Source organism: Sessilibacter sp. MAH1 (assembly GCF_054658315.1).
Map to the genome: position 1 here is coordinate 1 of NZ_BAAGIC010000006.1, position 57671 is coordinate 57671.

Annotated in this window: 45 protein-coding genes, 3 tRNA genes and 1 pseudogene (1 of these 49 running past the window's edge); 36 read left to right on the forward strand and 13 right to left on the reverse strand. The window is 42.0% G+C overall.

Going from position 1 to position 57671, the window contains the following annotated elements:
• Positions 1–133 precede the first annotated feature (133 nt).
• Complete coding sequence (locus ACYQ28_RS07710) at positions 134–694, forward strand: HD domain-containing protein (protein ID WP_460049477.1); 561 nt, start codon at positions 134–136, stop codon at positions 692–694.
• A 60-nt stretch (positions 695–754) separates the two neighbouring features.
• Here the strand turns inward: ACYQ28_RS07710 and ACYQ28_RS07715 are convergent, their stop codons facing one another.
• Both ACYQ28_RS07715 and ACYQ28_RS07720 read right to left on the reverse strand, forming a co-directional pair.
• Positions 755–1126 (reverse strand): hypothetical protein, encoded by a 372-nt coding sequence (locus tag ACYQ28_RS07715; protein ID WP_460049476.1) that lies wholly within the window; start codon positions 1124–1126, stop codon positions 755–757.
• Between the two features lie 2 nt (positions 1127–1128).
• Positions 1129–1371 carry a UPF0175 family protein gene (locus tag ACYQ28_RS07720; protein ID WP_460049475.1) on the reverse strand — a complete coding sequence of 81 codons (243 nt, stop codon included), beginning with the start codon at positions 1369–1371 and terminating at the stop codon, positions 1129–1131.
• 248 nt (positions 1372–1619) lie between these two features.
• Between ACYQ28_RS07720 and ACYQ28_RS07725 the strand changes: the two genes are divergently transcribed.
• The 7 genes from ACYQ28_RS07725 to ACYQ28_RS07755 all read left to right on the forward strand — a co-directional run bounded on the left by ACYQ28_RS07725 (position 1620) and on the right by ACYQ28_RS07755 (position 8899).
• Complete coding sequence (locus ACYQ28_RS07725) at positions 1620–4979, forward strand: WD40/YVTN/BNR-like repeat-containing protein (RefSeq protein ID WP_460049474.1); 3360 nt, start codon at positions 1620–1622, stop codon at positions 4977–4979.
• Between the two features lie 335 nt (positions 4980–5314).
• Positions 5315–5830, forward strand: a complete 516-nt coding sequence (locus ACYQ28_RS07730) for a hypothetical protein (protein WP_460049473.1) — start codon at positions 5315–5317, stop codon at positions 5828–5830.
• A gap of 11 nt (positions 5831–5841) precedes the next feature.
• Complete coding sequence (locus ACYQ28_RS07735; RefSeq protein WP_460049472.1) at positions 5842–6180, forward strand: hypothetical protein; 339 nt, start codon at positions 5842–5844, stop codon at positions 6178–6180.
• Between the two features lie 55 nt (positions 6181–6235).
• Positions 6236–7669, forward strand: coding sequence for a hypothetical protein (locus ACYQ28_RS07740; RefSeq protein WP_460049471.1), 1434 nt, complete (start codon positions 6236–6238; stop codon positions 7667–7669).
• 177 nt (positions 7670–7846) lie between these two features.
• Positions 7847–8194 carry a hypothetical protein gene (locus ACYQ28_RS07745; RefSeq protein WP_460049470.1) on the forward strand — a complete coding sequence of 116 codons (348 nt, stop codon included), beginning with the start codon at positions 7847–7849 and terminating at the stop codon, positions 8192–8194.
• A 5-nt stretch (positions 8195–8199) separates the two neighbouring features.
• Positions 8200–8367 (forward strand): hypothetical protein, encoded by a 168-nt coding sequence (locus tag ACYQ28_RS07750; RefSeq protein ID WP_460049469.1) that lies wholly within the window; start codon positions 8200–8202, stop codon positions 8365–8367.
• A 229-nt stretch (positions 8368–8596) separates the two neighbouring features.
• A complete protein-coding gene (locus tag ACYQ28_RS07755) occupies positions 8597–8899 on the forward strand; it encodes a type II toxin-antitoxin system YafO family toxin (RefSeq protein WP_460049484.1) in 303 nt (100 codons plus the stop codon).
• Between the two features lie 31 nt (positions 8900–8930).
• Here ACYQ28_RS07755 and ACYQ28_RS07760 read toward each other — a convergent pair whose 3' ends face one another.
• Together ACYQ28_RS07760 and ACYQ28_RS07765 are read right to left on the reverse strand one after the other, a co-directional pair.
• A complete protein-coding gene (locus tag ACYQ28_RS07760) occupies positions 8931–9464 on the reverse strand; it encodes a response regulator transcription factor (RefSeq protein WP_460049468.1) in 534 nt (177 codons plus the stop codon).
• 2 nt (positions 9465–9466) lie between these two features.
• Positions 9467–10672, reverse strand: coding sequence for an ActS/PrrB/RegB family redox-sensitive histidine kinase (locus ACYQ28_RS07765; protein ID WP_460049467.1), 1206 nt, complete (start codon positions 10670–10672; stop codon positions 9467–9469).
• A 312-nt stretch (positions 10673–10984) separates the two neighbouring features.
• Between ACYQ28_RS07765 and ACYQ28_RS07770 the strand changes: the two genes are divergently transcribed.
• The 6 genes from ACYQ28_RS07770 to ACYQ28_RS07795 all read left to right on the forward strand — a co-directional run bounded on the left by ACYQ28_RS07770 (position 10985) and on the right by ACYQ28_RS07795 (position 20008).
• A complete protein-coding gene (locus tag ACYQ28_RS07770) occupies positions 10985–12268 on the forward strand; it encodes a PepSY-associated TM helix domain-containing protein (protein WP_460049466.1) in 1284 nt (427 codons plus the stop codon).
• Between the two features lie 123 nt (positions 12269–12391).
• Entirely contained in the window at positions 12392–12844 is a 453-nt protein-coding gene (locus ACYQ28_RS07775; protein WP_460049465.1) for a hypothetical protein, read from the forward strand.
• Between the two features lie 142 nt (positions 12845–12986).
• Positions 12987–14345 (forward strand): TolC family protein, encoded by a 1359-nt coding sequence (locus tag ACYQ28_RS07780; RefSeq protein WP_460049464.1) that lies wholly within the window; start codon positions 12987–12989, stop codon positions 14343–14345.
• Positions 14346–14379: 34 nt separating this feature from the next.
• Complete coding sequence (locus tag ACYQ28_RS07785) at positions 14380–16071, forward strand: efflux RND transporter periplasmic adaptor subunit (RefSeq protein ID WP_460049463.1); 1692 nt, start codon at positions 14380–14382, stop codon at positions 16069–16071.
• Complete coding sequence (locus ACYQ28_RS07790; protein WP_460049462.1) at positions 16068–19268, forward strand: efflux RND transporter permease subunit; 3201 nt, start codon at positions 16068–16070, stop codon at positions 19266–19268. Before ACYQ28_RS07785 ends, ACYQ28_RS07790 begins: the two co-directional genes overlap by 4 nt.
• A 281-nt stretch (positions 19269–19549) precedes the next feature.
• Positions 19550–20008 carry a GNAT family N-acetyltransferase gene (locus ACYQ28_RS07795; RefSeq protein WP_460049483.1) on the forward strand — a complete coding sequence of 153 codons (459 nt, stop codon included), beginning with the start codon at positions 19550–19552 and terminating at the stop codon, positions 20006–20008.
• A 647-nt stretch (positions 20009–20655) separates the two neighbouring features.
• Here ACYQ28_RS07795 and ACYQ28_RS07800 read toward each other — a convergent pair.
• Together ACYQ28_RS07800 and ACYQ28_RS07805 are read right to left on the reverse strand one after the other, a co-directional pair.
• Positions 20656–20732 (reverse strand) — tRNA-Asp (locus tag ACYQ28_RS07800).
• Between the two features lie 38 nt (positions 20733–20770).
• Positions 20771–20846: transfer RNA gene (locus ACYQ28_RS07805), tRNA-Val, on the reverse strand.
• 518 nt (positions 20847–21364) lie between these two features.
• Here ACYQ28_RS07805 and ACYQ28_RS07810 point away from each other — a divergent pair.
• The 9 genes from ACYQ28_RS07810 (at position 21365) to ACYQ28_RS07850 (ending at position 35280) form a co-directional block, all read left to right on the forward strand.
• Positions 21365–21913 (forward strand): cytochrome c-type biogenesis protein, encoded by a 549-nt coding sequence (locus ACYQ28_RS07810; protein ID WP_460049461.1) that lies wholly within the window; start codon positions 21365–21367, stop codon positions 21911–21913.
• Positions 21913–23193: a c-type cytochrome biogenesis protein CcmI gene (ccmI, locus tag ACYQ28_RS07815; protein ID WP_460049460.1), complete on the forward strand. Its 1281-nt coding sequence runs from the start codon at positions 21913–21915 to the stop codon at positions 23191–23193. The genes ACYQ28_RS07810 and ccmI overlap by 1 nt, the downstream gene beginning before the upstream one ends.
• A 463-nt stretch (positions 23194–23656) precedes the next feature.
• Positions 23657–27163, forward strand: a complete 3507-nt coding sequence (smc, locus tag ACYQ28_RS07820; RefSeq protein WP_460049459.1) for a chromosome segregation protein SMC — start codon at positions 23657–23659, stop codon at positions 27161–27163.
• Between the two features lie 79 nt (positions 27164–27242).
• On the forward strand, positions 27243–28256 hold the full coding sequence (gene zipA, locus ACYQ28_RS07825; RefSeq protein ID WP_460049458.1) for a cell division protein ZipA: 1014 nt from the start codon (positions 27243–27245) through the stop codon (positions 28254–28256).
• A gap of 105 nt (positions 28257–28361) precedes the next feature.
• A complete protein-coding gene (gene ligA, locus ACYQ28_RS07830; protein WP_460049457.1) occupies positions 28362–30398 on the forward strand; it encodes an NAD-dependent DNA ligase LigA in 2037 nt (678 codons plus the stop codon).
• A 98-nt stretch (positions 30399–30496) separates the two neighbouring features.
• Positions 30497–31129: a transglycosylase SLT domain-containing protein gene (locus ACYQ28_RS07835; RefSeq protein WP_460049456.1), complete on the forward strand. Its 633-nt coding sequence runs from the start codon at positions 30497–30499 to the stop codon at positions 31127–31129.
• Positions 31130–31207: 78 nt separating this feature from the next.
• Positions 31208–31621, forward strand: coding sequence for a hypothetical protein (locus ACYQ28_RS07840; protein ID WP_460049455.1), 414 nt, complete (start codon positions 31208–31210; stop codon positions 31619–31621).
• Positions 31622–32066: 445 nt separating this feature from the next.
• Positions 32067–33200, forward strand: coding sequence for a patatin-like phospholipase family protein (locus tag ACYQ28_RS07845; protein WP_460049454.1), 1134 nt, complete (start codon positions 32067–32069; stop codon positions 33198–33200).
• A gap of 169 nt (positions 33201–33369) precedes the next feature.
• Complete coding sequence (locus ACYQ28_RS07850; RefSeq protein ID WP_460049453.1) at positions 33370–35280, forward strand: beta-ketoacyl synthase; 1911 nt, start codon at positions 33370–33372, stop codon at positions 35278–35280.
• Between the two features lie 278 nt (positions 35281–35558).
• Here the strand turns inward: ACYQ28_RS07850 and ACYQ28_RS07855 are convergent.
• The 3 genes and pseudogenes from ACYQ28_RS07855 to ACYQ28_RS07865 form a co-directional block, all read right to left on the reverse strand.
• Positions 35559–35948 (reverse strand): annotated as a pseudogene (locus ACYQ28_RS07855) (sirohydrochlorin chelatase); the annotation flags it as partial.
• A gap of 21 nt (positions 35949–35969) precedes the next feature.
• Positions 35970–37040, reverse strand: coding sequence for a ferrochelatase (gene hemH, locus ACYQ28_RS07860; protein WP_460049452.1), 1071 nt, complete (start codon positions 37038–37040; stop codon positions 35970–35972).
• Positions 37041–37245: 205 nt separating this feature from the next.
• Positions 37246–38121, reverse strand: a complete 876-nt coding sequence (locus tag ACYQ28_RS07865; RefSeq protein WP_460049451.1) for a tetratricopeptide repeat protein — start codon at positions 38119–38121, stop codon at positions 37246–37248.
• Positions 38122–38575: 454 nt separating this feature from the next.
• On the opposite strand from ACYQ28_RS07865, the gene ACYQ28_RS07870 reads away from it, so the two are divergent.
• Positions 38576–39094 carry a class I SAM-dependent methyltransferase gene (locus tag ACYQ28_RS07870; protein WP_460049450.1) on the forward strand — a complete coding sequence of 173 codons (519 nt, stop codon included), beginning with the start codon at positions 38576–38578 and terminating at the stop codon, positions 39092–39094.
• An 8-nt stretch (positions 39095–39102) separates the two neighbouring features.
• On the opposite strand, the gene ACYQ28_RS07875 is transcribed toward ACYQ28_RS07870, so the two are convergent.
• Positions 39103–40098 (reverse strand): GlxA family transcriptional regulator, encoded by a 996-nt coding sequence (locus ACYQ28_RS07875; protein WP_460049482.1) that lies wholly within the window; start codon positions 40096–40098, stop codon positions 39103–39105.
• A 432-nt stretch (positions 40099–40530) separates the two neighbouring features.
• On the opposite strand from ACYQ28_RS07875, the gene ACYQ28_RS07880 reads away from it, so the two are divergent.
• The 8 genes from ACYQ28_RS07880 (at position 40531) to ACYQ28_RS07915 (ending at position 51261) form a co-directional block, all read left to right on the forward strand.
• On the forward strand, positions 40531–41064 hold the full coding sequence (locus ACYQ28_RS07880) for a helix-turn-helix domain-containing protein (RefSeq protein WP_460049449.1): 534 nt from the start codon (positions 40531–40533) through the stop codon (positions 41062–41064).
• Between the two features lie 237 nt (positions 41065–41301).
• Positions 41302–41386: transfer RNA gene (locus tag ACYQ28_RS07885), tRNA-Leu, on the forward strand.
• 145 nt (positions 41387–41531) lie between these two features.
• Positions 41532–42842 (forward strand): trigger factor, encoded by a 1311-nt coding sequence (gene tig / locus ACYQ28_RS07890; protein ID WP_460049448.1) that lies wholly within the window; start codon positions 41532–41534, stop codon positions 42840–42842.
• Between the two features lie 246 nt (positions 42843–43088).
• Positions 43089–43718 carry an ATP-dependent Clp endopeptidase proteolytic subunit ClpP gene (gene clpP, locus ACYQ28_RS07895; RefSeq protein WP_460049447.1) on the forward strand — a complete coding sequence of 210 codons (630 nt, stop codon included), beginning with the start codon at positions 43089–43091 and terminating at the stop codon, positions 43716–43718.
• 288 nt (positions 43719–44006) lie between these two features.
• Positions 44007–45308, forward strand: a complete 1302-nt coding sequence (clpX, locus tag ACYQ28_RS07900; RefSeq protein WP_460049446.1) for an ATP-dependent Clp protease ATP-binding subunit ClpX — start codon at positions 44007–44009, stop codon at positions 45306–45308.
• Between the two features lie 286 nt (positions 45309–45594).
• The gene (gene lon, locus ACYQ28_RS07905) at positions 45595–48015 is read left to right on the forward strand and encodes an endopeptidase La (RefSeq protein ID WP_460049445.1); all 2421 of its coding nucleotides are present in this window, start codon (positions 45595–45597) and stop codon (positions 48013–48015) included.
• 533 nt (positions 48016–48548) lie between these two features.
• Positions 48549–48824, forward strand: a complete 276-nt coding sequence (locus ACYQ28_RS07910; protein ID WP_460049444.1) for an HU family DNA-binding protein — start codon at positions 48549–48551, stop codon at positions 48822–48824.
• Between the two features lie 544 nt (positions 48825–49368).
• Complete coding sequence (locus tag ACYQ28_RS07915) at positions 49369–51261, forward strand: SurA N-terminal domain-containing protein (protein ID WP_460049443.1); 1893 nt, start codon at positions 49369–49371, stop codon at positions 51259–51261.
• Positions 51262–51429: 168 nt separating this feature from the next.
• On the opposite strand, the gene ACYQ28_RS07920 is transcribed toward ACYQ28_RS07915, so the two are convergent.
• Positions 51430–53085, reverse strand: a complete 1656-nt coding sequence (locus ACYQ28_RS07920; protein ID WP_460049442.1) for a lytic transglycosylase — start codon at positions 53083–53085, stop codon at positions 51430–51432.
• A gap of 268 nt (positions 53086–53353) precedes the next feature.
• Positions 53354–54193, reverse strand: coding sequence for a hydroxyacylglutathione hydrolase (gene gloB / locus ACYQ28_RS07925; protein ID WP_460049441.1), 840 nt, complete (start codon positions 54191–54193; stop codon positions 53354–53356).
• A 223-nt stretch (positions 54194–54416) separates the two neighbouring features.
• Between gloB and ACYQ28_RS07930 the strand changes: the two genes are divergently transcribed.
• The 3 genes from ACYQ28_RS07930 to dnaQ all read left to right on the forward strand — a co-directional run bounded on the left by ACYQ28_RS07930 (position 54417) and on the right by dnaQ (position 56649).
• The gene (locus tag ACYQ28_RS07930) at positions 54417–55337 is read left to right on the forward strand and encodes a class I SAM-dependent methyltransferase (RefSeq protein ID WP_460049440.1); all 921 of its coding nucleotides are present in this window, start codon (positions 54417–54419) and stop codon (positions 55335–55337) included.
• A gap of 79 nt (positions 55338–55416) precedes the next feature.
• Positions 55417–55863, forward strand: coding sequence for a ribonuclease HI (gene rnhA / locus ACYQ28_RS07935; RefSeq protein ID WP_460049439.1), 447 nt, complete (start codon positions 55417–55419; stop codon positions 55861–55863).
• Positions 55864–55917: 54 nt separating this feature from the next.
• A complete protein-coding gene (gene dnaQ / locus ACYQ28_RS07940) occupies positions 55918–56649 on the forward strand; it encodes a DNA polymerase III subunit epsilon (protein WP_460049438.1) in 732 nt (243 codons plus the stop codon).
• 162 nt (positions 56650–56811) lie between these two features.
• Here the strand turns inward: dnaQ and ACYQ28_RS07945 are convergent, their stop codons facing one another.
• Entirely contained in the window at positions 56812–57147 is a 336-nt protein-coding gene (locus tag ACYQ28_RS07945; RefSeq protein WP_460049437.1) for a hypothetical protein, read from the reverse strand.
• Positions 57148–57591: 444 nt separating this feature from the next.
• Between ACYQ28_RS07945 and ACYQ28_RS07950 the strand changes: the two genes are divergently transcribed.
• A protein-coding gene (locus tag ACYQ28_RS07950) for a lipoprotein-releasing ABC transporter permease subunit (RefSeq protein ID WP_460049436.1) crosses the window boundary here: on the forward strand, positions 57592–57671 show its 5' end (the start). Its footprint extends 1189 nt past the window's final position; 80 of the gene's 1269 nt are visible here — the first part of the coding sequence; its start codon is at positions 57592–57594; its stop codon lies beyond the right edge, outside the window.

Here is a 57671-nt window from a genome sequence, read left to right on the forward strand (position 1 = left end):
CGTTCGTAATCGGTCAGCTGGGTATAGCTCATTGTGCATTTTCCTTTGGCGAGAAAAATGGCCGACTATACCAGCTGACCTCTTTTCAAGAAAATTGCACTTATTATCCGAAACCAAGGAGTTTTTATTGTGTATGGATAAGAAAATTGATTTTTTAGTAGAAATAGACAAGCTAAAAAACGTTATTAGAAGTTCGCCTTTAGTTGATTCTTCACGGAGGGAAAACTCGGCGGAGCATTCTTGGCATTTGGCGATGTACGCATTGATTTTGGCGGATGAGGCGCCAGAAGGTGTTGATATTAATCGTGTGATTCGTATGTTGTTAATTCACGATATTGTTGAGATTGATGCGGGTGATCATCCCATTTACGGTTCTACCGAACCTAAAGACCAACAAGAAAAAGAGCTTAAAGCCGCAGATCGTTTATTTGGATTGTTGCCTGAAGAGCTCAATCAACAATTAAAAACATTGTGGCTTGAGTTTGAAGCGGGCGAAACTCCGGATGCCGCTTTCGCAAAATCCTTAGATCGCTTTCAGCCGTTAATTCACAACGTAAAAGCCGGTGGTGGAACATGGGCGGAGTTTGGCGTTAGCAAAGAACAAGCAACCGCTCGTTACGAAAAAACTATTCCTAAAGGTTCGCCAACATTGTGGAAAAAGGCCAAGGAGTTGATGGCGTCTTATTTTGGCTAAAGAAAATTATGATGAAATTTCGTAAAAATTGATCAGTATTTATAGCATTCGTTTTCATTTTTACTCGATTAGTAGATGTCCGGTTTTCTTTAAATCTCTGAGATACCCATTGTGCGCTGGCCACGAAACTATGTTTATGGGTTCTAGCGATTCCGGTTTATAAATTAAAGTGCTTAGTCCATCAATTACGGGATTACAACTTTCTGAACCCGAATACTCGGTGGTTACAAGGCAATAACCCGGTAAAACTGGTGTGCAATAAGGATCATTAATAATTATGGTGTTGCAAATATCGCCTTCGGGCTCGTTCAATAAAATCTGAGTTTTTGTTTGTAGTGTTTTTAACTCGTCATCTGTTAATTTACAGAGAGTTTTTGTGGTAGAGCAGCCACAGATAAGAACTAAAGCACTCAAAACAATAATTAATTTCATATCTAGTTTTTAAAGTTTTTTATGGTTTTAATGTCATCTAATAAGTCGTTCTCATCATAAGAAAATAGCTGGCCCCATTTTCCGACAATTTCATGGAATTCGATTTCTGATACACCAGTAATTCTTCCGCCTTGAACACCATTAATTTTTTTCATTTGATATAAAGAAACCGCCAATATCTCTTGGTATTCCTTTTCGGTAAATAAAAGCTTTTCAACTATTTCGTCGGGAATTTGTATGTTCATCTTTGCTACACTGCTTAATCAGCTTAAGGTTACTAACGGTTGATATTGTTTGAATATGGTAAAAATAATAATTTAATCGAAAATATTACTTTTGGCATTATTTTCATTCTTACTCTGTTAATAGTTAACACTTAAGTCAATTCTTTTGAATTACTCTTCTCGCTATTCGTTTCTTCTACAAGGCTTTTAACGCCTTTTAACAGGCTCTATAAATGTACTTATAAAAAGAAATATTAAGGAGATCAACGGTGGCTTCACGTTTAGCTATGGCGATTAGATCGGCTGTGACTGGGGTTTTGGTGACAGGCGGTTTGTGTTTGTCGGTAAATACTGCGGTTTTGGCTCAAGAGAAAGATAAAGACGACGCTTCGCTGTTGTCGTCTAAAACCTTTGGTGGATTAGAATTCAGAAATATCGGCCCCGGTTTTATGTCGGGCCGTATTGCCGATGTGGCGATTGATCCCACCGATACCAGCGTTTGGTACGTGGGCGTGGGTTCTGGTGGTGTTTGGAAAACCGTCAACTCGGGCACGACTTGGTCGCCCATTTTTGATGGTCAAGAGGTGTATTCAATTGGCGCGGTCGCGCTTGACCCAAGTAACCCCAACACCGTTTGGGTGGGCACCGGTGAAAACGTCGGTGGTCGCCACGTGAGTTTTGGTGATGGTATTTATGTGAGTCATGATGCCGGCGCAAACTGGAAAAATCTTGGCCTTAAAGATTCCGGGCATATCTCTGAAATTATTGTGCATCCCACTAATTCCGATGTTGTTTGGGTAGCTGCGCAGGGGCCTTTGTGGTCGAAGGGTGGTGAGCGCGGTTTATACAAAACCACCGATGGTGGTGAAACTTGGAAACAAGTTTTAGGCGATAAAGAGTGGGTGGGCGTTACCGATGTTGTGGTTGATCCGCGTAATCCCGATGTTTTATACGCGGCGACTTGGCAACGTCACCGTACCGTCGCGGCCTATTACGGCGGCGGCCCGGGTTCTGGTTTGCACAAGTCGGTAGACGGTGGAGAAACCTGGCAGAAGTTAACCCAAGGTTTGCCCGAAGGGGAAATGGGTAAAATTGGTTTAGCGATTTCGCCCATTGACCCGGATATTGTTTATGCGGCCATCGAGTTAGATCGCCGCACCGGTGCCGTGTATCGCTCCAGTAATCGCGGTGCGTCTTGGGTGAAAGGCGCCGATGCGGTTTCTGGCGGTACCGGCCCGCATTATTATCAAGAGCTTTACGCCAGCCCGCACAAGCTTGATCACATCTTTTTAGCCAACGTGCGCATGCTGGAATCTACCGATGGCGGTAAAACATTCAACGCCATGAAGGAAGAACACAAGCATTCCGATAACCATTCCATGGAATTTATCGCCGGTGATAAAGATTACATGATGGTGGGCACCGACGGCGGTTTGTACGAAAGCTTTGATAACGGCGCGAATTGGCGTTTTATTTCTAATTTACCGGTAACGCAGTACTACAAGCTTGCCGTTGATGATGACCTACCTTTTTACAATATTTACGCCGGTACCCAAGATAACAATACCCAAGGCGGGCCTTCGCGCACCGACAGCGGCCACGGTATTTTAAATTCCGATTGGTCGGTGATTTTATTTGGTGACGGCCATCAACCGGCAACAGAACCGGGTAATCCCGATATTGTTTACGCCGAATGGCAGCAGGGCAATTTAACCCGTTACGATCGCACCAATGGCGAAGTGGTTTATATTCAGCCGCAACCGGGCAAAGGTGAGCCTCCCGAGCGCTTTAACTGGGACGCGCCTATTTTGGTGAGCCCGCACAAACCTTCGCGCTTGTATTTTGCGTCGCATCGCGTGTGGCAATCGGAAGATCGTGGCGATACTTGGACGGCGATCTCTGGTGATTTAACCAAAAACCTAGAGCGCATTCGTCAACCCATTATGGGTGGCAGCCAAGGTTGGGATGGCGCGTGGGACATTTACGCCATGTCGCAATTTAGCACCATTACCTCACTGGCAGAATCACCCGTAAAAGCCGGAGTTATTTATGCGGGCACCGATGACGGTCATATTCAGGTAACACAAGACGGCGGTAAAAATTGGCAAAAAATAGACGTTAATAAATTGCCGGGTGTGCCTAAAACCGCTTTTATTAACGATATTAAAGCCGATTTATTCGATGCCAATACCGTTTATGTGGCCCTAGATAATCACAAGCACGGTGACTTTACGCCGTATCTTTATAAAAGTACTAACCTCGGAAAATCCTGGACAAAAATCTCTGGCGATTTACCCGAGAAACACTTGGTTTGGCGTTTAGTGCAAGATCACGTTGATCCTAATCTGTTGTTTGTGGGTACGGAATTTGGCGTATTTTTCTCAGTCGACTCGGGTAAAAAATGGATCGAATTAACCGGTGGCGTGCCGACCATATCTTTCCGTGATTTAGCCATTCAACGCCGTGAAAACGATTTAATTGGTGCATCGTTTGGCCGTGGATTTTTTGTGTTAGACGACTACAGTGCGCTGCGCGAATTAACCGAGAAAAAGCTCGAACAAGAAGCCTTGTTATTTCCAACCCGTAAAGCGCTTTGGTACATAGAGCGTCAACCGCTCGGTTTAAGTGCGTTAGGTTCACAAGGTGCGAGTACCTTTTCCGCGCCTAATCCAGAGTTTGGTGCGACTTTTACCTATTATTTAAAAGACGACATTAAAACTCTAAAAGGTGAACGCAAAGCCGCAGAGAAAAAACTGAAAGACGATAAAAAATCGTTAACCTTGCCAAGTTGGGATGCATTGCAAGCAGAAGAATTGCAACCAGCTCCAGCACTGTGGTTTACCATTCGTGATGTTGACGGCAATGTTATTCGTAAAATTAATGCCATTAATTGTGACGATGCCGCATTAAAGTCGGGTAGTTGTTCTGCGAAAAAAGGCATTCATCGCATCAGTTGGGACTTGCGATTGCCAGCGCACGAAGCTGTGGGTAGCGAAGGTGGCTTTTTATCCGACGAACCTCAAGGCATGTTAATTGCGCCCGGTGTTTACAGCGTTAGCATCAGCAAAGAAATTAATGGCACGGTAACCGAATTGGTTGCGCCGCAAAACTTTGATGTTGTACCAATGCACACCAAAGGAGCTTTAAAAGAAATTGATGCCGAAGCCGTTGCCGCATTCTGGAAAGAAATTGCTGATGTACAACGCGTTGCCAGTGCTGCAAGCGCCGCATTAAGTTCAGCGGTTGCACATTTAGATGACCTAAATACCGCGCTATCTAGAACTCAATCTGCACCGGGAACACTAGATGCAAAATACTCAGCATTACGCACCAAGCTGCTCGGTATGAGCGTGCAAGTCGATGGCAACCCAGCCAAGAACCAAGTCGGCGCCGTAAACGACACCACAGGAATTGGTGATCGCTTATCACACGTCCTAATTGGCACCTTCCGCTCAACCTACGGCCCAACACCCGCCATGCGAACCAGTCTAGACATCGCCCGTGAAGAACTCACCGACCTTGTCAACCAACTGGATTTAATACTAACCAAAGACATTCCAGCCTTTGAAGCCGAACTTCAAAAAGCAGGAGCACCATGGGTACAAGGGCAAAAATTACCTAAGCTGTAAAAAGATATTTTTAGTGAAATAAAAAAGAGATCGACGACACAGGGAAGTGTTGTTCGTTATTTTTCTTCATTAGAAACCATTCAAATTAAAAATCATGTCCTTTGGTTATTTTTACCAAAAGGTTTCAATGCATTATAAAAAATGAAGTTTATAGAACTTTAATTCTATCAAAGACAGAGAGTATGAACGTTGAAAATCCCCTTTAATCACAGTTTATGATAATTTGAATGTAAGTTAAATGGAATGATTGACGTAGTTCTAAATTAAAGATAGTTTATTCAAAATTATTAGGCACGCAAAATATGTGTGGCAGGTTTGATAATAAAGAGGATCTTATGGAGAATAAGTTGTTATCTATTTTTGATGACGGGTTAAATTTTGAAGATTCGGATCGTATTGTCATTAATCGTGGTTGTTTGAAGTTTGGTAAGTACGTCTACCAATTTTCGAATGTGACGGGATTTTCTGTTGGTGAATACGAAAAACAAAAGTTTCCAAAAAAAGAAATATTTTTTCTGGTATTTTTTGGGATTTTGTTGTTGACGATATTTGTTGGAGTCATTTTTTTAATAATCGCTTACATGGTATATAGGAAGCATAAAAATATCAAACAGGTTCACTATCTTTGTGTTCTTTTGAATTCTGGAGGGCGACATTATTTTAGAAGTACGGATAAGGATGGTTTATTAAATATAATAAATTCGATGTACAAAATAATGACATCTTCTTCCAATAGAGAATTTGTTATCGACATGAGTACTAATGTGGTTGATATGAGTGATCGAAAAATAGAAATTAACGGTGATGTTTCAGGTAATTTAATTTCTGGTGATAGTAATAATATATATTGAAGAGCTGACGTATGAGCAATCGATCTATAAGTGTTACCGGGCATGTCGCGGGGATATTGAATTCTGGTGACAATAACAATATCAATTCTAATCATGAGAATAGTAGTGCTATTCGCATATACCTGAGTACAATGTTTGAAGATCTTAATGTTCAATTTCCAGATGCAGATGACAACTTCAAAATTGAATGCGTGAAACAAAAAATCACCTCTGATATAAAAAATAAAAAACCTATTTCGTTGGCCCTCAAGGACGCGCTTTTAAATGGTGCACAAGAATTAACTGGAATACTTTCTGATAATCCATTTGTAAGGTTGTCAATGGCTCTGTTGAGAGGATGGATACAGTGATAGATTGTCATAGATTTAATTGTTAGGAAGTTTAGAAATCTAAATGGATGTAGGGATGCGACCACATAAACATATTCGAGCAATATGGGATAGGTATAATAATTCGTCCCAAATTTCGGATGTGACTATTGATGAGGTAAAAACATTTGCTGAAGCTCGTGGGTTGGTTGTTAAAAATATTGCAGAGATTAAATTTGGATGGAATTCCGAAATCGAAGCCATTTTAATAAAAACAAATGAAGGTTCTGCTCTTTATCCCCGTCAGAAACTCAATGAAAATAATTTATATAAGCAAAATATAATTCAGATTCAAAATTATGAAAAATTTTGGCAGTCGGTTGATTGGTTTATGCCTCTTTTTATAGCTAGAGGCAAAATCGACGATGCTATTCATGCAATGGGCATAGATTTAAATGAATATAGGAATTGGAATAAAAGGCTATTACAAGAGCGTTTTGAACATTGCCTTACATCAATTTACACGCTTGATAACATTATTCCTGTAACTGTTCAAACTCTTTCTGGCTCAAGAGCCATTTCCAAACATTTGCCTATTATCAAAGAGTCAATATTGGCTTTTTATAGTGGTATGAAAGTGGTTGCAATAGCAGCCTTAATTCCAATAATAGAAGATATTCTCAATTCGATTATTAATGTTAGTAGTACGGATTTAGATTTAATTAATAAGGTTAACAAATGCATAGATTTGGCTCAAAAGAAAGTTATTAAAATTCATATTGAAAATGTTGACTGGATACCACCAGAGTACATAAAGTTAGAAGTTTTAAAAGTAATGAATGAACGCGTTTTTGTTTTAGAGTCGATCAGATATTGGTTGATCAATAGTTTTTATTCTAAGACAGATAACTACGATAATCATTCGGGATTTAACCGCCATTTTTTTGCTCATGCTAAATCAGATATCTGGCAGAATACATCGAACTTCTTTCGAGCAATCGGATTAATTCAAGCCCTTGCCTTTGTAGAGTGTTTTGCGTTGGAGGGGAGTGGCGTGAGTATTTTTCCGCCTACGCCTGATGAACGGAGTAATTCTTTTAAACTCGAAATTTCAGCTTGCGAAATCTGTCAATATTTTAAAAATAATTTTCTTCAGCAGTTACAAGTTGCTAACTGCTTACCTTTTAATGACATTGCTTCGGATGATGGTTGGCATCGTAGAGCAGCTTTGTTATCGAAAGAAATGAATGATCAGATTATATCTAGCTTAAGGAATAAGGGATGGCAATGTCATTCTTTTGGTGATCCTGTGAAACTAGGCGCATATATCACTGTTAATGCCTCCAAAGAAGATCGCGAAATCAAAGTTGCTTTGCTTTATACTTGCGCAACAGGAAATAAAATTTATAAGGAACTAGATAAGTTTTGTGATTTTATTTTATATCTAGGACCGCATTCGCATCAAGAAAGTTATGCTTTTGGCGTTCAAGCTAAAGTACTTCCCGTCAAAGCATGGATTCCTCCTGACTAGGTGGGGTCACAATAGTGAGTACATAAATTAACTTTTAAGGATATTTACTCAAATCCATTAATATTTCAAAAGCAGTGCAAGGGTAATATGCTCTGTGACGCACATTTGATGAAGCGTTTATAATTTAGAGTTAAAATTCGGTTGTTGGTATGAATAAGTTGTTTTAGGAGGTGGATATTGGAGCTCAAAAATCTTATAAATTGGATGGGATTAATTTCAGGCCAAGATAGATTCTATAGGGAAGACGCAGTCACAGTTCACGTTTATGGTGAAGGGGATGAGTCTTATATTGTTATAGAAAGAGAAGTATCTAAGTCTCCTAGAATCGTTGATCAATACACGATAACTCCTTTTCAAAACAAAAATAGTTTGTATGAACTTGTCCAATTTTTACAAACCTGCGAATTCGATTTAAACAATTTAGTGTCAAAGATTGTGAGCGCCGATTATGTTGAATATGGAATGAATGATGTCGCTCAATTCGACTTTGTTGAGGTTGCAAGATATCAAGTTCAGGAGAATTAATAAACATGGACAAAAAGAAGCCATCCATCACAAAAACGAGTACCCTTGATCAGAACAAAATTAAAAATGCAAAAGGTCTGAGTAAAAAAGAAAAAATTGATACTGCTGCAAAACAGGAACGGAAACTAAAGATCTCGAAATCTGTAATACAAGAGTTTGAGGAATGGCGGTAAGAGTTTTTACCAGTCAGATAATCAGAGAAGGGTTACCCGATTCGGAATTGCAACTTTTAGGAACCTCTGATTAACTCATCCATGATTTAATCAGAGGGCAGAAATTGAAAATGCGATTTCCAATTTCTTCACAATTTCAATCACTTACCGTTCTTGAAATTGGCGACACATCCTTGTGTCGCGAGAAACTCTAGGTTAATCAGAGTTTCCTTTAGTATCCAAATTCAAAATTTATAAAAAAACTGGCGAAACGCAAAACTATTTTGGTAGGGATGTGAGTTTTAACCGGCCAGAAGCAATCAAAACCGCTGGGTTAATGCATGTACATTTAAACGATAGAAAGTCATGGGGCGTTCGATTACTGCAATTTGACCGTACCAGTGATACGCACATTGTATATTGTCAAGGCTATTTTAATCCGAGCTGCTATCTACTGATTACCCTTTTAAATGGAGCTCATGCGAAATACCGAGACAATTTGTTAATGCTTAGTTTAGCTGATGTAGCTTCTGGCTTTAGAGATAAATATTAGCTTTGTTACTACCATGTTTAGTCATTAATGTTCAGTCATTTTCTAAATGCCGCTTTTGTAGTTTTCTCTGTAGTGTTCTTCTGTGCATATTAAGTTGTCGGGCCGCCGCGGATATGTTGCCGTCGTTGTCGTCGAGTGCGGTTTGAATGGCTTCCCATTCGAGTTTTTTTAGGGTTAGTGGTTTTAGGTTTTCTTCTTTGGCTAAAAGTTCGTTGTCTAGATTTTCAAACGCGCTGATTATTTCAGAAATTGACGCAGGTTTTGTTAAAAAGTTAGCGGCGCCCAGTTTTATGGCTTTTACGGCTGTGCGAATGGTACCGTAGCCGGTTAAAAACACGGTGGGTATTTCTATAAGGTTGGGTATTTCGTTTAGTAATTCTAACGAGGTGTCGGTACCAATTTTTAAATCCAATAATGCGTAGTCGTATTCTTCTTTATTAAAGGCTTCTTTAAATGCTAGTAGAGTTTCTACGTGGGTTACCTCAAAACCTTTCTTGGTAAGGGAGCGGCTGGTAATTAACCCTAGTGCAGCATCGTCTTCTAAATAAATAATCTTTTGCGACATAATTAAATACTGTTGCTAATGATTGGAAAGCTTACGGTTACCCGAATGGTAACGTCGGTTTTTGTTGTATCTTCTACGGGAGTAATTTCTAAGCCTACGGTGCCACCTTGTTTTTCGATGGTGCTGTTGGCCAAAAATGATCCTATACCCAAGCCGGTTTCTTTATTTGAGGTTTTGGGTTTACCCCAACGCACCAATATTTGCTCGGCATTAAGTTCGCTTTGGTTTTCAATGGTGATGGTTAGTTGCTGTTGATGTGTGTTAAACGCTAATGTTGGGTGTTCGTTTGATGAATCAATGGCGTTATTAATAAGATTAATTAATGCGTAGTAGAAGAGTTCGTTTGAGAGAATTTTTAGCTTGCCGCAGGCGTTGTCGTAAATAACCGGTGCTTGCTCTATTTTTTGCAACGAATAATGCTCTTTAATGCTTTCTACAATATCACTCACAGAAACCGGTTTTAGATCTTCTGATTGCTGTGCAAGGTTGGATAGGTTTTTCATGGTTGAAAAGCAGCGTTCTAGCTGTGTTTTCATTAACAAGGCGTCGTTTTTAATGTCTTCAGGTAGCGATTGCTGTTCTAAAATATCTTCGGCAATTAATTTTACGGTTGAAATGGGTGTCGCTAAGTTGTGTACGGTAGATGCAGCAACGGTTGCCAGTGCGATTAATTGTTCATTTTTAAGATTTTCTTCACGTGCGGCCGAGAGCTGAAATTCTTGCTGTCTTATTAATCGCATTAAATTGGTGATAAAAAAGCAAGTAATGATGGTTCCGGCGAGATAGTTCAACCACATGGCTACAAGATGAACACGGTAATCGGTAGAGAAATGCGCAAAATGCTGTTGTGAATCGCTAATGAGTAAAGCCGTATACAACATTATGCCTAATGCACAAATCATCCACGCTTGTTTAAAAGTGAGTGTAACCGCGGCAATTGCCGTAATGACTAAATAATAATAAATAAATGGGTTAGACGTGCCGCCGGTGGTGTAGGCGATGGCTAATACCCAGCTAATATCGATGATCAGTTCGCGCACTAGGCTGTTGGCTTGCTGTAACCTTGCCGTTTTAAACGCAATTAAAGACCAGGCCATCATCATTGCTAATACAACAAACGGCCAGTTGCCGCGCACTTCTAATAAATCGATGTTCTTTTGGGCAATCAATAAGCCGGCAGAAATTACGATTAGTGCCATTCTCAACATTAGAATGTTCTTAATAATTCCGTCCGGCCGATCAAACAGAGAGCGTTTTAATTGGTGTAAGACCATTGTTCCCCAAGCTTGCCAGCTGATTATTCAAAATGGACGTTGATTATACCTTGGGATGATCCTTTAACGCAGCTATGCGGCATTTTGTCACTACAGGTTGAGTACTGGCTTTTTGTAATATTTATTCACTGCAAATGGGTTTGATATAACGTTTTGTGGCGTTTTGTAAATCAGAATTTCACAAAGTGTTAATAATTTTCGTGTTGCGTGCGTAGCAACAGGGACGTCTTTTTAGGTGTAATTTTTATGGTCAACAGTCAATCCGTTTTGTACCGCAATGTATGGCGCTGGCATTTTTATATTGGTCTGTTGTGTTTTCCGGTCATTATTTTTATGTCTATTTCGGGTGGTTTATATCTTTTTAAACCACAAATAGAGGCTTTTCGAGAATCTTCTTACAACAATATTAGTGTTGATGCCAGCCGTGCAACACCAAACCAAATTATAGCCACTGCACAAAGCGCTTTGCCCAATGCTCGTTTTCATTTATATCGCTTGCCTAAAAACGACAGCGATGCAGTACGCATTAGCGTGCTCTCGGAAGGTGTTCGCTATTTTGTTTACGTTAATCCGTACAATTTATCTGTAATCGACGTAGTACGTTTTGATCAATTATTTACCGAATTATTAAAAGACTTACACGAATCTATTTTTATGGGCAGTTACGGCTCTTATTTTGTAGAGCTATGCGCGAGCTGGGCCATTGTATTGTTGGTAACCGGTGTCATTTTGTGGTGGCCACGAAACAGTTCTGGATTTGCTGGAGTTTTATATCCGCGATTGCAGTTACGAGGCCGCAAACTCTGGAAAGATTTGCACGTGGTGATTGGAATTTGGATCAGCATTTTTGCCTTATTTTTGTTGGTAACAGGATTACCTTGGACGCAAGGGTGGGGTAGTGCTTTTGAAAAATCCAGAAAATGGTTTGAGCCAGAACTGCAACAAGATTGGAGCACCAGTGCCGATTTAGAAAAGCTCCGTTGGAGCTCCCAAGCGGTGCGTAATGCTCAGTTATCGGAATCGGTTTACAACACGGCGGTTGAACTTCAATTGGCTTATCCGGTAACGCTTTCGGTGAGTGATACTCAAAACAACGTATGGAAGGCCAGTTCTCTCAGCCAAAATCGCCCTAAGCGCGCCGATGCATGGATCGATGGCGCAAGCGGCGAACTTATAATTCTGCAACCGTTTTCTGAGCGTAAAATTGTTGACCAGATTGTCGGTTGGGGAATTGCCGCCCACGAAGGCCAGTTATTTGGCTGGTTTAACCAACTGCTGGGGGTGTTTACTACGGTTGGTCTGATTTTTATGAGTGTGAGTGGTTTTGTGCTGTGGTGGAAACGCAAACCCAATCACCAGTTGGGTACGCCAAAAGCCATGGGTACACGTATTACCGGTGTTATGTTGGTTGTTTTGATGATTTGTGCAGCCTTGTTACCGGCGGTGCTGGTCACTGTGGTGATGCTTGTTGTGATTGATCTTTTGCTAAAACCTATCAAGCCTGTGCGTCGGTGGTTAGGTTTGTCGTGATGACTGGTTTACAACCTACAAAAGTGGGCAATTATTGATCTGCTTGGAGTGATGTGTTGTGCTCGGTTGAACCTGTTTTGGAATGGCGTTAACATTGGCCGATTAATTGTCTATGAGCCGCTAATGCTAAATCGCCGAGTCATCATTGCCTTTATCTGCTTGCTTGCGTATTTCACGCAAAGCACGGCGGTGTTTGCGATGAATTGCGCTATGGGCGAATCTCACCCTACAGCGCTTGATACTCGCTCGGTAGATTCCTTGTCGAATTCTTCGGCTTTGCAGAGTTTGCAGGTAGGCTCATCTAATCCATCTACCGATACTCATCATTGCCACGATTCTGATCAGTCGATGGATTTAAAATCGGTAAATACCAAAACTGAAGCCAATACTGCATCTGGCTCCATGAGTTGCTGTGACAGTGGTAGTTGTGATTTAGAACATTGTTCTTATCATGTGGTTGTGCCGGTAGAGTCTTTTAATTTTTCCGTAATTATTTCAGCGAAATCCCACTTCGCTGCCTATCTTCAGTCTGTTACTCGTACTGTCTCCGTTTTTTTTCGCCCTCCCAAATTTTAAAGTCCTAGCCCTAGTGGGTATTTTGCCTACTAATTTCTTGAATTTACGCGTTTAAATTCTTTGCGTTACGGCCAATGCTGTTTGTTCGTTTTTGATATGAGCACTGTTTTGGCGAGACATTATTGTTAAAAAGGTTGGTGTTGTGAAAAACAATTCCTCATTGAGTTGTATTATTCGAAGCCTAACGGCCTGTGTGTTTGTCTTTAGTTCGGTATCTATTGGTGCGCAGCAGTCGTTTGAGAATTTACCACCGGTATTAAACGAGCTGATAGAGTCTGCGATTACTAATGATCCATACTTGGCTCAAACGCGTCACTTAAAGACTGCTGCCGAGGCGGAATCTATTGCCGACCGACAGCTTAAAGATCCAAAAATTAATTTGGCTTACGCTAATCTTCCTATCGACACGTTTGATGTTAACCAAGAGCCCATGACGCAATTTCAAATTGGTATCAGTCAGGAGTTTCCGGGTGGTAAAAAACGATCGCTAAAATCAGAACAAAAAAACATTGCCGGTAATCGTTTTCCTGCATTGGCCGCGAATCGTAGGGCAGATATTGCGCGTTCGATCACTCAGTTGTGGTCGAGATTAGTTGCTAAAAAATTAGCCTTATTATTAATTAAAGACGATCAAATACTGCTAGAACAACTTAGCAACAGTTTGCAATCGAGTTATGCCAGTGGTTTAAGCAGCATTAGCCAGCAAGACTTGTTGCTTGCGCAATTAGAAATTACTCGCTTGAACGAAAAATATTTACAAATAACCAGTGAATTAAACAGCACCCAAGCCTTGCTACTTGAGTTCGCCAATCATGAGCAGGTGCAAGATGTGCTTGAGTCTGTAAATAATTATGTAGTGGGTGGTAACAAGGTTGTTTTATCGAGCTTACCTGATTTTTTGGTCATGGCGAATAATTTAACTTTACTATCGAGTTCTGATTTTATTCAAATGCAGAAGCGACATCCGGCCGCAGTTGCTGTTGATCAACGATATAAAGAGCAACAATTGCAGGTGCAATTAGAAAAACAAGACTATTTACCCGATTGGACCTTACGTGCTCAGTATGGTTATCGTGAAAATAATCCAGTAGGTGACAGCCGTGCCGACTTTTTAACGTTAGGCGTTACTTTCGATTTACCGGTTTTTACACGTAATCGTCAAAGCCAATCGGTAAAAGCAGCGCAAGAAAAAGCCAGCGCTGCGCAGTTAGAACTCGATCAGTTATTGCTCGGATTTTCGGCAAAAACACAATCGTCCATTGCACAATATAAAATCGTTAACGAACGTATAGAGATCTATCAGTCTCAATTTCTCGGCCAAAATCAAGAGTTGGTAGAGTCTTATCTTGCCGCTTACTCGGCGGGCAATGGCAGTTTTTCTGAGTTTTTGCGAGCCAAAGGTAATGAGTTAAATACGCAAATCGATTATTTATCGCTTTGGTCAACTCGTACTTCGCTAAGCGCAGACATCCATTATCTTTTAACCGAATACACCCTTTAATGGCTTGTATTGAGGCCAATTCAGGTATTTAAAAATGAACAATTTATTTTCGATTAAATCGTTACTGTTAGTTAGTGTGGGGGCGGTAGTTGGTATTGTCGGCTACAGTCTTTTAGCTACTCTCACCATGACTGCCGCAGGCGGTTCGGCAGATGCAGCAGATGATGAGCCTTTGTATTGGGTTGCACCTATGGACCCGAATTTTAGACGCGACGGGCCCGGAAAATCACCCATGGGTATGGATTTAATCCCGGTTTACGCCAATGCACAACAAAGCCAAGACGTAGGCACCGTACAAATTAATTCGCAAATTGTGAACAGTATTGGTGTGCGAACTTCGCGTGCAGTAGTCAGAAATTTACCGACAGAAATTCAAACGGTGGGTTATGTAACCTACGACGAAGATCAATTAGTGCATATGCATCCGCGCGTTGAAGGTTGGATTGAAAAGTTATACATCAAGGCGGCGGGTGACCCAGTTGAAAAAGGCGAACCGGTTTATTCGTTGTATTCGCCACAATTGGTAACGGCGCAAGAAGAGTTATTACTGGCATTGAACCGCAATAATACACCGTTAATTAAAGCGGCCGAAGAACGCTTAAAAGCCTTACAGGTGCCAGAAGGCTTTATTGCAAAAATAAAAAAACAACGCAAAATTGAAAACAACGTAATTTTTTCTGCTCCGCAATCAGGCATTATCGATAACCTAAACATACGCGAAGGTTTTTACATTAAACCAGGTTTAACTTTATTGAGTATTGTTAATTTAGATTCTGTCTGGGTAGAGGCTGAAGTATTTGAACGTCAAGCGCGTTTAATTGAAGTTGGTGAGCCGGTGATTATGACTCTAGGATTTGACACTACCAAAGAGTGGGCTGGAGAGGTTGATTATATTTATCCTGTGCTTGATGAAAAAATGCGAACACTGCGTGTGCGTTTAAAATTTAAAAATCCAGAGTATCTATTAAAACCTAATATGTTTGCCGACGTAAAAATATTGGGTAATTCAAAATATAAAGCGCTTACTGTTGAGAAAAGTGCCGTTATTCGTACCGGTGATCAAGCGCGAGTCGTACTTGCTAAAGGCAATGGTGAGTTTAAATCTGTAGAGGTTAATATTGGTCGCGTTGAAGGCGAATACACTGAAATTCTCTCGGGCATTTATGAGGGTGAAAAAGTTGTCACCGCAGCACAGTTTTTATTGGATTCTGAGTCTAGCAAAACGTCGGATTTTAAACGCTTAGACAGCGATGTTGCGCGTAAGCCTTCGATTGCGGAAACGCGTGGTGAAATATTAGAAATTGACGCAGAAAATAATCAGCTAACGATTCACCGTGAAGCCATCGAAAAATGGAATCGTCCAGCGGCAACCGTAGATTTTATTTTAGAAGCGCCTTATCAAATTCAAGATTTTGCTAAAGGGGATTCTTTAACATTTAAATTTTTGGTGAGCAGTGGCGAGTTTATTATATTGGATATTCTGGATCATAAGCCCTCGGACTTGCTTCAGGGTATGAATGCTCACGAAAACATGACAATGGAATCCAAGGCTTTGATGAGTTCAGAAACCATGGATTCAAAGAGTATGAATTTAGAGGCCATGTCTGCCGATAAGGCAAAATCAATGGAAGATTCAACCATGGAAATGCCAGACTCTAATAATTCATCCAACGAACACAACCACACCGAGCATAATCACGCTGAGAATAATGGTGGCCAATTATGATTGAAAAAGTTATTTATTGGTCGATTCAAAATCGTGTTTTAGTTTTGTTAGCAACGGTTATTTTAAGCGTTGGCGGTTTGTACTCGGTGAAAAATACACCCGTAGACGCCATACCGGATCTGTCGGATGTACAAGTCATTATAAAAACCAGTTATCCGGGCCAGGCGCCGCAAGTTGTGCAAGATCAGGTTACTTATCCATTAACCACAGCCATGTTATCGGTTCCGGGCGCGCAAACGGTTCGAGGATTTTCGTTTTTTGGTGATTCTTACGTTTATATTATTTTTGAAGATAAAACCGATCTCTATTGGGCACGTTCACGCGTTTTAGAATATTTAAACCAAGTTGCGCCACAATTACCGGCAAATGCATCGCCACAATTAGGGCCGGATGCCACCGGTGTGGGCTGGGTGTATTTATACGCGTTAATTGATAAGACTGGTCAGCATGACATTAATCAGCTTAGAAGCTTGCAAGATTGGTTTTTAAAATTTGAACTGCAATCGGTACCCGGTGTTGCTGAGGTCGCAACCGTTGGCGGTATGGTAAAACAATATCAAGTTGAGGTTGATCCCGAGCGATTGCGCGCCTTTGATATTCCGCTCACGCATATTCAAAATGCCATTCGACAAGCAAACCAAGAGGTCGGTGCTTCTGTAATTGAGTTGGCGGAGGCCGAATATGTGGTTCGCGCTTCGGGTTATTTAAAGTCAGAACAAGACCTTAGCAATATTCCGCTGGGAGTAAGCGGCCAAGGCACGCCACTGTTGCTTAAAGACGTTGCGACGATTTCTGTTGGCCCACAAATGCGTCGCGGTATTTCCGAGTTTAACGGTTTGGGTGAATCGGTAGGTGGAATTGTGGTGATGCGTTTTGGTGAAAATGCACAACAAACCATCGATGCCGTTAAAGAAAAAATTGAGGCACTAAAAAGCAGTTTACCGGCTGGGGTAGAGTTGGTGCCTGTGTATGATCGATCAGAATTAATCACTTCGGCCATCGATAATTTGTGGCAAAAACTCGCCGAAGAATTAATCATGGTGGCGGTTGTATGCATTGTGTTTTTAATGCATTTAAGGTCATCGCTGGTCGCTATGATTAGTTTGCCAATTGGTATTCTTACCGCATTTATTGTTATGCACTGGCAAGGTCTTAACGCCAATATCATGTCTTTAGGTGGTATCGCGATTGCAATTGGTGCCATGATTGATGGTGCCATTGTAATGATTGAAAACCTTCATAAACATTTAGAAGACTATTCTAAAAATAATATTCAGCTCACGAATCAAGAGCGCTGGAATTTGGTCGCTAAATCTTCCGTTGAAGTTGGTCCAGGACTCTTTTTTAGTTTGTTGATTATTACCGTGAGTTTTTTACCGGTATTTACGCTAGAGGCGCAAGAAGGAAAAATGTTTGCGCCACTTGCGTATACCAAAACCTTTGCCATGGCAGCCTCTGCTGCGTTGGCAGTGACGCTTGTGCCGGTGTTAATGGGTTATTTTGTGCGCGGTAGAATTCGTACCGAGCAAGAAAATCCCATTAATCGTTTTTTGATGAATAGTTATCGCCCCTTGTTAAAAAGGGTACTTAAATTCCCTAAGCTAACCTTAGCGGTATTTATTGGTGTTTTGATTTCGGGAGTTTGGCCGTTATTTAATATTGGCAGTGAGTTTATGCCAGAATTAAACGAAGGCGATTTAATGTACATGCCGACGACTTATCCTGGTGTGTCCATTGGTAAAGCGCGTGAAATTCTTCAACAAACCGATAAATTAATAAAAACAGTACCTGAAGTAAAAACCGTTTTCGGTAAAATTGGTCGGGCTGAAACCGCCACAGATCCTGCGCCCTTAACCATGATTGAAACCTTTATTCAGTTTAAAGACAAAAGTGAATGGCGTGATGGTTTGACATTTTCGGATTTAAAATCTGAATTGGAATCTATCGTCCAGGTTCCCGGCTTAACCAACGCTTGGGTAATGCCGATTAAAACCCGCATAGATATGCTGGCAACTGGTATTAAAACTCCCGTGGGTTTAAAAATTGCCGGTCCCAATTTAAAAACTATTCAAGGCATTGGCGAACAGGTAGAAAACCTGCTGGGAGATTTTCCAGGCACAGCATCGGTTTACTCCGAGCGCGTTGCTGGAGGTCGATATTTAGAAATCGATTTAAAACGCGAGCAGGCCGTTCGCTTTGGTTTAAATATTGACGATATTCAACAGGTCATTTCTACGGCTGTGGGCGGTGTTAACATCACACAAACCGTTGAAGGGTTAGAGCGGTATCCGGTGAATATTCGTTATCCGCAAGCGTATCGTGACTCACCAGAAAAACTCGAATTGTTGCCTATTGTTACCGAAAGTGGTCAACGTATTGCACTTGCCGATGTTGCTGACATAAAAATTGTCGAAGGGCCACCTAACATTAAAAGCGAAAATGCTCGTGTAAATGGTTGGGTATTTATCGATGTAGCGGGTGTAGATTTAGGTACCTACGTTACCACGGCAAAAGATTATTTGAATGAAAATCTAGATTTGCCGGTGGGTTATTCTGTTACGTGGTCTGGTCAGTTTGAATACCTAGAGCGTGCCAAAGAAAAACTCACTTACGTAATACCCTTAACCATCGCCATTATTATTGTGTTGCTGTATCTAAACTTTAAATCCTTTACGCAGGTTACCATGTTGCTACTGACATTACCGGTGGCGTTAGTTGGTAGTTTATGGCTGATGTACATATTGAATTTTAACTTCTCAATTGCCGCAGGGGTTGGATTAATAGCGTTAGCCGGTGTTGCTGCCGAAACGGGCGTTATTATGCTAGTGTATTTAAATCAAGCATTTAAAGATCACGTGATACAGAATAATAATCAACAAAAAATCGGTGAAGGTGACGATAATGTAATCCTAAAAGAATATTCAAAAAATGACATTGCCGAAATTATTGTCGAAGGTGCCTCTAAACGCGTTCGACCTGTGATCATGACTGCCGGTGCAACCGTAATAGGTTTAGTCCCTATTTTGTACGGAACCGGTACCGGTTCAGAGGTAATGAGTCGACTCGCTGCGCCTATGGTGGGGGGAATGTTGACAACAATTTTATTAACACTATTTGTATTGCCCGTGGTTTACTTGTTAGTTACTAAAAGTGTTAGCGCAACGCCGGTAATGAGCGAAGAAAACCAGAGCTCTTAATTAAGAAAATAATATTTCTTCTGGCTAAGGGAACTCTAATTTGCTGTTCTTTGATTTAATCGAAGAACAGTAATTGAGTTTTGCGACGTATTCCTCTGTGATAGGAGGCTTTAGAATAATCAGAGTTTTCTCTTTTAGCATTAACGCGAAAGCTATTTTAAATTGCATCTTAATGCTACAAAAGTAATTGCTTTTTTTGCTGCGAAGCTTTTGGATTAATTATGAATATATCTATAAGAAAGTATAAATCAACAGATGCTACTCAGTTTTATTAGGCGGTCATTGAATCTGTAGATCATGTATCTCGTTGGTTGCCTTGGTGTACAGAAAACTATTCCTTCTCTGACGCTCAAGATTGGTGTAACTCGGCACTGACAGTATGGGAAAACGATACTGACTACAGATTTATTATTGAAGATAACAACACTAGAGCAATACTAGGTTCGGTTGGATTTAATCAAATAGTCAAACAACATAAAATAGCGAATTTAGGATATTGGATTCGTAAATCAACAGCCGGTAAAGGTGTGTGCACAACAGCTTGTCGTTTAGCAATTGATTACGCGTTTTCAAAATTGGATATTTATCGAATAGAAATTCACGTGCATCCTGAAAATACCGCTAGTAATACGGTAGCTTCAAAACTTGGTGTATACGAAGGTACTTTTCGTAATAAGCTGGTATTACATGGCAAATCGGTAGCGGCAAAATGTTATTCTGTAATACCCGGAGACATTTAATAGAAATATAAGCGTGTCAAATAGCCGTTAATGATTGGTATATGAATGGATTTAACGAAAATAAAACTCTTCTCGATGGGTTCCCTACCGAATTCTTAGTGCGCTGCCCAAAGGCCGACAAACAAGCTCGCATAGCCATAGTGCTCCTAATAAAGAGGGTTTTGTTTACTCCTACTACGGTAATTTGCAAGATTGGCAAAATACACAACCAAGTATTCAATTATGGGCCCATAACAAAGGCCATTTGGAAGGGTTAGAAAATTACGTAAGTGTAAAGCTTTGTGAACACAAGCAAGACGATTTAAATGGCTGGCGTAACAACAGTTTGGCCTAAATGGATTAAAGTAGCAAAACTCCGAGTGGAAATTTTAAATACGATTCAGAAATTGCAAGAAAACATTGGATAAAATAATTACTAACGGATTCTCATTGGGGGTTCGTTTTTCAATACTAAAAATACAATCAATGTACTGAAGTAATGACTTTGATGTATTTATTGTTCGAAGATATTAAATGGGAATTTTTTGAAAACTGTTGAAGTGATTGAACAGCTTAATTTGCACAGCTGAAAATTCTTCTAATTAATTCTGTCTGTTTTCGCAGACATAAAAAAAGCCTCAATAAATGAGGCTTTTTTTAGAATTAAGTGGCGGACCGGACGGGGCTCGAACCCGCGACCTCCGGCGTGACAGGCCGGCATTCTAACCAACTGAACTACCGGTCCGCATACTGAACTCATTTACCAGGTAGTTCTTTGGTAAATGGTGGGTGGTACAGGGGTCGAACCTGTGACCTACGGCTTGTAAGGCCGTCGCTCTCCCGACTGAGCTAACCACCCCTCGTCAGGAGCCGCGTATATTACTGATAAAAAAATCCGAGTCAACAAAAAATTCTAGAAAAATCATTTAAATATAATGTCTGTTGGTATTTTCTTCGCCTTGTTCAAGTTGTCGTCAGCTTTTACTGATATCATCGGTCTCGGTGGAGTTTGATGCCATCCTTGTTATAATTCGAAAAATTAACATCATGGCAAATGCATGAGGAAAATCTTTTTCAAGCATTTATAGGGCGATATCTGTAATTGATATTCAATTTATACCTTAATGCCATTTTCTGATTTTTTATTAAAGACGGTAGTTTTAATTTTTTTACGATGGTGTTGGTTATAGGTTTGATGGTAAAACGGTGTCGCTTCTATAATAGGGGCTTATCGAGAAGTTAGAGCTACTAGGCACATGGTGAGACTGATATTACCGATTACGGTTAGCTGTTGCTCATAATATAGATTGGAAGCAGTTCGATAGTGTTAGTTACGGTGTTTAGGTGGTTGAATTTTGTTAACAAAAGGAGTCCAAGGTGAACCCTACAGTATCGGTGACTTGGTATTTTAATATGGAATTTGTTCGTAGCTATTTAGCTCGTATTTTGGGTACGGCGTTACTGCTCTTGGCTGTGTTGTTCGCCAACTCGGTATACGCGGTGGTTGAAATTTACGAGTTTGATTCTGTTGAGCAAGAAAAGCTCTATCAAAGTTTGGCCAGCGAATTGCGCTGTCCTAAATGTCAGAACCAAAATCTTATTGGTTCGGATTCTCAGATCGCTAAGGATTTGCGTGCAGAGGTTTATCGCTTATTAAAAGAGGGTAAAACCGGCCCTGAAATTAAAGAATACATGGTTGCGCGTTATGGTGAGTACGTATTGTACAAGCCTAAGTTACAAGGTAAGACTTACATTCTTTGGTTTGGCCCGGCTGTTTTGTTGTTAATTGGTGTGAGTGTTTTGGCGATGATTGTCAAACGCCGCAAAACCACAGAGGTCGTCGAGACAAACACCGAAATCTCTGATCAAGAACAAGCCCGTTTGCAAGCGATGCTTAATAACCCAGAATTCAATGGAAAAGACTAATGTTAAATTTTTGGTTAGCCGTCGCGGTATTGGCTGTTCTTGCTGCTGTTTTTGTTGCTTGGCCGTTATTACGCAGCCGAGGTAGAAATCTAGCGAACGAATACAATCGAGAAGGTGAGAACGTCGTTCTTTATAAGTCTCATTTGGCCGAGCTTGAGCAAAGTTTTAAAAATGGCGAAATAGAAGAGGCGGTGTTTAAGCAGCTAAAAGCTGAGCTTGATCTTTCTTTGCTAGAAGATAATTTCACAACCAGTGAAATTGTTTCTAAACGCGGTTTGAGTAAACCGGTCTTGATCATCTCTCTAGTGCTGGTGCCTGCGCTGGCACTGAGTTTTTATTTGTCCCGTGGCGAATTCGACAACGTTGAGCTTTCGCAGCTGATGAAAGCCCAAGAAAACGAACTTATTGAGGCGTTTCGTGCAAATCGAGATGCCAATCCTAAGGTTACTCAGGATGTTGTTGAGAAGTTAAAAGACTTGCTCGAAAAAGATCCTGATAATCTTAAAAACCGCTATATGCTTGCGCGTAATTACGCCGAGTTAGGTGATTTTCGATCGGCCATTTCTGCGTATCAAGCTATATTGATTAAGCGACCAAAAGATTCTCGCATCATGGCGGAGTTTGCTCAAACCGTGTTTTTTGCCTCTGGCAATCGAATGATTCCCGAGATTGAAAGTTTGGTGAATCGCGCTCTTGCGATAGATCCCGATAACACATTGGCACTGAGTATGTCGGGCATTGCAGCAATGCAAAATAGTCGTTTCCAAGAGGCTATTGATCAATGGACACGTGCGATAAATTTCTTAGGCAATGATCCCGATGTTGCAACCTTGCAAGCCGGTATCAATCGCGCTCGCGAGTTGTTGGTTGAGTCCGGACAAGAAGTTGCCGAAACCACGCCTGCAACTACTGATTCTGCGACTACTGATGCTGAGCCGTTGAAAGTCGTCTTGAATGTAGCTCTGTCAGAAGGGGTGCCATCTGAGCCAGAGCAAACCGTTTTTGTGTACGCGCGTGCTTGGAATGGTCCTAAAGTACCCTTAGCCATTCAACGTATTAAGGTTTCTGATTTACCAACCCAAATCACTCTAGACGAATCTATGTCTATGGTGCCAAACATGAATTTGCGATCGGTTGATCAGCTAGAGTTGGTTGCCAGAGTCAGTCCTGACGGTAGCCCAATCGCAAAAGCTGGTGATTGGCAGGGGGCGATTGGGCCGGTAACTCAAGATCAATTGAGCCAAGGTTTTGATTTGCTAATTCAGAATCCAGTTAACTGATTTACCCAAGTTTATATCGTAAAAGCTCAGTGGTGATTCTGTTGCCGCTGAGCTTTTTGATTTTTGGGTGTGCTCAAATGTTAGGGCAGTGGTTGTTTTGTTTAGAGCTGTAATAAGCTCTTGTTGGTTACCATCTGATCGTATAATACTTTTGTGCTAGTTTGATCGATCATAAAAAATGTCAGAATTTTGTCTCATAAATTCGAAATTGACTAAAATGAAAGTAAATGAGTAAAAAGTCATAAAATCGTCACCTAAACCTTCGACAGACGCTTTTTATACGGGTATAAAAGCCCACCCAAAAACGCAGTCAAATGATTGAATTGAAATGATTTTTTAGAACGATCAATCACTTTATTAAGCGCGTCTTATGCGTTGTGCTGTCGTTTGTGAACGAATATGTAGAATTTGTCTGAATACTCAGGCCGATTACCAGACTATTAAAGAGTGAAATAACCTAATTATGCGGCTCAAGTGCATTAAGCTTGCTGGTTTTAAATCCTTTGTTGATCCAACCACCGTTTATTTTCCGAGTAATTTGTGTGCGGTTGTGGGGCCAAACGGTTGTGGTAAATCAAATATCATCGATGCCGTTCGTTGGGTAATGGGTGAGTCTTCGGCGAAAAACCTTCGTGGCGAGTCGATGACGGATGTTATTTTTAACGGATCGGGCAATCGCAAACCTATTGGTCAAGCCAGTATCGAATTGGTTTTTGATAACAGCGACGGCACCATCATTGGTGAGTTCGCCAGTTATAACGAAATTTCTGTGCGCCGAAAGGTTACCCGTGATGGTCAAAACAACTACTACCTTAACGGTAATCGCTGTCGCCGCCGTGACATCACCGATTTATTCTTAGGTACCGGTCTTGGGCCGCGCAGTTACGCAATCATCGAACAGGGCATGATCTCAAAGCTTATTGAGGCAAAACCAGAAGATCTGCGTGTTTTTATTGAAGAAGCTGCTGGTATTTCTAAGTACAAAGAGCGCCGTCGCGATACCGAAAATCGTATGCGACGCACCATGGAAAACCTTGAGCGTTTGACAGACTTACGCGAAGAGCTAGAGCGACAGCTGTCACGCTTGGAGCGTCAAGCTCAGGCTGCGGAAAAATACACCGAGTACAAAAAGCTGGAGCGTCAATCTAAGGCTTGGCTACAAGCGCTGCGCTATAAAGAGCTAGATCAACAAGCTCAGTTGAAATCCGGAGAAATTACCGAGCTTGAACTCAAAGTGGAAAGCTTTGTAACCGATCAAGTCAGTACCGATACCCAAATTGAGCGCTACCGTCAAAACCATACCGAAGTGGGCGAGACCTTTAACGAAGTACAAGGTCGTTTCTACTCGTTGGGCAACGATATCGCGCGAATCGAACAAAGTATTCACCATACCGAAGAGCGTTCTCGTCAGCTGAAAGCTGATTTGCAGCAGGCCGAGCAGGAATTCAACGAAACTAAAGAGCATCTAGAAAGTGATCGTGAGCGATCTGAACTGTTGCAAGTTGAGTTGATGGGAGTTGAGCCTGAAATGGAACTGCTTGCTGAAACCGAAGAGGTTTCAAGCGAAACATTGGCCGAATCAGAAGAGCAAATGCGCGCCTGGCAAACACGTTGGGATGAATTCAACCAAACGTCTGCGGCGCCCCGTCAGCAGGCCGAGGTGCAACAGTCTCGCATTCAGCATCTAGAGCAAGTTCAAACCCGATTGAATCAACGTATCGAACGACTGCGCGAAGAAAAATCCGGTTTGTCTGCGGTTGAAGGTGAAGAGAACTTAGAAATTCTGCGCGAAAAAATCGCCGAAATGGAATTAATCGGCGAGGAGTATGCCGAGCAATCTGAGCAGTTTAGCGATCAATTGCAATCTAAGCGGGCCGACGTAGAAAGCTTACGCAATAAGCTCGATGATGTACGCGCGCTTATTCAAACCCAAAAAGGACGCTTGGCTTCGTTAGAAGCACTTCAGCAGGCCGCGTTAAGTCAATCTAGTGCTGCGGTTGATGAGTGGCTTGAAACTCACAATTTAAGATCAGCGCCAAAGCTTGCCGAAAAAATCCAAGTAACCGATGGCTGGAATTTGGCGGTGGAAACCGTTTTAGGGGCCAATTTACAAGCCGTCGCTACCGACGCTTTTGATGAATTTGCCAGCAGTCTTGAAGCCTTCAACGATGGCAACTTATTTTTGGTTGACGGAAAAGCATCGGGTCAACATAGCGCCAGTGCCGATCTCGATTTGTTGAAATATGTTTCTGGATCAGACGCCTTGCCATCTTTACTTGCTGGTGTACAGGTGGCCGAAACTCTTACCGATGCACTGACACGACGAGCCGGATTGAGCCACGGTCAATCGATTATTACCCGTGATGGTATTTGGATTGGCTCAAATTGGGTTCGTGTTAAGCGTGAACATGACGCTGGTGCTGGCGTTTTAGCGCGTCAGCAAGAGCTTGAGTTGCTTTCTGAAGATCTTCATGAGAATCAAGAGGTTGCCGAAGATATCTCAAGTCAACTTGAGGATGCTTTGGGCGCAGTTAAGGATCTTGAGCGTAAGCGTGAAGACGTCCGCCGTGAAGCCGATACTCATAACCGTCAACGCAGTGAGCTTGCAGCGCAGCTTAGCGCTCAACAAGTTCAAATCGAACAGATTTTGGTGCGCCGTCAACGTGTTGATCAAGAAATCAATGAAGCACTAACCCAACAACATCAAGAGAGCAAAAATCTATCCGAAGCGAGAGCCATTTTAGAAGACGCTATTGAGGCGATGGAAAACGATTCCAGTCAGCGTGAATCCTTAATGGCTGAACGCGATCGAATTCGCCAAGCATTGGAAGACGCACGAGTTAAGGCGCGAGAAAATAAAGATAAGTCGCACCAGTTAGCGATGCAGTATCAATCTTTAAAAACTCAACTAGATTCAATTCGGTCTTCTTTGAGTCGAACCGAGCAATTGCACTTACGAGCCAAGGAGCGTCGTGAGTCGCTGCTTGAAAATATCGAAAATACGCAAGATCCGGCAGAAGAGCAGAAGTCTGAGTTGGAAGCTCTGTTGCAAAAACGCATGTCGGTTGAAGCCGAATTAACCGCAGCAAGAACCGCGGTGCAAGAGGTTGAACATCAACTGCGTGAGTTAGAACAGTCTCGCGGTAAGGTCGAGCAAACTCTTGCTCAGGTTCGCGGGGTACTTGAAAAGGCGCGTTTGTCTGCTCGTGAGTTAGAGACCAAGCGTGAATCTGCACTCGAACAGTTAAAAGCCGAGAGTTATGAGTTAGAACAAACCCTCGCCGAGCTCGCCGATGACATTACCGAAGATTCTTTGGTTAGCGAAATCGAAGGTTTAGAGTCGAAAATTTCACGCCTAGGTGCGATCAACCTGGCGGCGATTGATGAATATAAAACCGAATCAGAACGTAAAAATTATTTAGATCGCCAAGATGCCGATTTGCGTGACGCACTAGAAATGCTGGAAAATGCAATCCGCAAAATTGACAGGGAAACCCGAACTCGATTTAAAGAAACCTTCGATCAAGTTAACTCTGGACTGCAAGAGCTATTTCCAAAAGTTTTTGGCGGCGGCCATGCTTATCTGGAGCTCACCGGTGATGATTTGTTAGATACCGGGATCGCCATCATGGCGCGCCCTCCGGGCAAACGAAACAGCACCATTCATTTGCTCTCCGGTGGTGAAAAAGCACTTACGGCAATTGCATTGGTCTTTTCGATTTTCCGTTTGAATCCGGCGCCGTTTTGTATGCTCGATGAGGTTGATGCGCCGCTTGACGACGCTAACGTGGGTCGTTACGCACGTATGGTTGAAGAAATGAGTTCACAGGTTCAATTTATTTACATCACCCATAATAAAGGGGCGATGGAAATGGCGCAGAACCTTCTCGGCGTTACCATGCACGAACCCGGCGTTTCGCGACTGGTTTCGGTGGATGTCGAAGAAGCAGCAGAATTGGCGGCGAGCTAAACACGGTTTATCGAGCTTGCATAAGAATACACATTACTCACACCAGGTGTTTTGGTGTTTGTCAGAGGCAGTTTAATTTATGGAATTCGCCGCACGTGAGTGGCTTACCGTAATCATTGGTTTGGCTATTTTAGCCGTAATTTTGGACGGAGTTCGCCGAATGCGACACGCCAAACGCGGCTCAATTAAAGTATCTGCAAATGTTCAGGTTGGCGGTAATAAAGCCGATTTGGAACGCTATGGCAGCGAACTCCCAAGTGGTGGCGCACGAGTTGTCGCCCAACGCGATGAGGTTTCTGCCGAGCAACTGAATCGTGTCGTAAAAGAATCCTACAGTGCCAGTAAAACCACCAAGGGATATCGTATTCCCGAACAGGTTACATTAAATCTGGATGAGTCTGTGCCTATGCTAATGGACTCGGTTGTTGAACCGGATCAGGCGCAAAAACAGAAAGAGCCTACGTTGGGTAACATCGATGATCTAGAGGTTCCGGAGAACGAACCACAACTGCGAGCAGAACCAGAAGAATCTTTGCGATCGAACACGTCATTTACGGTTAGTGGTTCAAACCAGCTTGATGAACCTCAAGCTCAAACGGACGTCGAGCATTCAGTCGATGCCGAGCCCGAGCTAGATGAAATCGAACATCATTACGAAGAGCCCGAAGAAGTCTTGGTCATTAATATTATGGCGCCAAGCGGCGAGTATTTTTCTGGCGGTGCGATTCTGGATGCTTGTATCGAAGAAGGGATGCGCTTTGGTGAAATGAATATTTTCCATCGCCACCGCGATATTGAGGGCAGGCAACCAATTATTTTTAGCATGGCTAACATCGTTATGCCAGGTACGTTTAACATCCAAGAAATGGATCGATTTTATACGCCGGGCGTGAGTTTCTTTCTGGCGTTACCCTGTTCCGACAAAAGTATGGATGCCTTCGATTTGCTCTATAACACCGCGAAGAACCTTGCAAATTATTGGGGTGGTGAGTTAAAAGACGAAAATCGCAGTGTCTTAACCCAGCAAACGGTCGAGCATTATCGCCAGCGTATACGTGATTACGAACGCAAGCGGCTAACACACCCACACTGAGCCATAACGTTAAGTGATATTGAGCCTGCAAGTAAATCATTAAACCTTGCGGGCTTTTTTACATTTGCAGTCTTAATTTTCACGAATCTCTAAGTATTTAAGTCAATGTCTGATTCTTTAATTGAACTCCAGCAAAAAATTTCGTCTCTACGCAAACAAGTAGAGCATCACGACTATGCCTATTTCGTTCTTGACGATCCCAAGGTTCCAGACGCCGAGTACGATCGACTGTTTCAAGAGCTCAAAGCCATAGAGGCCGATCATCCCGAACTGATTACTCCCGATTCGCCCACACAAAGAGTCGGTGCGATTCCTTTATCGGCATTTGAGACCGTGCAACATCAGGTGCCCATGTTGTCTTTGGATAACGCGTTTTCAGACGAAGACTTAAGAGACTTTGATAAGCGCGTAAAAGATCGTTTGAAATCGAACGTCGATATCGAATACGCCTGTGAACCCAAACTGGATGGTTTGGCCATCAGCCTGATTTATCGAAATGGTGTGCTAGAGCGTGGTGCAACTCGTGGCGATGGTCAAAATGGTGAAGACATTACTCAGAACGTTCGCACCATCGGAACCGTTCCCTTAAAGCTGCGCGGTAACGGTTATCCCGAGGTTTTAGAGGTTCGAGGCGAAATCTATATGCCTAAAGATGGCTTTGAAAAACTCAACCAACAAGCACGGCTGGACGGTAGCAAGGTGTTTGTGAATCCACGTAATGCCGCTGCCGGTAGTTTACGTATGCTTGATAGCCGTATTACCGCGAAACGTCCTCTGGAGCTGTGCGCTTACAGCGTAGGTTTAGTGGAGGGCGGCGATATGGCGACCACGCATACCGAGGTTTTGCAGCAGCTCAATGGTTGGGGTTTCAAAATCAATAAGCACATGGCTACGGCGAAATCGATTGAAGAATGTCTGAGCTATCACCAAAAACTGGGTGAGCTGCGTGACGGCCTTGCGTACGATATCGACGGTATTGTTTTTAAAGTGAACGATCTAGAGCTACAGCGGGAGTTGGGGTTTGTCTCACGTGCGCCACGCTGGGCGATTGCTTATAAGTTTCCCGCCCAAGAGCAGGTTACCAAGCTGGTTGATGTTGAATTTCAAGTAGGGCGCACAGGTGCTGTGACACCGGTTGCGCGTTTAGAACCGGTTTTTGTCGGTGGTGTTACTGTTTCAAATGCAACCTTGCATAATCGTGATGAAATCGAACGCTTAGGTGTTCGTGTTGGCGACAGTGTTGTTATTCGTCGCGCTGGTGATGTAATTCCACAGGTGGTCTCGGTGGTACTAGAACGCCGCCCAGAAGATGCCCGCGAAATTGTCTTTCCAGACGATTGTCCTGTGTGCGGTTCACCGGTAGAAACCGTAGCCGGAGAGGCGGTAGCGCGTTGCACCGGTGGCTTAACCTGCCAGGCTCAGCGCAAAGAGGCTATTAAACACTATGCATCGCGTAAAGCTATGGATATTGAAGGCCTGGGCGACAAGTTGGTTGAGCAACTCGTAGATGAGCAACTGATTGATTCGGTGGTGGATTTGTACTCATTGGATCTGGAAGCCGTTTCTAACCTTGAGCGAATGGGGCAAAAATCTGCTCAGAATCTGTTGGATGGTATCGAAAACAGTAAGCAAACTACGTTACCCCGGTTTATCTACGCACTGGGTATTCGGGAGGTGGGTGAGGCTACCGCTAGAACTCTAGCGCAATCACTGGGTAGCTTAGAGGCTATTGCCGCAGCGGATACTGAACAATTGCAAACCATCAACGATGTTGGTCCTGTGGTAGCGCACTTTATTCACGAATGGTTTTGTCGAGCCGAGCACCAACAACTCGTCGAGGCATTAAAAGAAGCCGGTGTTAGTTGGGAAAACCTAGCCGTTAAAGAGGTGGCAGAGTTGCCCCTTGCCGGTCAAACCTATGTGGTCACCGGAACACTTGAGCGTTTTAGTCGCGATGAAGCCAAGGCCTTTTTGCAAGAACTCGGTGCTAAGGTAGCGGGCAGTGTTTCTAAAAAGACCCAATGCGTTGTTGCCGGTCCCGGTGCAGGATCAAAATTAACCAAGGCTCAGGAGCTAGGTGTTGAGGTTATTGATGAACAGGCCTTTGTCGATCTTTTGCGTGGTTTTGGTATAAACGTTTAAAATCTCTTACGCTTTTGGTGTAATAACATTATTGAGTTCAAGGGCTCATTTAGGCGATGTAAATTATTAAATGGACTAAATCAATCTGAGAGCTGCGGGTGTATCGAAAATTAAGCAACTTATTTATCACGATTAGAGTTTTTGCGGTGGTTACCTTGTGCATTGCACTTGCTGCGTGTACTTCATCACCGCCTAAACATACCGAAAACATCTGCGATATTTTTGATGAGAAGCGCGGTTGGTATGACGATGCCAAAAAGGCTGAAAAGCGCTGGGGTTCGTCCATACCAACAATGATGGCAATTATGTATCAGGAGTCAGGCTTTGTTGCCAAGGCTCGGCCAAAGCGGAAAAAGTTCTTGTGGATTTTTCCCGGTGCTAGGCCCAGTGATGCCTATGGCTACGCCCAAGTAAAAGACGATACTTGGAAATGGTACAAAAAATCATCGGGTCGGTCGGGTGCAGACCGACACGATTTTGATGATGCCATCGATTTTGTCGGTCAGTACAACAAACAAAGCCAAAAACTCAGTAATATTAATCTCTCTAATACTTACGGTTTGTATTTGGCGTATCACGAAGGGCATGGCGGTTTTAACCGTAAGACCTATGCGAGTAAAGATTGGCTAAAAGCAACGGCTCGTAAAGTTGCTGATCGTGCTAGTCGATATACGACGCAGTTGCAACGTTGTGAAAAACGGTTAAGTAGTAAGGGTTGGTGGATTTTTTAACCTTTGATTATGTAACGTTTTGGGTGAATTTTAAGCAAATCTACAATCCTCTAACGATTATCAACGAGAGAATATTGGGTGGAATTCGAATCTTTAGTTTACGGATGTATTATCGACTCCAAGCGCTTGGACGCCGAGCGACGAGAAATAAATCGCAAGGCGATGTTGGAGCTGCCTTCGCAGGATGAGTGGCAGTTTTTGGCTCGGGAGATGTTTTCGTTACCACAGCCATCACCAGAATTAGACACCGTTAATAACGAAGTTTTTCATTTTGGCGCATCTTATCGCGGTATTGAATACGAATGGCAAAGTTGGATTGCGCAATTTGAGCAGCTGCTTTCTAAAATGTATTGGGTTTCTGCAAAGGTTCATCTGGAAACTGTGCTCTCTGGCAGCCATACTTTTACGTGGGAGACCAGTGGCGATTTTCACACGCCGGGCTCTGGGGATATGCAAGTGCAATGTGAATGGTCCCGTGAAGACGCATTCTAAGCACACTCATTATTCGTGATATGTAAAGTAGGTGATATTTGTTTATTTTTAAGCGTAAGTTCAAACGTACAACAACAACACTTGTTGGTGTGTTCGCTCTAGCGTCTTTTCTAGGACTGGCTGTGTGGGGGTGGGGAGTACCGGCTTACGCCATACGTAATTTTTTTCTAATTTGCGTACTGTTTTTACTGTTGATTTTAATAATTGCTGCTCTCACTGGATTATTGGTGTTACTGCTTCGAAAACTTAAAAATTCGAGTAACGAATAACCGGTTTTATTTTCGAAATTTATAAGTATTCAGTTATTTTCTTTTCCAGTTTTTTCTTTGCTTAACGGGCCTTTTTCGTTAGGCTCATTAGCAATTTTTGCCTTCTGATTAAATTCAGGAAGAGTTAATCAGGGGCTTCTAAAAGTCCTCATTAATTAACCATTAAAAGTGATTGAATGTCCCGAGCGTTAGTTTTATCTGGTGGTGGTGCTAGAGCCGCCTATCAGGTTGGTGTGTTAAATGCCGTTAATGACATTATTGGCAAGTCTGAAACTTCTCCTTTTCCCATTATTTGCGGTACATCTGCTGGAGCAATTAATGCGCTGGCCTTGGCATCGCATTTAAGTACCTTCGATAACGCCATTGCTGATTTGGTGACTATTTGGGATAACCTACACGTTGAAAATGTCGTAAAAGCTGGCTGGAAAGATATTGCTTTGGGCGTAAAACGTCTTACCGGAGCGTTTTTTAATCAGGGTATCGCTAAGTCTGACTCCATAGCCTTACTCGACAATTCCCCGCTGAAAACTCTGCTGCAAAGTCATATTAATTTTTCAAACCTAAAACCTTCTATTGAATCTGGAAAACTTCACGCTGTTGCTGTAACTGCTATGGCCTACAGTACCGGTGAATCCATTAGTTTCTTTCAGGGACATTCATCCATTCGCAATTGGCGCCGTTATAATCGTTTAGGGTTGTCTACGGAACTATCCATTGATCACCTTTTGGCGTCTTCTGCGATTCCCGGAGTTTTTCCAAGCGTAAAAATTAATGATGAATATTACGGCGATGGTGCTGTTCGACAGTTATCGCCATTGAGTACCGCGTTGCAATTAGGCGCCGATAAAATATTCATTGTGGGTGTGAGCGATAGCCGAAATCCTGAACACTGGAACAAACGGCACATGGCTAAACATTCTCCTTCTATGGGGCAAATGTTTGGGCATTTGTTAGATTCCGCTTTTTTGGATTCTATGGATGCCGATCTAGAGCATTTAGAGCACGTCAACGACTTAATTAATTTGATTCCAGCGCCGCTTAGGGTGGGTCATCCTAAAGCCCGAAAAATAGAATCGATTTCAATTTCTCCCACCAAAGACGTAGATCGAATCGCCGGTCGTCATGTCCGTTATCTTCCTAAACCTTTGAAAGCAATCTTGGCATCGTCTGGCGCTACCGCAAAAGGTGGTGGAGCCGGTTTGGCCAGTTATCTTTTATTTTCTAATAAATTCACGAAAACTCTGATGGATCTTGGTTACCAAGATGCCATGTGGGAACGTGACAAGATATTGCGCTTTTTTGAAGATTGATTATTCGAAGTGGTTATTTATTATTCGTGATTCTGCGAAGTAATCCAAATGGTGCATGTTTTGGCTGAAATGCCAATATTTATGACCATAAAACCCGTTTAGTATCCTTTCTTGGCGCACTAGACTGCACGCTATAATTGATCTAGCTCTGACCTTCTTTGGAATTACCATGACTTTGTCTGCACGTTTACCTGTAATTGTTGGTTTTGGCGGCTATAACGCCGCTGGTCGTACATCTTTTCATCACGGTTATAAACGTTTAGTAATCGATAGTATCGATTCGACAGAGCGCAACAAGACAATTGCTGGTTTAGCTGTGTTAATGGGTTATGCCAAAAAAAGCGAAAATGGTTACATCGTTGGTGAACAATCGGGTTTGTCGTTAGAGCAAACCGTTGGGTTATTAGAGACAGATGTACTCGCGAACACTTTAATTCGTCGTATTGATAAAGACGTGTATTTCGATGTTGATAACGTCAAATGGCACAAAAAAACCACTTTAGATTCGGCAACTGGTGAAGCGATCGAATTTAAAGTCCGTACTCGCGATTTACCAGAGCCATTACCCGAAGGTTGGGAAATTATTGCCGAAGACGGCAAAACTACCACCATCGCCGTCAGTTCTTTGAGCAACATTAAAGTCGATAGCTATCGCGATTTTCCGGTTAAATCTGCGGGGCAGTTGCCAAAAGGATTCGATATCTCCAGCCATTATAATTCCCACTTTCACCCTCGTGCGTTGCAAATGGCGGTGTTGGGTGCGTCTGACGCCATTCGTTCGGTGGGCATAGATTGGCAAGATATTTTGAAAGCAGTTTCTCCCGATGAAATCGGTGTTTATGCCAGTAATATTATGGCGCAGCTTGACGAGCACGGCGCAGGCGGAATGTTGCAGTCTCGATTACTTGGCTCGCGCGTGTCGACCAAAAATTTAATTTTGGGCCTCAACTCAATGACTACCGATTTTATCAACGCCTATGTTATTGGTAGCGTGGGTAGTTCGGCTTCTATTACCGGGGCTTGCGCAAGCTTTTTGTATAATATGAACACTGCTATAGAAGAAATTCGTAGCGGTCGTAAGCGTGTGGTAATTGTTGGTGGTTGTGAAGCGCCGGTAACCAGTGAAATTATCGACGGTTACGCAACCATGGGTGCTTTAGCAACTGAAGACGCTCAAAAGCGTTTATACAATGTTGATGAGGTTGACCATAGTCGCTCCAGTCGTCCATTTTCTGATAACTGCGGTTTTACGATTGCTGAATCTAGCCAATTTACGGTGTTAATGGATGACGAATTAGCTCTTGAGCTGGGTGCGCAAATTCACGGTTCTGTTGCCGGGGTATTCTTAAATTCAGACGGTTATAAAAAGTCTATTTCTGCTCCCGGCGCCGGTAACTATTTGACTATGGCACGGGCTGTGGCCAGTGCTCAATCTATGTTTGGCAAGGAGTCAGTTCAGTCGAGTATTTTATTGGCTCACGGATCTAGCACACCTAAGAATAGAGAAACTGAATCTGTTTTATTTGACGAAGTCGCTAAGACGTTCGGCATAGAAAATTGGCCAACCATTGCCATTAAAGCGTTTTTGGGTCATTCCTTGGCGCCTGCCAGCGGTGATCAAGTGAATGCGGCTTTGGGTATGTTTAAATATAAAGTTCTGCCCGGAATTCGCACAGCGGATAATATTGCCGACGACGTTGCACGAAGTCATTTAAATATTTTCTTGGATGACATTAAAGTCGAACATAATCTTGATTTGGCTTTTATCAACTCGAAAGGTTTTGGGGGCGCCAACGCTACTGGTATTTTAGTATCGCCAGAAAAAACTCTGCAAATGCTCGAAAAGCGCTGGGGTTCTGACGTTTTAGATCAGTATTTTTCTAAGCTAGACGCTACCGTAACACGCGCAAACGAATACGATCAAAGCGCTTTAGCCGGAGATTTACAGGTAATTTATCAGTTTGGTGAAGGTGTTATTGAAGAAGATAAGATTGAAATGACCACCACAAGCATCCGCGTTCCCGGATTTGAAAATCCAATAAGTTTGGAAATGTCGAATCTCTACAAAGACATGCTTTAAGGAAACCCTGATTCATCTAGAGTTTCTTGTGGTACAAGGATGTGCCGTCAATTTCTAGATGCGTAAGTGATTGAAATCGTGAAAAAATTAAAAATCGCTGTTTCGTTTCCTACTCTTCTATTAAATCTCTGATCTAATAATCGAAAAATTAATCAAAGATTCCTTAAGTGGCTTTTCGCATACATTCAAAAAAAGCGAATGTATGCGGGTTACTATTCTTTTAGATTAATGATTAACGTCAATTAATTCTTAGCCATTATTTACCAAATAAGGCGTAATTAACCCTGTGACTCGATGTGTTTGGCCATTATTTTCGCAAATTCGCTGTTCGATCCAAAGTAGTCTAATTGCGTAATCGTGCAATTTGGGTAAGCCGTTAAGCATTCTTGTATTTGTGCGGGAATATCTACGCCAACGTGCTTTCCTTGATTAAAAAACATCGGGTAGATATCTATATTTTCAATGCCGTTTTCATAAAGCACCTTCACAGCATCCAGCATAGAAGGATCGCAAAGTTCTAAGAAAATAGGTTCTACGATTTTGTAGCTGCTTACATACTCAAATAATTGGTTAACAATGGTTTTAAATTCATCGTTAGCTTTTTGCGCGCGGCTGCCATGCGCCATAACCAATAAAGCTTTTGTGTTTGTGCTCATGGCATTATTTACCTTTTGATGAAAATCTGAGTATTAAAACGTTGCACCGAGTACTTTTGCTCGTTGGCTTTGCTGTTGTCGATCTTCGTTTGCAATCGACCAACCCTTAAGGTTGTCATTAACAATTTGAGCCAGTGCTTGAATATGCTCGGGTTCATCATTTAATGCCGTTATGTATTCAAAGCGCTCACCGCCGTTGGCAATAAAATAGCCTTTATTTTCAACGTTAATTTCTTCGATGGTTTCCAGACAGTCAGCGGAAAATCCCGGACAAAATACTTGAACAGATTTGGTACCTTTGGATGGCAACGACTTCATGGTTTCATCGGTATAAGGCTGCAACCATTCTTCTCTACCAAATCGGGATTGGAACGTTGTTAGATAGTCACCGTCTTGGAGATTTAGCGCTTGGGCAATGAGTCGGGTGGTTTTATGGCATTCACAAAAATAAGGATCGCCATTATCCAAATAACGTTTAGGCACACCATGATACGAAAAAACGATTTTTTCGGCTCGTTCGTGTATCTGCCAATGTTTTTTAATTTTTTCTGCGCAGGCTTTTATGTACAAAGGATGATCATGGTAATGTGTAATAAAGCGCAGTTCCGGTAGCCAGCGGCGTTGGGTAAAATCTTGCGCGATGGCATCAAAGGTTGATGCAGTAGTGGCGGCGCAGTATTGAGGGTAGAGCGGTAATACGACTAATTTTCTAACACCGGCTTCCGACATTTTTTGAATCACAGATGTGATAGACGGATTGCCGTAGCGCATGGCAAATTCAACCACCAGATTCTCGTCCAGCATCTCACTGAGCGCGCGGTGCTGCGCCTTAGTAATGGTCATCAATGGCGAGCCTTCTTCTGTCCAAACCGATGCGTAAGCATGAGCCGACTTTTTAGGTCTCATGTTTAAAATAATTCCATTTAAGATAAACCACCATATAAACCTTGGGATTTCGACAACTCGTGGATCAGACAGAAATTCCTTTAAATAGGTTTTTAGCTTAGAGGGTGTTGGTGCGTCTGGAGTGCCTAAATTGGTAATGAGTACACCAATTTTCTCGTTGTGTTGATGATTAAAATTTTTTGTATTTTGGTATTTCATGCGCTTTCAACTTATCAACGTTCGAGGTCGTGAGCACTAAGCCTTTTAATGCTTAGCTTGGTTGCGTGATATCAAAGCGCCATTATACGTAAAAGTGTCTGAGTTCGGTTCAATGCTTTTGATGATTTCTGCATTCCATGCAATCCGATGGAATATTTATTTAGAGAGCTGAATCATTTTATCCCTTAAAAATGCAAGATCTGTCTTAAGATTGCTTTTGTAATAATCGTACCAAAGACGATATTGCGCGCGATAATTCCTCTGCTGCCGGTTGATTATCGATAATTTCTAGCCAAGTGCTGCCATCGGTGGGGTTACGCAATTGGCAACTGGCATTTTCGAGTCCACACTCATAACGCAAATATGGATCAACTCCGTACACAGAAAATCGCTGATTTGTGGTTAATCTTTTGGTGTTTGCCAAATTCTGAGTTGTTGTTATGACAGTATCAGGCAGCTTTACGCTAATTTTGTGGCGATGAGCTCCTTCGAGCTTATTTGAGGCAACTACTGAGGTTTCACCGTAGCCGTAAAATTCGAGAAGATTATTGATGTGCTGTGTAACGGCTTTTACGGTGTCGTCTGTTTGATACAAAAATTCCAGATACTGATAATAATCGTCCACAACATCGAGATCGTTTGACCATTTAATCTTTGCGGTGCTGGCTTTAAGACTATCGTCGGCTACTGTTTTTGAGGGCCCCTGCGTTTGCTCGCGCAGTTTGGTGATTAATCGTAAGGTTTCAAAATACTCCGGTGCGCTTCGTCCTGCGTGCTCTATGTAAGATTCGTAAGATGATAATGCTTTATGAGGTTCGTTTAGAGCAGCGTAAACACGTCCTTGCAAGAAATAAAATCGTGGTGGTGGATCAGTTCTTAAAGAGAGCGAGCGGGATAAAGATTCTTTTGCCTTCGAAAATTGACTCTGACTGATTAAATCTTCAGCTTCAATCAACAGGCGATCCGCTTCAAAGGATGGACTCAGCGCTGAGTGTCCTTCTAATGATGACAATGTGAAAACAGCTGTGACGATAAGCGTAAGAAACAATGAACGTTTGGATTGTGTTTGGTGATTGTTCAAAATCGTTTCCTCAATTCAACCGTGAAAATCGTAAATCACTACCGCAAATGATCAAGGTAGGGCTGTAAAGTGATAACAAGATCACACTCATTAGTTTAGAAAGTTTACGCTGAACAGGGCATTACTGGTCAAATTTTTCTGATAAATGGTTTTGTTCAGTATAGGAGACTCTAATCGAGTTCGAACTATCGGTAACGCAGAAGCGAGATTTCATTCTCCATAATCGTAACTGGTTGAAATTATGACGAAATTGATAATCGTCTTATCAATACTGGTGCGGTGTTAACATCCAAAATGGGTTCACTAAGGCAGTCAAGGCGAAGAGAAAGATTAAATGTTGGTTCAGATTTGCCCATTATGTGGCGCGGTTTGCTCGTTATTTCATCAAGATAAGCGGCGGAGTTACTTTATTTGTGCGAGTTGTAGCCTGGTTCATGTGCCGAAAAAATTCCATTTGACGGACAATCAAGAGCGAGAAGAATACGATAAACACGAAAATTCATTAACCGATGTCGGCTATCGTCAATTTCTTACCCGCGCAGCGGAGCCACTTCTTGGCCGCTTACAGCAAAAGTCTTACGGCTTAGATTTTGGCTGTGGTCCGGCACCAATGCTGGCCAAAATCCTTTCTGAGTATGGGCACACCGTCGATCTTTTCGATAAATTTTATTATCCAAATAATACGATTTTGGATAATAGGTTTGATTTTATTGTAACCACAGAAGTCGTAGAGCACTTGGCTGATCCAGCGTTAATACTAGATACACTGTTTAATACTTTGAAAGTGGGTGGTTTTTTGGTGATTATGACCAAGCGTTGGTTGGATCTTGAACGATTTAAGTCGTGGCATTACAAAAATGATCCCACTCACATCACCTATTTTCACGAAAAGACATTGCAGTGGATCGCCAACTTTTGGCGAGCTGAGCTTGAATTTGTTGCGGCGGATGTTGTTGTACTGACAAAAAAATAGTGCGCAAATTACGAGTGCTGATCGGCACTGAATAATTTGGCACGTACGGTGGTTCTGTATTCGCTGGGTGTGGTAGCAAGTAGCTTTTTAAATAAACCCACAAAGTGACCCATATCGGAATAGCCAACTTTATAGGCAATTTCGTGAATGGTGAGATTACTGGTTTGAAGTAAATCTTTGGCGACCGTGATTCTGATTTCCTGCAAGTACTGTAAGGGTGATTTGTTGGTGGCGATTTTAAATCGACGATTAAATGATCTTACGCTCATTTCAAATCGCTCTGCCACTTCACTGAGTCGAATATCTTTTCCATAGTTATCGTGTAACCACATTTGTGCTTGCACAATATCCTCATCGGGATGTTGATTTATCTTGCCATCGAAATAGCCGCGTTCTTCATACGATCTACGAATTTCATGGGAAAAATGGCGCTCAACATGATTGGCAATTTCTTGGTTGTAGATTCTTTGAATAAAATGCACGGTTAGATCAGCGAGGGCGTTTACGCTGGCGGCGCAGAATAGGTTTCCTGATTGGGTAATGAAATACTGGCGTTTTAAATCGACTCGTGGATAGTACTTTTGGAATTGATCGAAGTAATGCCAATGAGTCGTGGCCGCTTTACCATCAAGTAGGCCGGATTCCGCCAAGAAGCACACCCCGGTTCCGACTGCACTTACAATGGCGCCATTTTGTACTTGTTGCGTTAACCAAGAATAGATAGAAGGGTTTTCTCGTAAACGTAATCGTGGATTCCGCCAGAGGGCAGGTAGAAAGATAATGTTGGCTTCTGGCTGTGCGTCGAATACTGTGTTTGGCGTTAATGGTATGCCCGCACGGGTTTTAATGGGGGTTGCATCCTGAGCAATTGTTTGTATTTCTAGCCGTGCTGATCTTCGATTTTTCGAGCGTGCAATGCTTTCTCCAGCATTGAGCATTTCCATGGGTAAAGTGGCGCTGGACGCAAGCATCTCATCACAAAGAACAAAATATATACGCTGAATCATAACTGTTAATGCTAAGAAGTTGATCCGACATTGTGATGTAAAAATGTAAACCAAGAAAGTTATACCACCCCCAGAATTTATATCATCAACGTAAAACACAAAAACTTCTGGTAATTAAAAGGAAGGCGAAGAGCCAGATTACAAAGCTGTCTTTTGTATTGTTCAGTTAAGAATTCAATGTCGTTGCTGTCGCAAAATTATTGCGTATCAGATGCATCCCGCCTGGTGAGTTGCTTATCTCTTTGCTTATTGCATTTTCTGTTTAAATTATAAATCTCTTATTAACTATTTATCTTTAGTAAGAAATTATTTTCTCGGTACATTATCGGTTCGTTTAGTTCGAAAATTTATCTAGAGGCTTTTGTCTTAGATAGATGGTTAGAAATCATCTAGGTATTGCAAGATGCCTTTACCGAATTGGAGTGGTGCGTGCTTGAGATCGGAGAACGCATACTATGGTTGCGTAAGCTCAACGGTTGGTCACAGCGAGAGCTGGCCCGTCGTGCCGGTGTCGCTAACAGTGCAATTTCGCAAATGGAGCAGGGGCGTATCAGTCCTTCGGTGTCCTCCCTTAAAAAAGTGCTCGATGGCGTGCCAATTTCCTTAGCGGATTTTTTCAGTTTAGATCTGCATTCTTCACATAATCCCTTTTATTCGTCCTCCGAATTACCCGATCAGGGGGATGGATTTATTCAAGCGCGCTTAGTCGGTAATGACAAACGACGCACGGTTTCTCTTTTTTGGCAATTTTATCCGCCAGGTAGTGATACCGGTGAAGATATGCTTCGTTCAACGAAAGACATCGCTGGATTAGTCTTCGAAGGGGAGTTGGAAGTTGCTGTTGCGGGTCAGGTAAAGGTTTTGTCAGTTGGTGATGGGTACTACATCTATGCTATGCAGCCTTATCGAATACGAAATGTTGGTTTTAAGGGGTGTATTTGTACTATGTCCAGAGCCTCGTAATGCCCGTAAGTTACTAATTTTTCGAGTAAAAAATATTCTTTTTGATTGCCCTTAGTGCAGTTTTTAAGAAAATCTACAAATTTAATGTAATTTTTAATTTTTGTGTTGCTGACCTGAAAATCCTATGGCACAATGCGCTCCGCTTTTCCGGTAGAGCACTTAAGAAAAAAGATTTTATTGAATAAAATCAAAAACTTAGGTAAAGTTCTTCCAAGCTTAGGAAAAAGCTTTTTCAATGCGGACGTGGTGAAATTGGTAGACACGCCAGGTTTAGGTTCTGGTGCCGCGAGGTGTGAGAGTTCGAGTCTCTCCGTCCGCACCACATTGAATTTTATGCGCAGGTTGATTCCGTCAGCTTGCGCTTTTTCATATTTTGAAAACCACTTTTCTCCTTTTTCCTTATCGTGCATGACATACGTCGTAGCTGGCGATACAGGGTATTAAGTTTATATAGCTAGAGGATCAACATGCAGGTCTCAATCGAAACCACCGAAGGATTAGAGCGTAAAATGACTGTGGGTATTCCCGCAGAGCAGTTTGATGGCGAAGTTGAAAAGCGACTTGCTGAAGCCGCTAAAACCATACGTCTAAACGGGTTTCGTAAAGGTAAGGTTCCTCTAAAAGTTGTTAAGCAACGCTTTGGTTTGGGTGTTCGTCAAGAAGTTATGGGCGACTTAATTAACCAAACTTTCCCGAAAGCCGTTCAAGAAAACGAAATTAAACCAGCTGGACAGCCTTCGATCGAACCTCTTGAAATCAAAGATGGTGAAGGTTTTCAGTACGTTGCAACGTTTGAAGTTTATCCAGAAGTTACTTTAAACAGCATTGAGGGCTTCGAAATTGAGAAGCTTAATGCGCAAGTAACTGACGCAGATCTCGATAAAATGATCGATATTCTGCGCAAGCAACAAGCTACTTGGAAATCTGTTGAACGCGCTGCGCAAACAGAAGACAAGGTAAATATTGATTTCGTTGGCACCAAAGACAGCGAAGAATTCCAAGGTGGTAGTGCTAAAGGTCAAGACCTAGTATTGGGTTCTGGTCGAATGATCCCTGGTTTTGAAGATGGCATCATCGGCTTATCTGCCGGCGAAGAGAAGGTTATCCCTTTAACTTTCCCAGAAGATTATCATTCAGAAGAGCTAAAAGGCGCTGCTGTTGAGTTCAAAATCACTGTTAATTCGGTGAGCGAACAAGAATTGCCTGAGCTTAATGCAGACTTTTTCAAAGCTTTTGGTACAGAAGTCGAAGATGAAGCCGCATTCCGTGAAGAAGTAAAAGCTAATATGGAGCGCGAGCTGAAGAACGCTGGCAAAAACAAACTAAAGACTCAAGTGATGGATAAGCTTATCGAAGCTCATGAAGTTGCGTTGCCAAAAGCTTTGGTTGCTGGTGAGATCGATGTTTTGCGTCAACAAACAGCTCAGCAGTTTGGTGGACGTGCTCAGAATCTAGATTTGCGTTCTTTGCTTCCAGATACCATGTTTGAAGAGCAAGCAAAACGCCGTGTTTCTCTTGGTTTGATTGTTAGCGAAATTGTTAAGCAACAAGAAATTAAAGTCGACGCTGATAAAGTTAGAGAAATGGTTGATGAAATCGCCTCTACTTATCAAGAGCCCGAAGAAGTTGTTAACTATTACTACGGTAATCAGCAATTACTAGCCGGTATCGAATCAGTTGTTCTAGAAGATCAGGTTGTTGATTTTGTATTGTCTAAATCGACAATTTCTGAAGTCGAAAGTAATTATGAAGACGTCATTAAACCGGCTTCTGTGTAATTTCCAGTCTTTGTAAGTTTTGCCGCACATTATTTGTAAGCTAACAAAATGTGTGCGTCTATCTTCCTAAAACGCCACTAATTAGTGGCGTTTTTTGTCATTATTCGTTAATACTTCACTGGCATATCCTTTGAACTCGGGTTAAGCTGACGACTGAGGCTATGCAGGCTCGCCCCTAGTTTATTGGCTTTCAGGTCGTTTTCTGTGGTGTATCCTGTTTCTAAGTTTTGCAATTAGAGTATAAATATGTCCGATATTATTAATCCTAATTCCATGTACGTTAACTCCGGTTTGATTCCAATGGTGATTGAACAAACTGCGAGAGGTGAGCGTTCTTTCGATATTTATTCTCGACTATTAAAAGAGAGAATTATTTTCCTTGTGGGTCAAGTTGAAGATCATATGGCCAATTTAGTTGTGGCCCAGCTTTTGTTTTTAGAAGCTGAAAATCCCGACAAAGACATCCATTTATACATCAATAGCCCTGGAGGTTCCGTTACCGCAGGACTATCAATCTACGACACCATGCAGTTTATTAAACCTGATGTTAGTACAATGTGTATCGGGCAAGCGTGCAGCATGGGAGCGTTCTTATTGACGGCAGGTGCTAAAGGTAAACGCTATTGTTTGCCTAATGCTCGTACCATGATTCATCAGCCTAGTGGCGGTGCTCAAGGTCAGGCATCTGATATTCATATTCAAGCTCAAGAAATTTTGAAAATACGTTCTCGTTTAAATGAACTAATGGCTCATCATACCGGTCAATCCGTTTCGAAAATTGAAACAGATACTGAGCGCGATAACTTCATGAGTGCTGCCCAGTCTGCGGAATATGGATTGGTTGATAAAGTACTGTCGAATCGCGTTCCTACCTAAGTCGGTGCGAAGGTCTAATTTCAATCTATAATAACTTTATAAAGGTCAGCCAACATAAAAAGTCGATAAGGTCTGATTCATCATGTTTGGATAAAATATAAACTAGATGAATGGTCTTATTATTTAGTCTTATAAGTTGTTAAATAATTCTTTTGTATGCCGATGATTTATTTCATCCAACAAAGGAGGCTGGCCAAGTGCCTTTGTTAGATTTTTTTCTTCAAAGACTTGCAAAACGAGTCCAAAGCTAGCATCTTCTAGTCATTGGCTCAAAAATGGAGTGATTTAATGTCCGATCACGGTAACGATAAAGACAACCAAAACGGCAAGCTTTTATACTGTTCATTCTGCGGTAAAAGTCAGCATGAAGTACGTAAGCTTATCGCAGGCCCATCAGTCTTTATCTGCGATGAATGCGTCGATTTATGTAACGACATCATTCGTGAAGAGATTCAAGACAACAATTCTGAAGGTAACCAGGACAAGCTTCCAACTCCTGAAGAAATTGCTAAAACCCTAGATCAGTATGTCATCGGACAACGTCGTGCGAAACGTGTGTTGTCGGTAGCGGTATACAATCATTACAAGCGTCTTCGAATTGGCAATGATAGCAAAAAGTCAAAAGACGATGTCGAATTAGGCAAGAGTAATATCTTACTTGTCGGTCCGACAGGTAGTGGTAAAACTCTGCTAGCTGAGACTTTGGCTAGGCTTTTGAATGTTCCGTTTACCATTGCAGATGCTACGACTTTAACTGAAGCCGGTTATGTTGGTGAAGACGTCGAGAATATTATTCAAAAGCTTTTGCAGAAGTGTGATTACGATGTAGATCGCGCTCAGCAAGGCATCGTCTATATTGACGAAATTGATAAGATTTCTCGAAAGTCTGACAACCCATCGATTACACGAGATGTTTCTGGTGAAGGTGTACAGCAGGCGCTTTTAAAACTAATTGAAGGCACTGTGGCTTCGGTACCACCTCAAGGTGGTCGTAAACACCCTCAGCAAGAATTTTTGCAAGTTGATACTTCTAACATTCTCTTTATTTGTGGCGGCGCTTTTGCTGGCTTAGATAAAATCATTCTTGATCGCTCTGAAAAGGGTGGTATTGGTTTTGGTGCAGAAGTTAAGAGTAACAATGACAAGAAAAACTTTGGTGAAGCCCTTAAGGAGCTAGAAGCCGAAGATTTAGTCAAGTATGGATTAATTCCTGAATTTGTTGGTCGACTACCGGTAATTGCTACTTTAGAAGAATTGAGCAAAGAAGCATTGGTTCAAATTCTTACAGAACCTAAAAATGCACTTACTAAACAGTACGCCAAACTATTCAGTATGGAAGGTGTCGAGATCGATTTCCGTCCAGAAGCTTTAGACGCAGTTGCGCAAAAAGCAATGGATAGAAAAACCGGCGCTCGTGGTCTTCGTTCCATTATGGAAAATGTTCTACTAGACACAATGTATGAAATTCCATCGTCAGAAAATGTTGTTAAGGTAGTTGTTGATGAAAGTGTAATCAAAGGTGAGTCCGAGCCACTTTTGGTATACGCAAGCAACGCTTCTAAAGCAAGTAAAGCGAGTTCTGAAGATTGACCCGTAAACAGGCGATGTTAAAACATCGCCTGTTTTGCATTTGATGCTCCACTCTTTCCGATTACATGCCTCACGCTGACCTTGTCAGACGCAATTTCTGTTTCCTGTTTAGCCATGGTTGCTTTGGTCGGATACCCAAATGCGGGGATTTTCGGTAGTGTGTCTGTGGTTAACGGATATTAAATTCGTATTTACGGCTGTGTTACGGTTGCAATTAGTAAAAGACTCCCAACATTTACTAGATTGAAATGAAATTACACTTATTTTTATCGAGGCAATGATTAATATGTCTTCAGAAGGTTTCGAAAGTACAAACGCCGGACTACCTTTATTGCCACTTCGAGACGTGGTTATCTACCCGCACATGGTAATCCCTTTGTTTGTCGGTAGAGAGAAATCTATAGAAGCTCTAGAGCAAGCGATGGCAACTGACAAGCAGGTATTGTTGCTGGCTCAAAAAAATGCATCTGATGACGATCCAAGTCCAGATCGGTTGTATGAAATTGGTACTGTTTCTTCGGTATTACAGTTGCTAAAGCTTCCAGATGGCACAGTTAAAGTGCTAGTTGAGGGCGGTGAGCGTGCGCGCGTTACCTCGATTGATAGCGAGGGGAATTTCTACAAAGCGCACATCGAGTTGCTTGAACCCGAAGAGATACCCGCCCGTGAAGGCGAGGTTTTGGTAAAGACGGCACTCAGTCAGTTTGAGCAGTATGTGAATCTCAGTAAGAAGGTACCGTCTGAGGTGATGACTTCTTTGTCGGGCATCGATGAGCCAGGCCGCTTGGCAGATACCATCGTTGCTCACATGTCTCTTGAGCTTCCGCAAAAACAAGAAATTCTTGAGATGGTCAATGTTCGAGAGCGCCTTGAGCACATTCTAGGACTTATTGAGGCTGAAATTGATCTTTTCCAAGTCGAAAAACGCATTCGTGGTCGCGTTAAAAAGCAAATGGAAAAGAGTCAACGTGAGTATTACCTAAACGAGCAAATGAAGGCCATTCAGCGTGAGTTGGGTGATCTTGGTGACGAGCCAAATGAGCTTGAAGATCTTGAGCAAAAGATTGCCGATGCCGGGATGCCGGAGGAAGCTGAGAAAAAATCTCGTGCTGAATTGAACAAGTTGAAGATGATGTCTCCTATGTCTGCCGAAGCTTCGGTGGTGCGTTCTTATATCGACTGGATGTTGAATGTACCTTGGACTAAAAAGAGCAAAGTTCGTAATGATTTGGCGCGTGCCGAAGAAATTTTAGAGCAAGATCATTATGGTCTTGAAGAAGTTAAAACTCGTATTTTGGAATATCTGGCCGTTCAGAAACGTGTTCGCAAGATTAAGGGGCCAGTTTTGTGTTTGGTCGGGCCTCCCGGTGTTGGTAAAACTTCACTGGGTGAATCTATTGCGCGTGCAACAAACCGTAAGTTTGTTCGTATGGCTTTGGGCGGTGTTCGAGATGAGGCTGAAATTCGAGGACATAGACGTACCTATATCGGTTCGTTGCCGGGTAAATTAATCCAAAAAATGTCTAAAGCAGGTGTTAAAAATCCATTATTCCTCTTAGATGAGATCGACAAAATGGGTATGGATCATCGTGGTGATCCTGCATCTGCTTTGCTTGAAGTATTAGATCCCGAACAAAACTTCAGTTTTAACGATCATTATCTGGAAGTTGATTATGACTTATCAGATGTAATGTTCGTTTGTACGTCGAACTCTATGAACATTCCTGGTCCACTGTTGGACCGTATGGAAGTCATAAGAATTCCGGGCTACACCGAAGACGAAAAAGTTAATATCTCTACAAAGTATCTAATTCCAAAACAAGTGCAACGTAACGGCTTGACCGAAGGTGAAATCACCATCAAGGAAAATGCGTTAAGGGATATTATCCGCTATTACACTCGCGAAGCTGGTGTGCGTGGTTTAGACCGTGAAATCGCCAAAATCTGCCGTAAAGTTGTAACTCAGCACGTTAAAGACAAAACCAAAGTTCAGGCTGAGGTTGATAGCGACGTGCTTGAAAACTACTTGGGTGTGAAGCGCTTCGACTACGGCGTGGCCGAGCAAGAGAATCAAGTTGGCCAGGTTACAGGTTTGGCTTGGACGCAAGTTGGTGGCGAGCTTTTGACTATTGAATCAGCTTCTTTAAGAGGAAAAGGGCGCCTGGTTAAGACCGGTTCTCTTGGCGACGTCATGCAGGAGTCGATTCAAGCTGCAATGACGGTTGTTAGATCTCGATCTCAAGTGTTAGGTATAGATCCAAACTATTCAGAAAATACTGATTTACATATTCACGTTCCTGAAGGTGCCACACCTAAAGATGGCCCAAGTGCGGGTATCGCAATGTGTACTGCTCTTGTGAGTGTTCTCACCAACATTCCCGTTCGTGCTGATGTAGCTATGACCGGAGAGATTACTCTTAGAGGCGAGGTATTACGGATCGGTGGATTAAAAGAGAAGCTCTTGGCGGCGCATCGTGGTGGTATCAAAACAGTGTTGATTCCTGCCGATAATGAACGCGACCTTAAAGAAATTCCCGATAACATTAAGGCTGATTTAGTTATTAAACCTGTTAAATGGATTGATCAAGTACTTGAGGTTGCACTAACTCATTTACCGGAACCGTTCTCAGATGAGGAATACAGGGCTTTAGAGGAAAAAGAGCGAGCTAAAAAAGACGCTCCTATTGAAACTGCAAGCAGACATTAATTAATTTGAGTGGCCGATCACTATTTTCGGTCACTTATATTATTAATGAAGTGATCCCATTAGATTTTTTGTGAAAGTTAGAAAAGTATTTTTCAATTTTATTTTAGGGTTTATTCAAGTTAAAAATAAACGCTAAGTAATTAACTTTCAATTTTATTATGCTGAATTTCTAATGATCTCTCTTCTCTAATAGTTTGTAGACAATATAATAAACAACACTGAAATTTTATTTACGGTTAAAAACGTGAATATTTTTTTAAGTATTTATTTGATTTCTTTGCGCGGTGCACTTGAATATAAATTTGATTTTATAAACAAGGTCACTTTGTGTGTAGAAATTTTAAACTAATGATGAGTTTATTTTTTGTTTTACGGATTTTTACTGTTTTAATGTGAGTGTTCCTTGACCCTTTACAGCACTGTTGGTATAAAACGCTCTCTCAGAGCCACGGGTTCCGGGGCTTAAAACTAAATTACATTAAAGTAAAAATTATTAAACTCAATCTCTAATCAATATATAAGAGGGGTAAAGTGTGAATAAATCAGAGCTAATCGAAGCCATTGCGGAATCAGCAGATATACCTAAAGCAGCTGCTGGTCGCGCGTTAGACGCGATGGTTGACGCCGTTACAACTGCTCTGAAAGACGGCGATCAAGTTGTGCTCGTTGGATTTGGTACTTTCTCTGTGAAAGATCGCGCTGCCCGTACCGGCCGTAATCCACAAACTGGCGCTCCAATCGAAATTGCAGCAGCAAAAATTCCAAGTTTCAAACCGGGTAAAGCATTGAAAGATGCGGTAAACCCATAGTTAATTAAGCGGGTATTTAAAACACCCGTTTTTAAAGGTTGTCTTCTCCTCGTTTAATTAGGGAGAAGGACCTTTTAAATTATACGTAAAGTATAAAAATTTTTTCTCGCAAATATTTCATTTCATAATTGAGCATTTTGTTCCACCCATACCCCTTCAAAATTAGAATCATTTTTCTTTCACGCGCTTTTTATTTTTAAATGTTCGCGTTTTATTTCTTCAGTGATGTTTAGATTTAAAAAAATAAACACTCATTCTTTAGTTCAATTTTTAAAATCTCCGAAGAGTGAATTTTGAACAGATTGTTAAGCTCAGGGATCGCATTGCGTTAAAAACTACGTTGAGATCACTAAATACCTAGAAACTTTGCTGAAGTTATTAAAGAATATTTTGATTTACATGTGGTTTTTGTAACAATACACGTTTGGTAATCAACACTAGATTTCCGGTTCCTATATAGGTCGGTTTTCTAAAACTGAAGTCATAACGGCTAAAAAAATTCTTATTAGAATTGCCGTTTCGAAACAATTATCTGGTAACTAACATGCTGCAATCATTTCGCGATAACCTGAAAGGTGGTGTCGCAATTATTCTAGTTGGACTCATTTGTATTCCATTCGCGATATTTGGAATTGATTCTTTGTTTTCGCAATCGTCGGTGGTGCCAGAAGTCGCTGAGGTTAACGGTAAGAGCATCACTCAATATGAATTGGATCAGGCGCTTCAACTTCAGAAGAGACAACTCGTTCAGCAGTTTGGTGAAAACCTACCACCAGACTTTTTGAGTGACGATAGATTGCGTCAACCTGTCTTAGAAAGTTTAGTTCAGCGAAAAGCTTTGTTGCAGGCTGCAGAAAAAAGCGGTTTAACGGCTTCTGAGAAGCAGCTCAATGAAATTATTCTTGCCTCTCCCGAATATCAAGTTAACGGTAAGTTTGACACGCTTCGTTTTCAGCAAGTCTTACGAGGTGCCGGTTACACAGTTGCAACTTATAAAGGATTGCTAACCGATGAGGTTGTGTTGAATCAATACGCAACCACAGTTGGTCAATCTAATTTCGCGCTAGATTCGGAGGTTAAAGCCTTAACTAAGTTAGGTTTGCAAACCCGAGATTTTGATTTTGTTACCTTAGACATAAATACGGTGTTGCCAACCATTGAAGTATCAGATGCTGAGATCGATGAATACTACCGATCACATCAAGATCGTTACTTGGAACCTGAGTCGGTAGTTATCGAAGCGGTTGAGATTAATACAGACGATTTCCTTGCTAATATTGAAGTCAGTGAAGAAGCTCTCAAACAAGAATACGATGCAGAAGTTAAAAATTACCAAGCTACTACCGAACGTCGCGCGTCGCATATCTTGTTAGACGATAGCGCCGACGATTACCAAGAAACCTTAGAGTCAATTCAATCGCGTCTAGCCAGTGGCGAAGACTTTGCGGCTTTGGCCAAAGAGTTCTCACAAGACTTTGGCTCAAAGGATTCCGGTGGTGACGTTGGTTACACATCTGGTTCTACCTTTGTAGAGCCATTCGAAACTGCTTTGGCGAATTTGTCTGTGGGCGAAATTTCTGAACCCGTAGAATCACAGTTTGGTGTTCACATTATCAAACTCACCGATGTTCAAGAAAAAGCGGCTCCTACCTTTGATGAGCTGAGATTTGAATTAGCTCAACGTATTAAAACCTCTGAAGCGGAAACGGTTTTTGTTCAAAAATCTGAGCTATTAGCAGACATTGCTTACAATGTTAATGATCTTAAACCTGTAGCGGATGAGTTGGGTGTTGAGTTGTGGACTTCGGCACGTTTTAATCGTCAAACTCCAGCGGGATTGGCAGCAAATCCAGAAGTTTTAGATCAAGCGTTCGATGAAGACTTAATTGCAAGTGGCCGCACCAGCGACATTATCAGTTTGGGCGATAATCGTTCAGTGGTTATCCGTGTAATCGAACACACGCCAGAGTCTGTTAAGTCATTGGAACAAGTTAAAGAACAAGTAGCCGAATCGGTAAAAGCCGATAAAGCACAGCAGCGTTTATTGGAAGTTGCTGATGAGCTTTTGGCATCTGCGAAAGGAACAAGTTTTTCAGAAGCCGTAAGCAATCAAACCTTGTTGGAAGGTGTTGAATTGACATTGACTCAAGCTCGGGAAGTAAGCCGACAACAAACGGAGTTTCCTTCTGATCTAGTCAGTGAAATTTTTAGTTATTCCAAGTCTGACGCCGAAAACGCTGCGTTTTCAAAAGTTGAATTGGCATCTGGCAGTGTTGCTTTAGTTCAATTCCTTGAAGTTAAAGAAGGGGACTTAACCAAGGTTTCCGAGCAGGAACTGAACGCTGTCAATGCACAGTTAGCCCAAGCCTATGGCAATGCCGACATTAGCAATGTTAGAAAAGTGATTGTCGATGAGTCTGATGTTGAATATCGGTGAGATATTACCGATAAAGTAAAACATCGATAGAGCAAAACATATCGATAAATAACAAATAAAAAAAGCCGCTTATGCGGCTTTTTTTGTATTTAGATGCTAGTCCTAACGCTGGTTGAAGATGGTTTAACAGTATCGTCAAACCATCTCATCCAAACTCAAGCCAGTAGGTTAATGTAAATTCGTCACATTCACGAATAAGGTTAACAAATCACCTGGTTGTAAATATTTTTTTGCAGCATAGCTGCTGTTCCAGTTTTTAATTTGCTGAACACTTAGATTAAATTTCTGAGCGATTAGCGCTAGAGAGTCTCCCTTCTTTACCTTGTAACTTACCTTTCTGACGGTAGCATTGTCGGCCAATGTGGTTTGTGGAATTGAGATGTTGCTCGTCGATGTCGATTTCGACCAAATGGTGAGTTTTTGGTTAATTTGTAAGGGATCAGTTGGGGCTAAACCATTCCATTTGGCAAGCTCACGAACACCTACACGATATTTTTTAGCAATACTCCAAAAACTGTCGCCCTGTTGAGTTGTATAAACGATTTTTTGAGTATTCGTGGTTGGCGAGGTATTTTGTTTTCGGCTGATTCGCTGGCTTTGACTTTGTGTGTATTGATTGGCCGGTGATTTAGCCACAGGAATAATCAATGCGTCGCCAGCTCTGATGGTGTTATTTTTTAAATTGTTGGTTGCTTTTAATGTTGCCACATCGGTGTTGAATTTTTTGGCGATTGTGATCAAAGAATCACCGCTGGCAATTGTGTAACGTTCCCAGCCAACACGCTGGTCTTGAGGTAATGCGGCAAGATTCTCGTTAAACAATGCTATTTTTTCGGCAGGTATTAGTAGTGAGTGATGTCCTTTAGGATCGGTCGCCCAGCGATTGTAACCAGGGTTAATTCGGTATAACTCGTTAATACTAATATCCGCGAGTTCAGCAGCCTGCGATAAATCGATTTGTGAACCTACTTCTACAATTTCAAAATAAGGTGCATTTATTATTGTTGGTAATTCAAGGCCATATTTTTCTGGGTCGGCAACGATTTTTGAGAGAGCGATGAGTTGCGGTACGTAGGCCGCAGTTTCGTTCGGAAGCCGCAAAGACCAGTAATCGATGCTTTTGCCTAACTTTTCGTTGCGCTGTTTCGCGCGTTTTACTGTACCTTCACCAGAATTGTATGCCGCAAGGGAGTGTAGCCAATTGCCATCAAAAAATTTATTAAGATATTTTAAGTACTTGATGGCCGCTTCGGTAGATTCAATAATATCGCGTCGCCCGTCGTACCACCAATTTTGCTCTAATCCGTAGCTTTTACCTGTACTTGGGATAAATTGCCAAATTCCAGCGGCTCGGCCGTGGGAATAGGCGAATGGATCGAACGCGCTTTCAACAATAGGTAAGAGCGCTAATTCCGTTGGAAGCCCTTCTTCCTCCATTCGCTCTACAATGTAATGCAGGTATAAACTGCCACGTTCGCCAACTCTTTCTATGTAGGTAGGGTGTTTTTGATACCACTCTATATAGGTTTGAACTCGGGCGTGATCAATCTCTTCAAAACCATATCCGTTACGAATTCTCGACCACAAATCGGTATTGTCACTCAGTCGATAGTTTTGGGCGCCAAATTCTGAGATAGAGCAATCCCAATCCCCTTCAGCCGGTGGACTCGCAAGCGTATCAGACTCAACGATTGTTCTGGAAATATCAGATGTGGAGGTTGTTTCAGCAGCGTTGTCTTTGGGTGCTTTTATTTGCTGTGTTTGGCAAGCCGATAGAGTGATACACATACAAACGGCGCAAAAAATAGGGCGTAAATGAAGCATACGTCTTTGGGTAATCCTAGCGATATTTTATAAGTTTAATAACTCTGAGATTGAGCACTCTTAATGATAAAAAGCGACTAAAAGTCTATCGCTTTCAATTTTTTGAATGAGAAATCGCTCAAATAGTGTCATGTTGTTTGAAAGTATAAATGATTCAAATTGAAGATATCTATGTCATTAGAACCATTAAAGATAAAACAACCGAATTTTAGTTCCGATAATTTTATCTGGAGTGAACAATATAGAGGTAAAAATCGAATACAGTTTTTTAAAATCGATTCTTCCACAATCGTATTTGAGCGAATGTTTCAACGTCATTTAAAACAGGCTTTTCGGCAAGCTCTGCCGCTTTTGTCATTACAGCAGGATCATTCCAGCGTAGAAATGGATTGATCAATAGTTCTTGTTGAATTGTTGTGGGAACGGTTGGTTTGTTATTGTTTCGTAACTCAATACAGGAATGTTTGAATTCTTGGATATCTTGATTGGCTGGCTCTACAGCTTCTGCAAATTTTAAATTATTAAGTGTGTATTCGTGTGCGCAAAAGTTTACAGTATTTGCAGGCAGAGCTTTCAGCTTCTTAAGTGAAGAAAGCATTTGCTCGGCGCTACCTTCAAACAAGCGTCCGCATCCGGCCACAAATAACGTGTCACCACTGAATAAGAACGAATGCTTTGAGTTCTTCGAAAAATACGCTATGTGATCGCGGGTATGCCCCGTTACGGAAATAATTTCAAACGTTAAATTGGCAGACAGTTCAAGCGTGTCTCCTTCGGCCACAAACATAGATACTTGGGGCACACGGTCGGACTTAACGCCATAAACCGGAGTATCGGGAAAAACCTTGAGTATTTGGTCGATTCCTCCAATATGGTCATGATGGTGGTGGGTGACTAAAATTCCAGACAGAGACTTATTGTTGAGGCTTTTAAGCGTTTTGAGTACGGGTTCGGCACTACCAGGATCAACAATCCAACATTGTTGTGTTTCGGTATCTTCTATATACCAAATGTAGTTGTCATCGAAGGCGCCTATTGGTGATACTTCAATGGCACCCAGTGTTGTTTTATTGATCAAAGCTAAGGTATTTTCTGATAGTGAATTCATAGGGTTGCGTTCTTTAGTGTTTTAATAAAATGGCGCAGGTAGATCTATCGGTACCAATACTGAAAGAGGTCGATCCAAAGTGCAAGTTGGTAATTTCGCAAGGAAATTACTTCGCCTCAAGGTCTTTACATATCGTTGTTTTCTCAAGTTAACTTGGGATTGTGGCGAAGGAAAATGTTCGACGCTAAAAAAATCATAAATATCGTTGGCGGTAAGCTGGTCCATGTCTGATAAGCATTTTTTTGATCACAAAGAGATACTCCCTTCTTTTATTCAACAGCGCTTGGATAGCTGGTTTGGCGTAGCCGAAATAGAGTCCTTAGCGCCATCGTTGGAGGCATGGTTTGAAACCCCTTTAGGTAGCAGCTTGCTAGAAGCTGAGCAAGAAGTGATTGATACCGCGTTAAATTATTTGTTCGGCTATCACTTGATGCAGCTCAGTATTGATCGCAGAGCAAAGCTTTATGAAAAAAGTAAAATTAATCACTGCTTTGGGCTACATCCCATGGCAACTGACGGAAAGGTTTATACCGCAACGTCAAATTTTGAAAGCTTGCCTTTAGAGAGCGATGTCATCGATGTTGCCATATTGCATCATGTTTTAGAGTTCTCATCCGATCCGCATCGCCTGCTTCGGGAGGTGGCTCGAACCATTACTCCCCATGGATACATGGTTATAGTTGGATTCAATCCCATAAGTTTGTTGGGTATTCGAAGACAGATTGCCCGACACACGTTAAGAAAGCCCCACCAACGCTCACACGCAATTCGTTTGTCTCGATTGGTTGATTGGTTACGTTTATTGGATTTCACACCAGTTAAAATCCAACGAGGTTTGTTTAGGATTCCGGTCAACAATCGATTCTTATTAAATCACTGGCGTTGGTTCGAGCGATTCGGCGCAAAGTTACTCACGCCGACCGGTGGGTTTTATCTAATTATCGCGCGTAAGCAAACAGCAGCCGTAACGCCCATAAAACCCAGTTGGAAGTTTGCCAAGCCGGTTTCAGGATTTGCAGTTGGTGCAGCATCAAGTGCCGGTGCCGGGTCTGTTCGTATTCACGATCGAGTCGGTGATCATGCAAAGTCTGATGAAATTTGCTTGAAAAAGTCTGATGAGAATTGTTTGAAATCGGAAGTTTGATTCCGATAGCCGTTTGATCAAAACGTTGGAGTCGTTATCATAAGTCCCAACAGAATATTTGTATGAAACTGATCTATTTATGCCCAAATCTTTAAAATCTGTAGAAATATTTACCGACGGTGCCTGCAAGGGAAATCCAGGTCCAGGAGGGTGGGGGGCACTTCTTCGCTATAACGGCAACGAGAAATCCTTCTATGGTGGTGAGGCAAATACCACCAACAATCGAATGGAATTGACCGCAGCGATTAAAGGTCTTGAAGCTCTCAAGGAGCCTTGTCAGGTCGATTTAACCACCGACTCTCAGTATGTTCGAAAGGGTGTTACCGAATGGATCAATCAATGGAAGAAAAACGGCTGGAAAACTTCTGCGAAAAAGCCCGTTAAAAATGTCGATTTGTGGCAGGAATTAGATCATTTGGCCTCTGTTCATTCGGTGGCGTGGCATTGGGTTAAAGGCCACGCAGGGCACAGAGAAAACGAAATTGCGGATGAATTGGCCAACAAAGGTATTGAAGGGCTGAACTGACGGCAAGTGTTTGCCTTCGTCCGAAACTTATCTGAATTTAGGAAGAGAATAAACGTGCGACAAATTGTTCTAGATACCGAAACGACCGGTATTGATCCTGCGCAAGGGCACAGAATCATCGAGATTGGTTGTGTAGAAGTCATTGACCGAAAGCTTACGGGTCGTCATTACCATCAATATATCCACCCGGAACGTGAAGTCGAGCAAGAAGCTATTGAAGTTCACGGAATTACCAACGACTTTTTAGCAGATAAACCCAAGTTCGGTCAGATTGCCGACGAGTTTCTAGAATTCATTCGCGGCGCGCAGCTAGTCATACACAACGCTGCTTTCGATATTGGGTTTATCAACAATGAACTGAAATTACTCAAGCGAAACGATGGTCAAGTCACCGATTTTTGTACGGTAATAGATACATTAGCGCTTGCCCGTGAAAAGCATCCGGGGCAAAAAAATAACTTAGACGCGCTCTGCAAACGTTATTTTGTCGATAACTCTGCTCGTGACCTGCATGGCGCTTTACTCGACGCCGAAATTTTAGCAGACGTATATTTGTTGATGACCGGTGGTCAAACTTCTTTGGGTTTGAACGCGGGTAATGCGGGGCAACAAGAGTCTGGGGAAGTGGATAACAGAGAGATTCGGCGCCTCATGCCCGGAAGTTATTCCGTTCCTGTGTTGCAAGCCAGTCTCGACGAATTGTCTGCTCACGAATCGACTTTGGACGCCATTTCAAAAAGCTCAGGTGGAAATGTTGTTTGGCGTGCTGTAATCACCGAACACTAAATTGAGCGTCTATTATTGGCTACGGTCTTATGTGTCCCAACCTGACAAGCTTGTTGTTGGCTTCCAGTTGGGACTGCTTAGCTAAATCGAGTTAACATCTTCAACTTAGGCAAGGCGCTTCGAAATTCACGAAACCGCCGGTAAATGGATGAAACTGATTTGTTATTGAGGCGATTTACGCTCAATGACAGAATGAATAACAATATCTCTCTCAAAATAAACGCTGAAGCTCGGATATATCCAGGTGGTAATTGGCGGGCTGCCAACTGGACCCAGCGTTCGCTCGGGATCTCCAAAACTGGACTTCACTGTGTTCATATTCATTCCCAAACTGGGCACCGCAATGTGTGATTGATTCCCCTGAGTACCTACAGGTATCGCAATTGTGTTGGTGTCTTGAGTTAATTCAACGTCTTCGTTCTGTTGAGCACTTACGTTAGTGGAGAGTAAAACCGCAATAAAGACGATGTAATTACGCAGAGTAAGTTTGTTTTTCATAGTGTTTGATGAAGACCTTAACGTTCGGTTTCAAATAGTAGTGATGTCTCTATCTTGAGATTTTTTGTAGATAGAGAGTTTCGTACGAGTTAATTACTTTAGAAACCTCTGATGGACTCACTTATGATTTCATCAGAGGGCAGAAATTGAAGATGCGACTTTCAATTTCTTCGCAATTTTTATCACCCACCGTTCTTAATATGGGCGATACATCCTTGTGTTGCTAGAAACTCGGTTGATCAGAGTTTTCTTATACGTTAATAGAACTTGGCGTGAATATTTAAGGTTATTTCTAGGCGCTCACGGTATCATAGCACTTAACGTAGCCAAATTAATTGCACACTCAAATTAAATTGAACTTCGTCAAACTCCTAAGTTCTCTTAACATCTTCGCCTAAAAGCAGTTGATGTTTTTAAACAATAGCCTTCCACTAGCCTTAATTCATGATTGCTCGATTTTCTCCTGTATCACTGTTCATCGGTTTGCGTTATCTAAAAGCAAAAAGGCGTAACCAGTTTATCTC

Excerpts from the sequence above, each read along its gene's own strand:
- ACYQ28_RS07920 (WP_460049442.1), bottom strand. The coding sequence starts at position 53,085 with ATGCTTCATTTACGCCCTATTTTTTGCGCCGTTTGTATGTGTATCACT.
- clpP (WP_460049447.1), top strand. The coding sequence starts at position 43,089 with ATGTCCGATATTATTAATCCTAATTCCATGTACGTTAACTCCGGTTTG.
- ccmI (WP_460049460.1), top strand. The coding sequence starts at position 21,913 with ATGTTAAATTTTTGGTTAGCCGTCGCGGTATTGGCTGTTCTTGCTGCT.
- ACYQ28_RS07775 (WP_460049465.1), top strand. The coding sequence starts at position 12,392 with ATGCTAAATCGCCGAGTCATCATTGCCTTTATCTGCTTGCTTGCGTAT.
- tig (WP_460049448.1), top strand. The coding sequence starts at position 41,532 with ATGCAGGTCTCAATCGAAACCACCGAAGGATTAGAGCGTAAAATGACT.
- ACYQ28_RS07765 (WP_460049467.1), bottom strand. The coding sequence starts at position 10,672 with ATGTTGAGAATGGCACTAATCGTAATTTCTGCCGGCTTATTGATTGCC.
- ACYQ28_RS07750 (WP_460049469.1), top strand. The coding sequence starts at position 8,200 with ATGGACAAAAAGAAGCCATCCATCACAAAAACGAGTACCCTTGATCAG.
- ACYQ28_RS07760 (WP_460049468.1), bottom strand. The coding sequence starts at position 9,464 with ATGTCGCAAAAGATTATTTATTTAGAAGACGATGCTGCACTAGGGTTA.
- ACYQ28_RS07785 (WP_460049463.1), top strand. The coding sequence starts at position 14,380 with ATGAACAATTTATTTTCGATTAAATCGTTACTGTTAGTTAGTGTGGGG.
- ACYQ28_RS07945 (WP_460049437.1), bottom strand. The coding sequence starts at position 57,147 with ATGAAAAACAAACTTACTCTGCGTAATTACATCGTCTTTATTGCGGTT.
- ACYQ28_RS07720 (WP_460049475.1), bottom strand. The coding sequence starts at position 1,371 with ATGAACATACAAATTCCCGACGAAATAGTTGAAAAGCTTTTATTTACC.
- ACYQ28_RS07710 (WP_460049477.1), top strand. The coding sequence starts at position 134 with ATGGATAAGAAAATTGATTTTTTAGTAGAAATAGACAAGCTAAAAAAC.
- ligA (WP_460049457.1), top strand. The coding sequence starts at position 28,362 with ATGTCTGATTCTTTAATTGAACTCCAGCAAAAAATTTCGTCTCTACGC.
- clpX (WP_460049446.1), top strand. The coding sequence starts at position 44,007 with ATGTCCGATCACGGTAACGATAAAGACAACCAAAACGGCAAGCTTTTA.
- ACYQ28_RS07735 (WP_460049472.1), top strand. The coding sequence starts at position 5,842 with ATGAGCAATCGATCTATAAGTGTTACCGGGCATGTCGCGGGGATATTG.
- ACYQ28_RS07930 (WP_460049440.1), top strand. The coding sequence starts at position 54,417 with ATGTCTGATAAGCATTTTTTTGATCACAAAGAGATACTCCCTTCTTTT.
- ACYQ28_RS07730 (WP_460049473.1), top strand. The coding sequence starts at position 5,315 with ATGGAGAATAAGTTGTTATCTATTTTTGATGACGGGTTAAATTTTGAA.
- lon (WP_460049445.1), top strand. The coding sequence starts at position 45,595 with ATGTCTTCAGAAGGTTTCGAAAGTACAAACGCCGGACTACCTTTATTG.
- ACYQ28_RS07845 (WP_460049454.1), top strand. The coding sequence starts at position 32,067 with ATGTCCCGAGCGTTAGTTTTATCTGGTGGTGGTGCTAGAGCCGCCTAT.
- ACYQ28_RS07850 (WP_460049453.1), top strand. The coding sequence starts at position 33,370 with ATGACTTTGTCTGCACGTTTACCTGTAATTGTTGGTTTTGGCGGCTAT.
- gloB (WP_460049441.1), bottom strand. The coding sequence starts at position 54,193 with ATGAATTCACTATCAGAAAATACCTTAGCTTTGATCAATAAAACAACA.
- rnhA (WP_460049439.1), top strand. The coding sequence starts at position 55,417 with ATGCCCAAATCTTTAAAATCTGTAGAAATATTTACCGACGGTGCCTGC.
- hemH (WP_460049452.1), bottom strand. The coding sequence starts at position 37,040 with ATGAAATACCAAAATACAAAAAATTTTAATCATCAACACAACGAGAAA.
- zipA (WP_460049458.1), top strand. The coding sequence starts at position 27,243 with ATGGAATTCGCCGCACGTGAGTGGCTTACCGTAATCATTGGTTTGGCT.
- ACYQ28_RS07715 (WP_460049476.1), bottom strand. The coding sequence starts at position 1,126 with ATGAAATTAATTATTGTTTTGAGTGCTTTAGTTCTTATCTGTGGCTGC.
- ACYQ28_RS07915 (WP_460049443.1), top strand. The coding sequence starts at position 49,369 with ATGCTGCAATCATTTCGCGATAACCTGAAAGGTGGTGTCGCAATTATT.
- smc (WP_460049459.1), top strand. The coding sequence starts at position 23,657 with ATGCGGCTCAAGTGCATTAAGCTTGCTGGTTTTAAATCCTTTGTTGAT.
- ACYQ28_RS07770 (WP_460049466.1), top strand. The coding sequence starts at position 10,985 with ATGGTCAACAGTCAATCCGTTTTGTACCGCAATGTATGGCGCTGGCAT.
- ACYQ28_RS07790 (WP_460049462.1), top strand. The coding sequence starts at position 16,068 with ATGATTGAAAAAGTTATTTATTGGTCGATTCAAAATCGTGTTTTAGTT.
- ACYQ28_RS07740 (WP_460049471.1), top strand. The coding sequence starts at position 6,236 with ATGCGACCACATAAACATATTCGAGCAATATGGGATAGGTATAATAAT.